At 70.7% G+C, this 56,737-nt stretch carries 53 protein-coding genes and 1 pseudogene (2 of these 54 running past the window's edge); 29 read left to right on the top strand and 25 right to left on the bottom strand.

Translation table 11 applies throughout. The features are described from left to right. On the bottom strand, positions 1-108 hold the 5' portion of the coding sequence (locus LNW72_RS30795; RefSeq protein WP_374117360.1) for a GntR family transcriptional regulator. It extends 675 nt beyond the left edge of the window; only the first 108 of its 783 coding nucleotides appear in the window; the start codon lies at positions 106-108; the stop codon falls past the left edge of the window. A gap of 159 nt (positions 109-267) precedes the next feature. Here LNW72_RS30795 and LNW72_RS30790 point away from each other — a divergent pair, with 159 nt between their 5' ends. The 8 genes from LNW72_RS30790 (at position 268) to LNW72_RS30755 (ending at position 9,205) form a co-directional block, all read left to right on the top strand. Further along, a complete protein-coding gene (locus tag LNW72_RS30790) occupies positions 268-1,320 on the top strand; it encodes a Gfo/Idh/MocA family oxidoreductase (protein WP_250978339.1) in 1,053 nt (350 codons plus the stop codon). After that, the gene (locus LNW72_RS30785) at positions 1,317-2,165 is read left to right on the top strand and encodes a TIM barrel protein (RefSeq protein ID WP_250978338.1); all 849 of its coding nucleotides are present in this window, start codon (positions 1,317-1,319) and stop codon (positions 2,163-2,165) included. Before LNW72_RS30790 ends, LNW72_RS30785 begins: the two co-directional genes overlap by 4 nt. Further along, on the top strand, positions 2,162-3,175 hold the full coding sequence (gene iolC, locus LNW72_RS30780) for a 5-dehydro-2-deoxygluconokinase (RefSeq protein WP_250978337.1): 1,014 nt from the start codon (positions 2,162-2,164) through the stop codon (positions 3,173-3,175). The genes LNW72_RS30785 and iolC overlap by 4 nt, the downstream gene beginning before the upstream one ends. Continuing rightward, entirely contained in the window at positions 3,172-4,158 is a 987-nt protein-coding gene (locus LNW72_RS30775; RefSeq protein WP_250978336.1) for a deoxyribose-phosphate aldolase, read from the top strand. The genes iolC and LNW72_RS30775 overlap by 4 nt, the downstream gene beginning before the upstream one ends. Further along, on the top strand, positions 4,155-5,081 hold the full coding sequence (iolB, locus tag LNW72_RS30770; RefSeq protein WP_250978335.1) for a 5-deoxy-glucuronate isomerase: 927 nt from the start codon (positions 4,155-4,157) through the stop codon (positions 5,079-5,081). Before LNW72_RS30775 ends, iolB begins: the two co-directional genes overlap by 4 nt. Further along, positions 5,078-6,949 (top strand): 3D-(3,5/4)-trihydroxycyclohexane-1,2-dione acylhydrolase (decyclizing), encoded by a 1,872-nt coding sequence (gene iolD, locus LNW72_RS30765; protein ID WP_250978334.1) that lies wholly within the window; start codon positions 5,078-5,080, stop codon positions 6,947-6,949. Before iolB ends, iolD begins: the two co-directional genes overlap by 4 nt. A gap of 55 nt (positions 6,950-7,004) precedes the next feature. Then, complete coding sequence (locus tag LNW72_RS30760; RefSeq protein ID WP_250978333.1) at positions 7,005-7,790, top strand: arylamine N-acetyltransferase; 786 nt, start codon at positions 7,005-7,007, stop codon at positions 7,788-7,790. 245 nt (positions 7,791-8,035) lie between these two features. After that, positions 8,036-9,205: an amidohydrolase gene (locus tag LNW72_RS30755; RefSeq protein WP_250978332.1), complete on the top strand. Its 1,170-nt coding sequence runs from the start codon at positions 8,036-8,038 to the stop codon at positions 9,203-9,205. A 50-nt stretch (positions 9,206-9,255) separates the two neighbouring features. Here LNW72_RS30755 and aroA read toward each other — a convergent pair whose 3' ends face one another. The 6 genes from aroA to LNW72_RS30725 all read right to left on the bottom strand — a co-directional run bounded on the left by aroA (position 9,256) and on the right by LNW72_RS30725 (position 15,696). Beyond that, positions 9,256-10,491 (bottom strand): 3-phosphoshikimate 1-carboxyvinyltransferase, encoded by a 1,236-nt coding sequence (gene aroA, locus LNW72_RS30750; RefSeq protein ID WP_250978331.1) that lies wholly within the window; start codon positions 10,489-10,491, stop codon positions 9,256-9,258. A 133-nt stretch (positions 10,492-10,624) separates the two neighbouring features. Next, positions 10,625-11,803, bottom strand: coding sequence for a cytochrome P450 (locus tag LNW72_RS30745; protein ID WP_250978330.1), 1,179 nt, complete (start codon positions 11,801-11,803; stop codon positions 10,625-10,627). A 141-nt stretch (positions 11,804-11,944) separates the two neighbouring features. Next, positions 11,945-12,568 carry a bifunctional 4-hydroxy-2-oxoglutarate aldolase/2-dehydro-3-deoxy-phosphogluconate aldolase gene (locus tag LNW72_RS30740; protein WP_250978329.1) on the bottom strand — a complete coding sequence of 208 codons (624 nt, stop codon included), beginning with the start codon at positions 12,566-12,568 and terminating at the stop codon, positions 11,945-11,947. Between the two features lie 273 nt (positions 12,569-12,841). Further along, complete coding sequence (locus tag LNW72_RS30735; RefSeq protein WP_250978328.1) at positions 12,842-13,276, bottom strand: ribonuclease domain-containing protein; 435 nt, start codon at positions 13,274-13,276, stop codon at positions 12,842-12,844. Between the two features lie 201 nt (positions 13,277-13,477). Further along, positions 13,478-14,314 (bottom strand): AIM24 family protein, encoded by an 837-nt coding sequence (locus LNW72_RS30730; RefSeq protein WP_250978327.1) that lies wholly within the window; start codon positions 14,312-14,314, stop codon positions 13,478-13,480. A 62-nt stretch (positions 14,315-14,376) separates the two neighbouring features. Then, positions 14,377-15,696 carry an ROK family transcriptional regulator gene (locus LNW72_RS30725; protein WP_250978326.1) on the bottom strand — a complete coding sequence of 440 codons (1,320 nt, stop codon included), beginning with the start codon at positions 15,694-15,696 and terminating at the stop codon, positions 14,377-14,379. Positions 15,697-15,937: 241 nt separating this feature from the next. On the opposite strand from LNW72_RS30725, the gene LNW72_RS30720 reads away from it, so the two are divergent. The 4 genes and pseudogenes from LNW72_RS30720 (at position 15,938) to LNW72_RS30705 (ending at position 20,409) form a co-directional block, all read left to right on the top strand. Next, complete coding sequence (locus tag LNW72_RS30720; protein WP_250978325.1) at positions 15,938-17,260, top strand: sugar ABC transporter substrate-binding protein; 1,323 nt, start codon at positions 15,938-15,940, stop codon at positions 17,258-17,260. A gap of 5 nt (positions 17,261-17,265) precedes the next feature. After that, a pseudogene (locus tag LNW72_RS30715) lies at positions 17,266-18,174 on the top strand (carbohydrate ABC transporter permease); the annotation flags it as partial. Next, entirely contained in the window at positions 18,167-19,033 is an 867-nt protein-coding gene (locus LNW72_RS30710) for a carbohydrate ABC transporter permease (RefSeq protein WP_250978324.1), read from the top strand. The pseudogene LNW72_RS30715 and the gene LNW72_RS30710, both read left to right, overlap by 8 nt. A 20-nt stretch (positions 19,034-19,053) precedes the next feature. Continuing rightward, on the top strand, positions 19,054-20,409 hold the full coding sequence (locus tag LNW72_RS30705) for a GH1 family beta-glucosidase (RefSeq protein WP_250980386.1): 1,356 nt from the start codon (positions 19,054-19,056) through the stop codon (positions 20,407-20,409). A gap of 97 nt (positions 20,410-20,506) precedes the next feature. Here the strand turns inward: LNW72_RS30705 and LNW72_RS30700 are convergent, their stop codons facing one another. Then, a complete protein-coding gene (locus LNW72_RS30700; RefSeq protein WP_250978323.1) occupies positions 20,507-20,956 on the bottom strand; it encodes an ATP-binding protein in 450 nt (149 codons plus the stop codon). 187 nt (positions 20,957-21,143) lie between these two features. Here LNW72_RS30700 and LNW72_RS30695 point away from each other — a divergent pair, with 187 nt between their 5' ends. Beyond that, entirely contained in the window at positions 21,144-22,010 is an 867-nt protein-coding gene (locus LNW72_RS30695) for a helix-turn-helix transcriptional regulator (protein ID WP_250978322.1), read from the top strand. After that, positions 22,007-22,228 (top strand): DUF397 domain-containing protein, encoded by a 222-nt coding sequence (locus LNW72_RS30690; protein WP_250978321.1) that lies wholly within the window; start codon positions 22,007-22,009, stop codon positions 22,226-22,228. Before LNW72_RS30695 ends, LNW72_RS30690 begins: the two co-directional genes overlap by 4 nt. Positions 22,229-22,837: 609 nt before the next feature. Here LNW72_RS30690 and LNW72_RS30685 read toward each other — a convergent pair. From LNW72_RS30685 to allB, 5 genes are all read right to left on the bottom strand, one after another. Then, complete coding sequence (locus LNW72_RS30685) at positions 22,838-23,578, bottom strand: DUF6193 family natural product biosynthesis protein (RefSeq protein WP_250978320.1); 741 nt, start codon at positions 23,576-23,578, stop codon at positions 22,838-22,840. A 218-nt stretch (positions 23,579-23,796) separates the two neighbouring features. Continuing rightward, on the bottom strand, positions 23,797-24,267 hold the full coding sequence (locus tag LNW72_RS30680) for an SMI1/KNR4 family protein (RefSeq protein ID WP_250978319.1): 471 nt from the start codon (positions 24,265-24,267) through the stop codon (positions 23,797-23,799). Between the two features lie 254 nt (positions 24,268-24,521). Further along, complete coding sequence (locus LNW72_RS30675; RefSeq protein WP_250978318.1) at positions 24,522-25,271, bottom strand: DUF6159 family protein; 750 nt, start codon at positions 25,269-25,271, stop codon at positions 24,522-24,524. Between the two features lie 164 nt (positions 25,272-25,435). Then, positions 25,436-26,542, bottom strand: a complete 1,107-nt coding sequence (alc, locus tag LNW72_RS30670; RefSeq protein ID WP_250978317.1) for an allantoicase — start codon at positions 26,540-26,542, stop codon at positions 25,436-25,438. Beyond that, positions 26,539-27,873, bottom strand: a complete 1,335-nt coding sequence (gene allB, locus LNW72_RS30665; RefSeq protein ID WP_250980385.1) for an allantoinase AllB — start codon at positions 27,871-27,873, stop codon at positions 26,539-26,541. Before allB ends, alc begins: the two co-directional genes overlap by 4 nt. Before the next feature lie 228 nt (positions 27,874-28,101). Here allB and LNW72_RS30660 point away from each other — a divergent pair, with 228 nt between their 5' ends. After that, positions 28,102-28,875: an IclR family transcriptional regulator gene (locus tag LNW72_RS30660; RefSeq protein ID WP_250978316.1), complete on the top strand. Its 774-nt coding sequence runs from the start codon at positions 28,102-28,104 to the stop codon at positions 28,873-28,875. Here LNW72_RS30660 and LNW72_RS30655 read toward each other — a convergent pair. After that, positions 28,834-29,202 (bottom strand): DUF5955 family protein, encoded by a 369-nt coding sequence (locus LNW72_RS30655; protein ID WP_308402056.1) that lies wholly within the window; start codon positions 29,200-29,202, stop codon positions 28,834-28,836. The two genes, LNW72_RS30660 and LNW72_RS30655, sit on opposite strands and share 42 nt — an antisense overlap. A 188-nt stretch (positions 29,203-29,390) precedes the next feature. Continuing rightward, entirely contained in the window at positions 29,391-31,289 is a 1,899-nt protein-coding gene (locus LNW72_RS30650; RefSeq protein WP_308402055.1) for a serine/threonine-protein kinase, read from the bottom strand. A 137-nt stretch (positions 31,290-31,426) separates the two neighbouring features. Here LNW72_RS30650 and LNW72_RS30645 point away from each other — a divergent pair, with 137 nt between their 5' ends. From LNW72_RS30645 to LNW72_RS30610, 8 genes are all read left to right on the top strand, one after another. Next, on the top strand, positions 31,427-32,107 hold the full coding sequence (locus LNW72_RS30645) for a nucleotidyltransferase family protein (RefSeq protein WP_250978315.1): 681 nt from the start codon (positions 31,427-31,429) through the stop codon (positions 32,105-32,107). A 127-nt stretch (positions 32,108-32,234) separates the two neighbouring features. Next, a complete protein-coding gene (aceB, locus tag LNW72_RS30640; RefSeq protein WP_250978314.1) occupies positions 32,235-33,854 on the top strand; it encodes a malate synthase A in 1,620 nt (539 codons plus the stop codon). 146 nt (positions 33,855-34,000) lie between these two features. Further along, positions 34,001-34,303: an SCO5918 family protein gene (locus LNW72_RS30635; RefSeq protein WP_285369838.1), complete on the top strand. Its 303-nt coding sequence runs from the start codon at positions 34,001-34,003 to the stop codon at positions 34,301-34,303. Positions 34,304-34,463: 160 nt separating this feature from the next. Beyond that, the gene (locus LNW72_RS30630) at positions 34,464-35,924 is read left to right on the top strand and encodes an endonuclease/exonuclease/phosphatase family protein (RefSeq protein WP_250978313.1); all 1,461 of its coding nucleotides are present in this window, start codon (positions 34,464-34,466) and stop codon (positions 35,922-35,924) included. Further along, positions 35,921-37,912, top strand: a complete 1,992-nt coding sequence (locus LNW72_RS30625; protein WP_250978312.1) for a phosphocholine-specific phospholipase C — start codon at positions 35,921-35,923, stop codon at positions 37,910-37,912. The genes LNW72_RS30630 and LNW72_RS30625 overlap by 4 nt, the downstream gene beginning before the upstream one ends. 95 nt (positions 37,913-38,007) lie before the next feature. Continuing rightward, positions 38,008-38,496, top strand: coding sequence for a GNAT family N-acetyltransferase (locus LNW72_RS30620; RefSeq protein ID WP_250978311.1), 489 nt, complete (start codon positions 38,008-38,010; stop codon positions 38,494-38,496). Between the two features lie 2 nt (positions 38,497-38,498). Further along, positions 38,499-39,314: a GNAT family N-acetyltransferase gene (locus LNW72_RS30615; protein WP_250978310.1), complete on the top strand. Its 816-nt coding sequence runs from the start codon at positions 38,499-38,501 to the stop codon at positions 39,312-39,314. Positions 39,315-39,420: 106 nt separating this feature from the next. Beyond that, positions 39,421-40,917: an oligopeptide:H+ symporter gene (locus LNW72_RS30610; protein WP_250978309.1), complete on the top strand. Its 1,497-nt coding sequence runs from the start codon at positions 39,421-39,423 to the stop codon at positions 40,915-40,917. Between the two features lie 18 nt (positions 40,918-40,935). On the opposite strand, the gene LNW72_RS30605 is transcribed toward LNW72_RS30610, so the two are convergent. From LNW72_RS30605 to LNW72_RS30570, 8 genes are all read right to left on the bottom strand, one after another. After that, on the bottom strand, positions 40,936-41,571 hold the full coding sequence (locus LNW72_RS30605; protein ID WP_250978308.1) for a TMEM175 family protein: 636 nt from the start codon (positions 41,569-41,571) through the stop codon (positions 40,936-40,938). 90 nt (positions 41,572-41,661) lie between these two features. Continuing rightward, complete coding sequence (locus tag LNW72_RS30600) at positions 41,662-43,086, bottom strand: nucleobase:cation symporter-2 family protein (RefSeq protein ID WP_250978307.1); 1,425 nt, start codon at positions 43,084-43,086, stop codon at positions 41,662-41,664. A 244-nt stretch (positions 43,087-43,330) separates the two neighbouring features. Continuing rightward, positions 43,331-44,704 carry an 8-oxoguanine deaminase gene (locus LNW72_RS30595; protein WP_250978306.1) on the bottom strand — a complete coding sequence of 458 codons (1,374 nt, stop codon included), beginning with the start codon at positions 44,702-44,704 and terminating at the stop codon, positions 43,331-43,333. 169 nt (positions 44,705-44,873) lie between these two features. Next, the gene (gene pucL, locus LNW72_RS30590) at positions 44,874-45,797 is read right to left on the bottom strand and encodes a factor-independent urate hydroxylase (RefSeq protein ID WP_250978305.1); all 924 of its coding nucleotides are present in this window, start codon (positions 45,795-45,797) and stop codon (positions 44,874-44,876) included. Between the two features lie 7 nt (positions 45,798-45,804). Continuing rightward, a complete protein-coding gene (gene uraH, locus LNW72_RS30585) occupies positions 45,805-46,191 on the bottom strand; it encodes a hydroxyisourate hydrolase (protein ID WP_250978304.1) in 387 nt (128 codons plus the stop codon). After that, entirely contained in the window at positions 46,188-46,694 is a 507-nt protein-coding gene (gene uraD / locus LNW72_RS30580) for a 2-oxo-4-hydroxy-4-carboxy-5-ureidoimidazoline decarboxylase (protein WP_250978303.1), read from the bottom strand. Before uraD ends, uraH begins: the two co-directional genes overlap by 4 nt. Before the next feature lie 100 nt (positions 46,695-46,794). Further along, positions 46,795-47,115 carry a helix-turn-helix domain-containing protein gene (locus tag LNW72_RS30575; RefSeq protein ID WP_250980381.1) on the bottom strand — a complete coding sequence of 107 codons (321 nt, stop codon included), beginning with the start codon at positions 47,113-47,115 and terminating at the stop codon, positions 46,795-46,797. Between the two features lie 53 nt (positions 47,116-47,168). Then, positions 47,169-47,420: a hypothetical protein gene (locus LNW72_RS30570; RefSeq protein WP_138357452.1), complete on the bottom strand. Its 252-nt coding sequence runs from the start codon at positions 47,418-47,420 to the stop codon at positions 47,169-47,171. Positions 47,421-47,542: 122 nt separating this feature from the next. Here LNW72_RS30570 and LNW72_RS30565 point away from each other — a divergent pair, with 122 nt between their 5' ends. The 5 genes from LNW72_RS30565 (at position 47,543) to gcl (ending at position 53,900) form a co-directional block, all read left to right on the top strand. After that, positions 47,543-48,364 (top strand): TIM barrel protein, encoded by an 822-nt coding sequence (locus tag LNW72_RS30565; RefSeq protein WP_250978302.1) that lies wholly within the window; start codon positions 47,543-47,545, stop codon positions 48,362-48,364. 15 nt (positions 48,365-48,379) lie between these two features. Beyond that, a complete protein-coding gene (locus LNW72_RS30560; protein WP_250978301.1) occupies positions 48,380-49,276 on the top strand; it encodes a 2-hydroxy-3-oxopropionate reductase in 897 nt (298 codons plus the stop codon). A 220-nt stretch (positions 49,277-49,496) separates the two neighbouring features. Next, positions 49,497-50,954: a catalase gene (locus LNW72_RS30555; protein WP_250978300.1), complete on the top strand. Its 1,458-nt coding sequence runs from the start codon at positions 49,497-49,499 to the stop codon at positions 50,952-50,954. Between the two features lie 180 nt (positions 50,955-51,134). After that, a complete protein-coding gene (locus LNW72_RS30550) occupies positions 51,135-51,878 on the top strand; it encodes a hypothetical protein (protein WP_250978299.1) in 744 nt (247 codons plus the stop codon). Between the two features lie 243 nt (positions 51,879-52,121). After that, complete coding sequence (gene gcl, locus LNW72_RS30545) at positions 52,122-53,900, top strand: glyoxylate carboligase (protein ID WP_250978298.1); 1,779 nt, start codon at positions 52,122-52,124, stop codon at positions 53,898-53,900. Between the two features lie 64 nt (positions 53,901-53,964). Here the strand turns inward: gcl and LNW72_RS30540 are convergent, their stop codons facing one another. Then, on the bottom strand, positions 53,965-55,521 hold the full coding sequence (locus tag LNW72_RS30540) for an FAD-dependent monooxygenase (RefSeq protein WP_250978297.1): 1,557 nt from the start codon (positions 55,519-55,521) through the stop codon (positions 53,965-53,967). A gap of 107 nt (positions 55,522-55,628) precedes the next feature. On the opposite strand from LNW72_RS30540, the gene LNW72_RS30535 reads away from it, so the two are divergent. After that, positions 55,629-56,282: a TetR family transcriptional regulator gene (locus tag LNW72_RS30535; RefSeq protein WP_250978296.1), complete on the top strand. Its 654-nt coding sequence runs from the start codon at positions 55,629-55,631 to the stop codon at positions 56,280-56,282. Here the strand turns inward: LNW72_RS30535 and LNW72_RS30530 are convergent. After that, on the bottom strand, positions 56,247-56,737 hold the final stretch of the coding sequence (locus LNW72_RS30530; protein ID WP_250978295.1) for an AMP-binding protein. It continues 1,213 nt past the right edge of the window; only the last 491 of its 1,704 coding nucleotides appear in the window; its start codon lies beyond the right edge, outside the window — the gene reads right to left on this strand; its stop codon occupies positions 56,247-56,249. The two genes, LNW72_RS30535 and LNW72_RS30530, sit on opposite strands and share 36 nt — an antisense overlap.

The following is a 56,737-nucleotide window of genomic DNA, read 5'->3' as shown; positions in this document are numbered from 1 at the left end:
CTGGGCAAGCTGGAAGTACAGCGGGACCGGGCTCGAGCGGTCGACGCTGAGACGGAGCGGAGCGGGGTCGGGACTGGGCACGATGGGAGCGTATCGGCAGGTTGCCATGACGGGAAGTCCGTATGTCCGGACAAACTATTGACAGGCGGTGACGGCTCGCGGGAGGTTGGTCCCGCAGGGCACGCAAGCCGTATCAGCCGGAGGTGCCGAGTCCGCTTCGGCGGCGGCCTCCGGAAGATCACCTTCCTGGAAGGGGCAGGGCCAGGTATGCGAATGGGACTTCTCGGGGCCGGTCGGATCGGGGCCTTCCACGCCGTAGCGCTACGGGCACATCCGGACGTCGGTGAACTGCTCGTCGCGGACGCCGACCCCGGCCGGGCCGCCGAGGTCGCCGCCCGGACCGGCGCCACCGCCGCGGACTCGGTGGACGCCGTCTTCAGCTCCGGGGTCGACGCGGTGGTGATCGCCTCCGCCACCGCGGCGCACGCCACCCTCATCGAACGGGCCGCACGAGCGGGCCTGCCGGTCTTCTGCGAGAAGCCGATCGCCCTGGACCTGGCCGGCACCGTGGCCGCGCTGCGCTCGGTCGAGGCGGCCGGCACGACGCTGCAGATGGGCTTCCAGCGGCGCTTCGACGCCGGATACCTGGCGGCGCGCGAGGCCGTACGGTCCGGCCGGCTCGGCCGGCTGCACACCGTGCGGGCCGTCACCTCCGACCCGGCCCCGCCGCCCGCCGACTACATCCCGCTCTCCGGCGGCCTGTACCGCGACTGCCTGATCCACGACTTCGACATCCTGCGCTGGGTCACCGGCCGCGAGATCCTGGAGGTGTACGCGACCGGCGCCAACGGCGGCGCGGACTTCTTCCGCGCCGCGGGCGACGCCGACACCGCGGCGACCCTGCTCACCCTGGAGGGCGGAGTGCTCGCCACCGCCACCGCGACCCGCTACAACGGCGCCGGCTACGACGTACGGATGGAGCTGGCCGGCACCGACGACCAGATCGCCGTCGGTGTGGACGCCCGCACCCCCGTCACCTCCGTCGAGCCCGGCGCCGCGAGCAGCGTCCCCGCTCCGTGGCCCGGCTTCCTGGAGCGCTTCGCCCCCGCCTACCGCGCCGAGCTGGACACCTTCGTCCGGGTGGCCCGCGGCGAGAGCGCCAACCCCTGCCCCGGACGCGAGGCGCTGCGCGCCCTGCTCGTCGCCGAGGCGTGCGAGGTGTCGCGGCGCGAGCGGCGGCCGGTCGCGGTCGCCGAGATCGCGGCCCGCGCCGAACTGCTCGCCGGCACCACGGCACGCACCGCGGAGGTCAGCGCATGAGGCTCGACCGGGTGGCCGCGGCGCCGATCTCCTGGGGCGTGTGCGAAGTGCCGGGCTGGGGACACCAGTTGACGCCCGAGCGGGTACTGGGCGAGATGGCGGCGCTCGGGCTGACCGCGACCGAGTTCGGACCCGACGGCTTTCTGCCGGGCCCGCTGCTCGCGGCGCGCGGGATGACGGCCGTCGGCGGCTTCGTCCCGGTCGTGCTGCACGATCCGGCGACCGACCCGCTGCCGGCGGTGCGCACCGCGCTGGACGCCTTCACCGCGGCAGGCGCCGGGACCCTGGTGCTCGCCGCCGCGACCGGCCAGGACGGCTACGACGCCCGCCCCGAGCTGGACGCGCTCGGCTGGAAGACCCTGCTGGCCAACCTCGACCGGATCGCGGCCCTCGCCGCTGCCGCCGGGATCACCGCCGCCCTGCATCCGCACGTCGGCACCATGGTCGAGACCCCTGACGACGTGGACCGGGTGCTGGAAGGCAGCTGGACCGGGCTGTGCCTGGACACCGGGCATCTGCTCGTCGGCGGCACCGACCCGGTGGCGCTCGCCCGCCGGGCGGCCGGCCGGGTGGTCCACGTCCACCTCAAGGACGTGGACGAGGGCGCCGCCGCGGCCGTGCGCGAGGGGCGCACGAGCTACACCGAGGCGGTGGACCGCGACCTCTACCAGCCGCTGGGCCAGGGCGACATCGACGTGGCGGCCCTCATCGGCACGCTGGAGAGCGCGGGGTACCAGGGCTGGTACGTCATGGAGCAGGACGCCGTGCTCACCGCGGAACCGCCGCCCGGCGCCGGCCCCGTCGACGACGTACGGGCCTCACTGGACTGGCTGGCCGCGCTGTGACCGCCCCGGACGGGTCGGGGGCTCCGTACGACGTGATCACCGTCGGCCGGGTGGGCGTGGACCTGTACCCCGAGCAGACCGGCGTCGGCCTCGCCGACGTCCGCACCTTCGCCAAGTACCTCGGCGGCACCGCGACCAACGTCGCGGTGGCCGCGGCGCGCTACGGGCTGCGGACCGCCGTCCTCACCGGCGTCGGGGACGATCCGTTCGGCGGGTACGTCCGCGGCGCGCTGCGCGGCTTCGGGGTGGACGACGCACTGGTGACGACGGTGCCGGGACTGCAGACCCCCGTCGTGTTCTGCGAGATCTTCCCGCCCGACGACTTCCCGCTCTACTTCTACCGGCGGCCCGTCGCCCCGGACCAGTGCCTGGAGCCGGCGCTGCTGGACCGCGCCGCGGTCCGCGACGCGCGGGTGCTGTGGATCACCGGCTCGGCGCTCGCCGTCGAACCGACCCGCTCCACCCTCTTCGCGGCGCTCGAGGAACGGGCGGGCCGCGAGGTCTACTTCGACCTCGACTGGCGGCCCGGCTTCTGGGCCGATCCGGCCGAGGCGCCGGAGCTGTACGCACGGGCCCTGCGGTACGCGACGGTCGCGGTCGGCAACCGCGAGGAGGCGCAGATCGCGGTGGGCACCGGCGATCCGGACCGGGCCGCGGAACTGCTGCTGGACCGCGGGGTGCGCCTCGCCGTCATCAAACAGGGACCGGACGGGGTGCTGGCCCGCACCGCCGCCGAGAGCGTCTCCTTCCCGCCGGTGCCGGTCGAGGTGGTCAACGGCCTCGGCGCCGGTGACGCCTTCGGCGGCGCCCTGTGCGCCGGCCTGCTGGCCGGCCGGCCGCTGTCCCGTGTGATCAGCACCGCCAACGCGGCGGGCGCGCTGGTCGCCTCGCGGCACGCGTGCGCCGACGCCATGCCGACCCTCTCCGAGGTGGAGGAGCTGCTCGCGCGACAGACGCGGCGAGCGGCCCCCACGGCCATCGATGCCGAAACGAAGAGGTCCCCCGTATGACCGCGAACTCCCGCCCCGTCCGGCCCTGCGCCCCCGTTCCCGGGACCCAGGCGCTCGCGGCCGGCCGGCGCCCCGCGCCGCTCGCGTCCTCGGTCGACGAGATCACCCGGCTGCGGGCCTCCGCGCCGGACGCGATCCGGCTGGCCTGCGCGCAGCGCACGCCCTTCGATTCGGCCCGGCTGGCCAGCCCGCTGTTCGTGCTGGCCGCCGACCACCCGGCGCGCGGCGCGGTCGCGGCGGGCGGCGACCCGACGGCGATGGGCGACCGGCACGAGCTGCTGGCGCGCTGCGTCGAGGCGCTGGCACGCCCCGGGGTGGACGGCTTCCTCGGCACCGCCGACCTCGTCGAGGACCTGATGCTGCTCGGCGCCCTCGACGGCAAGCTCGTCCTGGGGTCGATGAACCGCGGCGGGCTGCCCGGCGCCTCCTTCGAGCTCGACGACCGTTTCACCGGCTACGACGCGCCCGGCATCGCCGCGGCCGGCCTGGACGGCGGCAAGGTGCTGCTGCGCATCGACCCGGAGGACCCCGGCACGGCGGACACGCTGGCCGGCTGCTCGCACGCCGTGCACACGCTCGCGGCGCGCCGGCTGCTGGCGCTCGTCGAACCGTTCCGCACCCACCGGGTGGCCGGGCGGGTCGTCAACATCCTGGAGCCCGACGCGCAGATCTACGTCAACAACATCGCCCAGGGCCTGGGCAGCACGTCCGCGTACACCTGGCTGAAGGTCCCGGTCGTCGACGAGATGGAACGCATGATGGCCTCGACGACCCTGCCCACCCTGCTGCTCGGCGGCGAGGGCACCGGCGGGCCGGACGAGCGGTATGCGGCCTGGCAGAAGGCGCTGCGGATACCGCAGGTGCGCGGTCTGATCCTCGGCCGCACGATGCTGTTCCCGGACGACGGCGACGTGGCGGCGGCCGTCGACACCGCCGTGTCGCTGGTCGACCGCAGCCCGTCCGCGCCGGAGAGCGCCCGATGACGCCGGGCGGATCGGGACAGGGGCAGGCGCGGCTGGCCGGGCACGTGCCGGCCGCGAGCGCCGCCCGCGACGGCTACGACCTGTGGGTGGACCCGGCGGGCGCCGGGTGGGGCTACAGCTCGCTGCGGGTGCTGACGCTGGCGCCCGGCGAAGCGCGCACCCTGGACAGCGGTGACAGCGAGTGGATCGTGCTGCCGCTGGCGGGCGGCTGCTCGGTCGCCGTCGACGACGAGGTCTTCGAACTGCGCGGCAGGCGCGATGTGTTCAGCGGCGTCAGCGACTTCGCGTATGTGCCGCGGGACGCGCGCGCGGTGCTCACCAGCCGGGCCGGCGGCCGCTTCGCGCTCACCGGGGCCCGCTGCGAGCGACGGCTCGCGGCCCGTTACGGGCCCGCCTCCGGCGTGCCGGTGGAGCTGCGCGGCGCGGGCGGCGCGAGCCGTCAGGTCAACAACTTCGCGGCGGCCGGGGTCTTCGCGTGCGACCGGCTCATCGCGGTCGAGGTGCTCACGCCCGGCGGCAACTGGTCGTCCTTCCCGCCGCACAAGCACGACGAGGCGAGCGCGACGGAGTCCGAGCTGGAGGAGATCTACTACTTCGAGCTGGCGGGCGGTCCGGAGGCCATGGGCTACCAGCGGGTCTACCCCTCCGGCGCCGGGCGGACCGACGTGCTCGCCGAAGTGCGCGGCGGCGACGCCGTACTGATCCCCGACGGCTGGCACGGCCCGAGCATGGCCGTCCCCGGCTACGACATGTACTACCTGAACGTGATGGCCGGGCCCGGCGCCGACCGGGCCTGGCTGATCTGTGACGACCCCGCGCACGCCTGGGTGCGCGGCAGCTGGGCCGCACAGTCCGTGGACCCGCGACTGCCGCTGTACACCGCGCCTGTGGAGACCGCATCACTGGAGGAACCGCGCCCATGACGACCACCGTCAGGCTCACCGTCGCCCAGGCCCTCGTCCGCTTCCTCACCGTCCAGCACACCGAGCGGGACGGCGTACGCCGCCGGCTGATCGCCGGGACCTGGGGCATCTTCGGCCACGGCAACGTCGCCGGGGTCGGCCAGGCCCTGCTGCAGACCGGCCACGACGTCATGCCGTACTACCAGGGCCGCAACGAGCAGGCGATGGTGCACGCCTCGGTCGGCTTCGCCCGGATGAACAACCGGCTGTCCACGATGGCCTGCACCACCTCCATCGGGCCCGGCGCCACCAACCTCGTCACCGGCGCGGCACTGGCCACCATCAACCGCGTGCCGGTGCTGCTGCTGCCGGGCGACGTGTTCGCGACCCGCCCCGCCGATCCGGTGCTGCAGCAACTGGAGGTGCCGTGGGCGTACGACGTGTCCGTCAACGACACGCTGCGGCCGGTCTCGCGCTACTTCGACCGGATCTGGCGCCCGGAGATGCTCGCGCCCTCCCTGCTGCAGGCGATGCGGGTCCTGACCGATCCGGTGGACACCGGGGCGGTCACCCTGGCGCTGCCCCAGGACGTCCAGGCCGAGGCGTACGACTGGCCGGCCGAGCTGTTCGAGCAGCGGATCTGGCACGTACGCCGTCCGCAGCCCGACGCGGCGGCGCTGCAGGAGGCCGCGGAGCTGCTGCGCTCCGCCGAACGCCCGCTGATCGTGGCGGGCGGCGGTGTGATCGGCTCCGAGGCCACCGACGCGCTGCGCGAGTTCGCCGCCGCCACCGGGATTCCGGTGGCCGAGACGCAGGCGGGGAAGGGCTCGCTGCGCTTCGACCACCCGCAGGCGCTGGGCGGGATCGGCCACACCGGCACCGCGCCGGCCAACGCGGCCGCCCGGGAAGCCGATGTCGTCCTCGGCATCGGCACCCGCTGGACGGACTTCACCACCGCGTCGAACTCGCTGTTCGCCCACCCGGACGTGCGCTTCGTCAATCTCAACATCACCGCGTTCGACGCGCACAAGATGGCGGGCACCGCCCTGGTCGCCGACGCCCGGTCCGGCATCGAGGCGCTCACCACCGCTCTCGCCGGTCACCGGGTGGACCTGTCCCGGCACGACCGGGGCGTCGCGGAGTGGCAGCGCGCCACCGACGCCGTCTTCCGGCCGGGCGGCGACGCGGGCGACAGACTCCCCTCGCAGACCCAGGTGCTGGGCGCCCTGGAGGAGGTGCTCCAGGACCGCGACGTGGTCATCAACGCGGCCGGCTCGCTCCCCGGCGACCTGCACAAGTTCTGGCGGTCCCGCGACCCGAAGCAGTACCACGTCGAATACGGCTACTCCTGCATGGGCTACGAGATCCCCGCCGCGATCGGGGTGAAGCTCGCCGCACCCGACCGCGAGGTGTTCGCCCTCGTCGGCGACGGCACGTATCTGATGCTGCCCACCGAGATCGTCACCGCGGTCCAGGAGGGCGTCAACATCAACCTCGTGATCGTGCAGAACCACGGCTACGCCTCCATCGGCGGACTGTCGGACGCGGTCGGCGCCGAGCGCTACGGCACCGCCTACCGGTTCCGGGCCCCGGACGGCACGTTCACCGGCGATCCGCTCCCCGTCGACCTGGCCGCCAACGCCGCCAGCCTCGGCCTGGACGTACTGACCGCCCGCACCGTCAAGGAGCTGCGCGAGGCGCTGGCCACGGCCCGCGCCTCGGACCGCGCGACGGCCGTGTACGTCGAGACCGGGCCGGGCACGGGCGGCGAACCGGCCTCCGGCGCCTGGTGGGACGTGGCCGTCGCCGAGGTCTCCGACCGGCCGCCGGCCCGCCGGGCGCGCGCGGAGTACGAGCGGGCGAAGCGCGGCCAGCGGCACCACCTGTGACCGGCCGTCCGGGTTCCGTTTGGCGCTCGGCGGAGCACTGAGGCATAACTGCGGCATGGACGCTTCACAGGCCGACGCCTACCTCTCGCGCATCGGGGCCGACCGCCCCGCGGTCCCCGACGCCGCCGCACTGCGCGACCTGCAGTTTCGCCATCTCCTCGCCGTGCCGTTCGAGAACCTGTCGATCCACCTCGGCGAGGAGATCGTGCTGACGCAGGAGGCGCTCCTCGCCAAGGTCGTCGGGGCCCGGCGAGGCGGCTTCTGCTACGAACTCAACGGTCTGTTCGGTGCGCTGCTGACGGAGCTCGGCTACCCGGTGAGCCTGTTCGCCGCCCGGGTCTTCGGCAAGGACGGCGTCCCCGGCCCGCCCTTCGACCATCTGGCGCTGCGCGTCGAGGCCGCCGGCCCCTGGCTGGTGGACGTCGGCTTCGGCCGGTTCACCCAGCACCCGATCCGGCTGGACAGCCGCGAGGACCAGCCGGACCCCAGCGGTGTCTTCCGTGTCGTCGACGCGCCGGGCGGCGACCTCGACATCCTCAAGGACGGCGTACCCGAGTACCGGCTGGAGCAACGCCCCCGCGAACTGGCCGACTTCGAACCGACCTGCTGGTGGCAGCGCACCTCCCCCGCGTCGCACTTCACCCGGTCGCTGGTCTGCTCGCTGCTCACCCCGACCGGCCGGATCACCCTCAGCGGCACCTCCCTCATCACCACGGAGGGCGAGGAGCGGCAGGAACGGGAGGTGGCGCGGGACGAACTGCTCGCCGTCTACCGCGACTCCTTCGGCGTCGTCCTCGACCGGCTCCCGGTCCAGCCGGCCGCACCTGAAGAATCGAACTGACGGATGGACGGTCACACCTTCGCGGGATATCCGCCGGCCGATTCACCCGGCGCACCGGCCCCCGCACGGCCCCCACAGCCATCCGGCGGCCCAACGGACCTGCCGCACAGGCTAGTTGCCGGGTGGGCGCACCACACCCGGCGGCCCGGCCGGCTCGCATACGATGACGCCGTCGAGCAGCGGCCGTCCGCGCTACGACCCCCGTCACCGCTGGAAGACTCCGTCACCGCTGGAACTGGATAGTCATGAATCCCGACAGGTTCGACCGCCTGGTGCAGATCCGCCGCCACATCCACGCGCACCCGGAAACGGCGCGCAAGGAGTTCGGCACCACCGCCTTCATCGCCGAGCAGCTCACGGCCGCCGGTCTCGCACCGCAGGTCTTTCCCGGCGGCACCGGCCTGTACTGCGACATCGGTGACGGCCGCGGCCCGCTCGTGGCACTGCGCGCCGACATCGACGCGCTGCCCGTCGCGGACGAGAAGGAGGTTCCGTACCGGTCCACCCGGCCCGGGACCTGTCACGCCTGCGGACACGACGTGCACACCACGATCATGCTCGGGGTGGCGCTGGAGCTCGCCCAGGCGCCCGAAACGATCGAGGGGCGGGCCCGGTTCATCTTCCAGCCCGCCGAGGAGGCTGTACCCAGCGGCGCCCATGACGCCATCGCGGCCGGGGTGCTCAAGGACGTGGCGGTCATCTACGCCCTGCACTGCGATCCCGCGGGCGAGGTGGGCCGGGTCGGGATCCGCACCGGGCCGATCACCTCCAGCCTGACCGCCTTCGACATCCAGATCACCCAGCCGCCGGCCGGCACCGCGCCCGGATCCCATCCCGCGGACCTGGTGATGGTGATGGCCAAGCTCATCACCGACCTGCCGACCGCCCTGCAGAACGCGCTGCCCCCAGGCGCCGCCATGGTGGCCTCGGCGGTGTTCGGGACGGTGAACAGCGTGCCGGGACCCGACGGCCGGCCGGAGCGCGTCACGTCCCTGGGGACGGTGCGGTCGCTCAGCCGCGAGGCGTGGGCGGCGGTACCGGAGCTGTTCGAGCGGCTGGCCACCGCGATCGTCTCCCCGTACGGGGTGACCTTCAACGCCGACTTCAACCAGGTCGCGCCCGCCGTCACCAACGACCCCGACGCGATGCGGGTGTTCGACGCGGCGGTCACGTCGGCGCTCGAACCCGGTGCGCGCTACGAGACCCCGCAGAGCCTCGGCGGCGAGGACTTCGCCTGGTACCTCGAATCCGTGCCCGGCGGCCTGGCCCGGCTCGGGGTCCGGCCCCGCGGCCGGGCCACCGCCTACGACCTGCACAGCGGCCGGTTCGACGTCGACGAGGAGTGCATCGCCGTCGGCGTGAAACTCATGCGCGAGACGCTGCGGCTGGCGCTGACCGAGTACAGCGCGCGCTGAGCCGCGGGTCCTGCGCGGGTCCTGACTGAGCCCTCGTCACGGACGAGGGCTCAGACGCCCCAGGCGCGGCGCTGCGCCGCGAACGCCTCGTGGAACTCGGGGAAGGTCTTCTTCACGCATCCCGGGTCGTCGAACGTGACGCCCGGGGTGCGCAGGCCGGCGACGGCGAAGCTCATGGCGATGCGGTGGTCGCCGCGGCAGGCGATCTCGGTGGCGACGGGCGTGCCGGGGTGGATCTCGATCCAGTCGCGTCCGGTCTCGACCCGGATGCCCTGCCGGCGGAGGTTCTCCGCGCACGCGTCCAGCCGGTCGCACTCCTTGACGCGGGTGTTGTAGACGTCCTCGATCCGCACCGGGCCGTCGGCGAACGGCGCGATGGCGGCGAGGGTCGGCATGGTGTCGGAGATGTCGCGCATGTTGACGGTGACCCCGGACAGCCGCCCGGTGCCGGTGACGGTGGTGGCGTCCGCTCCGGTCCGCACCTCCGCGCCCATCCGCCGCAGGATGTCGACGAAGCGCAGATCGCCCTGGAGGGCGTCCGCGCCCAGGCCGGGGACGGTGGCGGACGCGCCGGACAGCGCAGCGGCGGCGAAGAAGTAGCTGGCGGTGGAGGCGTCGGGCTCGATGTCGTAGTCGGTGGCGCGGTAGCCGCCGGGCGGGACGGTGAGGGTGTCGCCCTCCCGGAGCACCTCGACGCCGAAGCTCCGCATCATCGCCAGGGTGATCTCGACGTACGGGGCGGAGACGAGCCCGGTGACGCGGATCCGCAGGCCCTCGGCCGTGAGCGGGGCGACCAGCAGCATCGCGGTGAGGAACTGGGACGACAGGCTCGCGTCGAGTTCGAGGTCACCGCCCTTGATGCCGCGCGCGGTGACGGTGAGCGGCAGATGGCCCTCCGCCTCCTCGTGCCGCAGGTCGACGCCGAGCCGCCGCAGGGCCTCGGTGAGCGGGGCGACCGGGCGGCGGCGCATCTGGGCGGAGGCGTCGAAGCGGTACGTGCCGTGTCCGGCGGCGGCGAGCGCGGGCAGGAAACGGGCGGCGGTGGCCGCGTCACGGCAGTACACGTCCGCCTGCCCGACGGCCGGGCCGGCGGGCCGGCCCTCGATCCGCCACCGGTCCGGCTCCCGCTCGACCGCGTAGCCCAGCTTCGTCAGCCCCTCGGCGAATCCGTCCGTGTCGTCGGAGAGCAGTGGCCGGCGAAGAGTGGTGGTGCCCTCGGCGGCGGCTGCCAGGAACAGCGCTCTGGCGGTGACCGACTTCGAACCCGGCACGGCGACAACGGACACTTCTGGGCCTCCCGATACGGCTCGGACGCGCGTCAGCGGCGCTGCTGATGCCTTGATCGGGACCGATTCTAGGTCCGCGCCCGCCGCGTGGCGGACCGGTGTCCACCAGGCGGCGGCTCGCCGCGGCTAGGCCCTAGTAGCGGACCGGCAGCCGGTGGACGCCGCGGATCAGCATGCCGCGGCGCCAGGTCAGGGTGGCGGGGTCCGCGTCGAGCGCGAGGTCCGGGCAGCGTTCCAGCAGGGTGCGGATCGCGGTCCGGCCCTCGATACGGGCCAGCGGGGCGCCGAGGCAGTAGTGGATGCCGTGCCCGAACGCCAGATGGCCCTGGGCGGAGCGGTGGATGTCGAAGGTGTCGGGCTCCTCGAAGCGTTCCGGGTCGCGGTCCGCGGAGGCCAGCGCCACCAGGACCGGCTCACCGCTCGGGATGACCGTGCCGCCGATGTCGACGGGCTGGGTGGTGAACCGCCAGGTGGAGGTCTCGACGGGCCCGTCGTAGCGCAGCATCTCCTCGATGGCGCCGTCCAGCAGCGAGGGGTCGGCGCGCAGCTCGGCGAGCTGGCCGGGGTGCCGGAGCAGCGCCAGCACCCCGTTGGAGATCAGGTTGACGGTCGTCTCGTGTCCGGCGACCAGGAGCAGGAAGGCCATTCCGACGAGTTCCTCGGCCGACAGCTGGTCGCCGTCCTCGTGCCGGGTGCGGATCAGGGCGCTCATCAGGTCGTCGGCGGGGGCGCTGCACCGTTTGTCCTCGATGAGCTCCACCAGGTAGGCGCCCATGGCCTCCACCGCGGCGTTCTCCGCCTCGGCGCCGGCCTGCCCGACGATCACGTTGGACCAGTGCCGGAACGCTTCGCGGTCCAGCGACGGGACGCCGAGCAGTTCGCAGATGACGGTCATCGGGAGCGGGAAGGCGAGCGCGTCCACGAGGTCGGCGCGGCCCAGCGGCAGCATCTCGTCCAGCAGTTCATCGGTGATCTGCTGGACCCGGGGCCGCAGTGACTCGACGCGGCGGGCGGTGAACTCCTTGGCCACGAGCTTGCGGAGCCGGGTGTGCTGCGGTGCGTCCGCCTCCAGCATGTTGGCGCTGATGGCGCCCGGTTCGGCGAGCGGGTCCAGGCTGCGCCAGCTCTTGCTGAAGCGGGAGTCGGCGAGCGCCGAGCGCACCGCCTCATGGCCGACGACGAGCCACAGGTCGCCGTTGTCGACGGTGCGGACCCGGTGGACCGGGCCCTGTTCCCGCAGCTTGGCGTAGATCGGGTACGGGTCGGCGGTGAACTCCTCGCCGTAGACGGTCAGATCGACGATCTCGGACATGCCCGGAACCTCCCCCTGGTCAGGCCGGTTTGCCTTGCTCCGCACGGTAACCGGCCGTCGGCGGAGCGCGCCTCCCCCTCACGGAGGAGTAGGCGGGCAGGAGGTCAGGGACGAGGGGGCCGGGGGGCAGCGGGCCGGGGGTCAGCGGGCGTCCGCCAGGCGGGCCAGCAGCTCCGTCAGCCGCTTGGCGACGGTGTCGCGGTCTCCTTCGGTGAGCTCAGGTCCCATCCCGCAGGCGACGGCGCCCGCGGCGATCCAGTCCGGCGCGGTGTCGACCGTGATGCCGCCGGCGGGCAGCAGGGCGGCCTGCGGCAGCGCGGCGCGCACGTCCTTGATCCAGCCGGGGGCGTAGCCGGACGCGGGGAAGAGCTTGAGCGCGTCCGCGCCGAGTTCCATGGCGCGGACCATCTCGGTGGGCGTCGCCACGCCGGGGAAGACCGGCACGCCGTAGCGGTGACCGGTCCGGATGACGCCCTCGTCCAGACTCGGCGACACCAGGAAGCGGGCTCCGGCGTCGACGGCCATCCGGGCGGAGGTGGCGTCCAGTACGGTGCCCGCGCCGATGATCGCGTCATCGCCGACCTCACGGACGAGGGTGGTCACCGCCTCGAGCGCGAAGGGCGTGGTGAGCGAGATCTCCAGTGTGGTCAGCCCGGCCGAGAGCAACGTGTCGGCCACCGCGGCGGCCTGGTCGTAGCTCTCGCTGCGGACGATGGCGAAAACCCGCTGGGCCAGCGCGGCCCGGGTGATCTCCCAGCGATACACGGCGGATCGCCGTCCTTCCTCGGTGCTGTGGAACGGGGGCGGATCATCGTCTCCCTGGAACGCTATCGGGTGCCTCTGACACCGGGGCCCGCGGTTCGCGGGGATGTGTCCGGTCCGTAACACGCGAAAGCGCGGGGCGGGCGCCGGAGGAGAGTCCGGCGCACGCCCCGCGCACTGGGGTCGGAAGGCGGTGGGCAGGGGGCTCGGCGGCTGCTCAGCAGGCGCTGGGACCGGTGCCCGGAAAGGTGCTCGGAAAGGTGCTCGGACGGGTGCTCAGCAGCTGAAGTTGACCAGCTTGAACGACGCGTAGTGGTCGGCGGTGTAGTAGTCCTCGTCGACCGCCTGGCCGGTGATGATCCGGCGGGCACCACGGGTCGGCGACCCGGGGGTGACGACGGTGTACTCGTGGTAGTAGCCGCTGGTGTGACTGGGCAGCAGCTGTTCCTGGTTCCGGAACACGACGCCGTCCTGCGAGTACGGGAACGGCCCGCCCGCGTCGATGAGGTCGAGGGTGTGGTGGGCCTGCGACGGCAGCGCCGAGTAGCAGATGCTGCCCACCGCGTTGACCGTCACCGTGGCGGACGAGCCGACGGCGACGGAGGTGGGGGCGAGGGCGGCGGGCGAGGCGGCGACCGCCGGGCCGCCGACGAGGAGGGCGCCCGCGAGGACGGCGAGCGCGCCGATACGAGTGAGACGTGGGGTTCTCATGGCACCACCATGACGCGCGTAGACCTGGCCCCGTCAATCCCAATGACACACTGTTTTCCAGGAGTTAACCGGTCGCGGCGGAGTTGTGAACACACCGGCGCCGGCCCCGGCGCGGTCGGCCCGGGCGGCAAGGCCCGTCAGCCCGAGTGGCAGGGCCCGTCAGCCCTGGTGGCCCGCCCGTCAGCCCGAGTGACCGGCCGCTCAGCCCTGGTGGGTGGAGAACAGCCCGCCCGTCGGACCCTGTTTGTCGCCGCCCTGGGCCTTCTTCAGCGCGTTGGCCAGACCCTCGATCGTCATCGACTGCAGGATGACGCGGCCGTCGCCCTCCAGGGTGGCCAGCGACAGCCCCTCACCGCCGAAGACCGCGTTCATCAGCCCCTGCCGGTCGAGGCCGCCGATCCGCTGCACCCCGTACTCGATGCCCTCCTCGAAGGCCACGATGCAGCCGGTGTCGACCTCGATCCGGCCGCCGAAGTCAGCCGGGTTCAGGTCGATGAAGTTCCCTGCGCCCGCGATGATCACCGTGCCGTGCCCGGTGAACTTCTCCAGGATGAAGCCCTCGCCGCCGCTGCGGCCGGTCCGTCCGCCCTGGAAGGCGATACCGAAGTGGACGGTCGACTCGGCGGCCACGAAGGCGTCCTTCTCGGCGAACCAGGCCCGCGACCCGTCCAGCTCCAGGGCCCGCATCTCGCCGGGCAGCACACCGGCGAAGCCGACGGTGCCCTCGCCGCCGGACGCGGAGAAGTACTGGAAGGCGAGGCTCTCGCCCGCGAGCGCCCGCTGCCCCGCCTGCATGGCGGTGCCCATCGCCTGGCGCAGCATGCCGCTCATGCCGCCGGCCGCGCCGCCACCCGGCTGAGGGGCCCCCGGCAGGCCGCCCGGCTGGACGCCGCCGGGGCCCGACAGCCGGGTCTCCATGGTGACGTTCGACGTCTTGAACAGGAACTTCCCCGCCTCGCAGTACACCGTCTGACCTGGCTGAAGGGTGCATACGGTCATCTGCATGGCGGTGCCGACGATCTGCTGCTGCAGGGTCACAGCGGGGCTCCTTGGCGGGATGAGGTGCGACGAGGCGGGAGCGTCCGATTGCTCCCGCTTCGTCAACGTACCTCCAGGCGAGCCTCCCGGACGGTTGGGTTCCGGTTCCAGGGCGCGCCGCCGGAGTCGAGCAGTCTGGCGAGCGGCAGGGTGGCCGCGCCGACCGTGACCGCGTCGGGTCCGAGCCGTCCCATCTCGATGGAGGTCTGGGCGCACGGATGGTGCAGCGCGTAGGCCACCGCCGCCTCGCGGACGGCCGGCAGCAGCCGGGGGCCGATCATGAGCCCGGCCCAGCCGCCGATCACGATGCGCTCGGGGTTGAAGAGGTTGATCAGGTCGGCGATGCCCGCGCCCAGGTACTCGGCGGTCTCCGCCAGCAGCGCGGCCGCGGACGGGTCCTCGTCGGCGGCGGCCAGCAGGGCCGTGAGGCCCGCCTCCTCGCTCTGCCCCTCCGGGGCCCTGCCCCAGCGCTCCAGCAGCGCCTCGGCACCGACGTAGGCCTCCAGGCAGCCGCGGGCGCCGCAGCGGCAGAGCCGGCCGCCCACCTGGAGCGTGGTGTGCCCCCACTCCCCCGCGCTGCTGGTGGCCCCCCGGTACGGCTTGCCGTCGGCGACCACGCAGGCGCCGACGCCCGAGCCGAGCAGCGCGATGACGGCGCTGCTCGCGCCGCGTCCTGCGCCGAACCACATCTCGGCCTGGCCGAGCGTCTTCGCGCCGTTGTCGATGTAGAGCGGCAGGTCGGTGCCGGCCCGCAGCAGACGGCCGAACGGGACCGCGTTCCAGCCGATGGTCTGGCCGTGCACGACGATGCCCTCACCACCGCCGAGGTCGACCCCCGAGCCGCCCGAACCGCCGCCGGAGCCGCCCGAACCGCCGGATCCGCCCGGCCCGTTGGCGCCGTCACCCTGCTCGACGATGCCGGGGACCCCGACGCCCACCCCGAGCACATCGCTCTCGGAGATGCCCGCGTCGCGGACGACGGCCGACAGACCGTCGAGAATCAGCCGTACGACGTGGTCGACGTCATGGCCGCTGTCCGACAGCGGCAGGTCCGCCGCGGCGAGTTCGGTGAGGGCGAGGTCGAACAGCTCGACCCGGACGCGGGTCTCGCCGACGTCCACCCCCACGACGCAGCCGTAACCGGCGGCGACCCTCAGCAGGATCCGCGGCCGTCCGCCGTCGGAGTCGACGGAACCCGCCTCCTCGACCAGCCCGTCGGCGATCAGATCGCCGACGACGTTGCTGATCGATCCCGCGCTCAGCCCGGAGTCCCGTCCCAACTCCTGGCGACTGAGTGGTCCTTCGAAATACAGGTGGCGCAACAGCGCCGACCGGTTGCCGCGCCGCAGGTCACGCACGGTTCGTTTGCCTCGATCTGCCATCCGGTCCTCCTCCCCTGGCTCCCCGGCTGAAATCTATCGGTGCGCGAAGTCTTGACGCCACCTTTTCTCACAAGTTAAATCACGCCCTGAAATAAGACACGGCGCCTGTTCACTTCTTGAACTGATCCAGACCTGTTCCCGACCTGTTCCTGACGTCTTCCGGACCCGTTCCTGTCAGGTTCCGCACCAGTCCAGACCCGTTCCCGTTCCGTAGCGATCCCACCCCTGAGAGGGGACCGTCATGCGTACCTACCACCGGGCAGTCGCGGCCACCGCCATCGCCGCAGCGATGGCACTCACCGCTTCCGCCTGCGGCGGCGGCTCCAGCAGCAACGACAGCGGCGGCAACAGCAGCCCCAAGACACTGACGTACTGGGCGAGCAACCAGGGCACCAGCCTGGAGAACGACAAGCAGGTACTGGAGCCGGAGCTCAAGAAGTTCGAGCAGCAGACCGGGATCAAGGTCAAGCTGGAGGTCGTCCCCTGGTCCGACCTGCTCAACAGAATCCTGGCCGCGGCCACGTCGGGCCAGGGGCCCGACGTGCTGAACATCGGCAACACCTGGTCGGCGTCCCTCCAGGCCACCGGCGCGCTGCTCCCGTTCGACGCCGCCACCTTCTCCAAGATCGGCGGCAAGGACCGCTTCGTCAGCGCCGCGCTCGCCGCCGCCGGCGCGCAGGGCAAGGACCCGGCCGCCGTGCCGCTGTACTCGCTGGCCTACGGGCTCTACTACAACAAGAAGATGTTCGCCGACGCGGGCATAGCCGCCCCGCCGACGACCTGGGACGAACTGGTCGCCGACGGCAAGAAGCTCACCAAGGGCGGCAAGTACGGCCTCGCCGTCGAGGGCGGCAACGGCTCGGAGAACATCCACCACGCCTTCGTCCTCGCCAAGCAGCACGGCTCGGACTTCTTCGACGCCTCCGGCAAGGCCACCTTCGACACCCCGGAGAACGTCGCCGCCGTCAAGCAGTACATCGACTTCATCGGCAAGGACAAGATCGCGGCCCCCGGCAACGCCGAGTACTCCGCCAACCAGTCCCTCGCCGACTTCGCGACCGGCAAGGCCGGCATGCTGATGTGGCAGGCCGCCGCCTCCTCGCTGAAGTCCCACGGCATGAAGCCCGAAGACTACGGCGTGGCGCCGGTTCCGTTCCAGACCGCGGGCGCCACGGGTGCGACCGCCATCAACTCGATGGTCGCCGGCATCAACCTCGCCGTCTTCAAGAACACCAAGAACCTCGACGGCTCCCTGAAGTTCGTCAACTTCATGACCAGCCCCGCCGAGCAGAAGACCCTCAACGCCACCTACGGCTCGCTGCCGCCGGTCAAGGACGCGCAGAGCGACCCGGCCTTCTCCACACCCGACTTGAAGACGCTCGCCGAGGTGCTCGCCAAGAGCGCCGCCCCGCTGCCGCAGGTCCCCAACGAGAGCCAGTTCGAGACGCTCGTCGGCACCGCGATGAAGGAGCTCTTCGCGCAGGCCGCCTCAGGCAAGGACGTCACCACCGATTCCGTGAAGAACGCCCTCACCAAGGCCCAGCAGCAGATGCCGGCCTCGTGATCGCGCGACTGCGCCGGATCGGCCTGCCCTACCTGCTCCTGCTTCCCGCGCTGCTGCTCGAACTGCTGATCCACCTCATCCCGATGATCGTCGGCATCGTGATGAGCTTCAAACAGCTCACCCAGTTCTTCATCCGCGACTGGGGCGCCGCGCCCTGGGCCGGCCTGGACAACTACCGCGTGGCGGTGGACTTCGACGCCCCGGTCGGCCAGGCGCTGCTGCACTCGTTCTGGGTCACCCTCTGCTTCACCGTCCTCGCCGTTGGGCTCTCCTGGCTCCTCGGCACCGCGGCGGCGATCCTCATGCAGGACGCCTTCCGCGGCCGGGGATTCCTGCGGGCGATCTTCCTGGTCCCGTACGCGCTGCCGGTCTACGCGGCCGTCATCACCTGGTCGTTCATGTTCCAGCGCGACACGGGCCTGATCAACCACGTGATCCACGACCAGCTGCACCTCACCTCCGAGCGGTCGTTCTGGCTGATCGGCGACAACAGCTTCACCGCCCTCGTCACCGTCTCCGTATGGCGCTCGTGGCCGTTCGCCTTCCTGTGCCTGATGGCAGGGCTGCAGAACATCCCGCGTGAGCTGTACGAAGCGGCGTCGATGGACGGCGCGGGCGTCTGGCAGCAGATCCGCCGGATCACACTGCCGTCGCTGCGGCCGGTCAACCAGGTGCTGGTGCTGGTGCTCTTCCTGTGGACGTTCAACGACTTCAACACGCCCTACGTGCTGTTCGGCAGGTCGGCGCCGGAAGCCGCCGACCTGATCTCCATCCACATCTACCAGTCGTCCTTCATCACCTGGAACTTCGGCTCCGGCTCGGCCATGTCCGTCCTCCTGCTGCTGTTCCTGCTGGTCATCACGGCCGTCTATCTCCTGGTCACATCACGCAGGAGGGATGCGGCCGATGCGTAAACCCCCTCCCCCGTCACCGATGGCGCAGCCGAAGTCGTTCATCTGGACCCGGCGGATCTTCCTCACCCTGCTCACGGTCTTCACGCTCGCCCCGGTGTACGTGATGCTCAGCTCCTCGCTGAAACCGCTGCAGGACGTGCAGGGCTCCTTCCGGTGGATCCCGAGCGGCTTCACGTTCCGGCCGTACATCGACATCTGGCACACGGTCCCGCTCGCCAAGTACTTCGTGAACTCGGTGATCGTCTCGGTCAGCGCGACCGTGGCCTCGGTGGCCGTGGCGATCTTCGCCGCCTACGCCGTCAGCCGCTACCGCTTCAAGGGCCGCAAGCTCTTCACGGTAACGGTGCTGTCCACCCAGATGTTCCCGGGCATCCTCTTCCTCCTCCCGCTCTTCCTGATCTTCGTCAACATCGGGAACTCGACGGGGATCGCCCTCTACGGCAGCCGCGGCGGCCTCATCCTCACCTATCTGACGTTCTCGCTCCCCTTCTCCATCTGGATGCTCGTCGGCTACTTCGACTCCATCCCGCGCGATCTCGACGAGGCCGCGATGGTGGACGGCTGCGGCCCGCTCGGCGCGCTCTTCCGCGTCGTCGTCCCGGCCGCCGTCCCCGGCATCGTCGCGGTGTCGGTGTACGCCTTCATGACGGCCTGGGGCGAGGTGCTCTTCGCGTCGGTGATGACGAACGACACCACCCGCACCCTCGCCGTCGGCCTGCAGGGATACGCCACCCAGACCGACGTGTACTGGAACCAGGTCATGGCCGCCTCACTCGTCGTGAGCGTGCCCGTGGTCGCCGGATTCCTGTTGCTCCAGCGCTACTTGGTCGTCGGACTCACCGCCGGCGCCGTCAAGTGACCACCACCGAAAGGCTGCTCGTGAACGACCTCAGCGCTCTCCCCGCCGACTTCATCTGGGGCGCGGCCACCGCCGCCTACCAGATAGAAGGAGCGGTGGACGAGGACGGCCGGTCCCCCTCGATCTGGGACACCTTCTCCCACACCCCGGGCAAGGTGGCGGACGGTGACACCGGCGACGTGGCCTGCGACCACTACCACCGGGTACCCGAGGACATCTCCCTGATGGGCGATCTCGGCCTGGACGCCTACCGGTTCTCCATCGCCTGGCCCCGTGTCATGCCGCAGGGCGGCGGGCCGGTCAACCCGGCCGGACTCGCCTTCTACGACCGGCTCACCGACTCACTCCTCGAAGCGGGCATCACCCCCTTCCCGACCCTCTACCACTGGGACCTGCCCCAGGCCCAGCAGGACCGGGGCGGCTGGCCGGAGCGCGAGACCGCGGAGCGGTTCGGCGAGTACGCGTCGGTGGTCGCCGAAGCCCTCGGCGACCGCGTCCACGACTGGGCGACGCTCAACGAGCCGCTCTGCTCGTCCTGGATCGGCCACCTCGAAGGCAAGATGGCCCCCGGACTCACCGACATCACGGCCGCGGTCCGCGCCTCGTACCACCTGCACCTGGGGCACGGCCTCGCCGTCCAGGCGATCCGCGCGGCCAACCCGAACGCCCGCATCGGCATCGTCAACAACCTCAGCCCCTGCGAGCCCGCCACCGACCGCGAGGCCGACCAGGCCGCCGCGATCCGCGCCGACGGCCACACCAACCGCTGGTGGCTCGACCCGATCCACGGCCGCGGCTACCCGCAGGACATGGTCGACCTGTACGGCGTCGACCTCCCGATCCGGACCGGCGACCTCGACACCATCGCGGCCCCGCTCGACTGGCTCGGCGTCAACTACTACTTCCGCAACGTCATCGCCGACGACCCCACCGGGCTGCCGCCACGTGCCAAGCAGGTCTACCTGCCGGGCGTCCGGCGCACGGCGATGGACTGGGAGGTCTACGGCGACGGCCTGGAGCAGCTGCTCGTCCGGGTCGCCGAGGAGTACGGGGCCCAGCGGATCTTCGTCACCGAGAACGGCTCCGCCTACCCCGACACCGTCGGCCCCGACGGCCAGGTCGACGACCCGGAGCGGCAGGCCTACCTGGAGGAGCACCTCGCGGCCTGCGCCAGGGCGGTGCGCCGCGGCGCACCGCTGGCCGGCTACTTCGCGTGGTCGCTGCTCGACAACTTCGAGTGGGCCTACGGCTACGACAAGCGCTTCGGCCTGATCCACGTCGACTACCCGACGCAGAAGCGCACCATCAAGGGCAGCGGCCGCCGCTACGCCGACATCATCACCGCCCACCACCGCCGCGCCCGCCGCGCGGCCTGACGGTTCGCTCGCAGCTGTGCCCGGCATCCGTCCCGCACGGGGAGGACGGATGCCGGGCCTTCAATCGAGCGCGTGCGGTCGGGCGGATGCCGCGCCCTCATCCCACCGCGGGTCCCAGCCGGCAGCGGACCTGCTTCCCGACGGGTGACCGCGCCACCCGCCACCCCGACGTGAGCAGATCCACGAGCGCCAGCCCCCGCCCGGACTCGGCGTCGGCGTCATCCATCGCCACCGCCCGCCGACGCGGCACCCCGGCCGGATCCGGATCGTGCACCCCGAGCAGCACCGCTCCCCGCGCGACCGACACCTCCACGACGAGCGGCACCCACTCCCCACACGCCCGAACCGAGTTCCCGACCAGCTCGGACACGACGAGCTGCGCACTCTCCGCCGTCCCGGCATCGACCCCGGCCGAGGCCAGGGTCTTCCCGGTCAACTCCCTGACCGTGCGCAGGTTGTCGCCGGAGGCGACGAGATGGACGACGAAGCCGTGGGGTCTGGTGCGGAGGTAGAAGCCGGGGGTTGGGAGTCCGTTCGCTTCCGCCATGTTGCACATGGCACCTCCACAGGCAGTGTCGGACGAGGTCGCGCCGAGCGCCGGGTCACTGACCCTGCGTGACGGCATTTCGATGGTGGCTCTTTTCCGATTCAATCGCAAGTTTTCTACCCAAGATGAGTGATGGTTCCTCACTTCCCGTTCCCTGCAACCTGGTTGCGGGTGTAGGACTGCGGATATGCCCAACTCTCCGCTGATCCCGACCGTCCGGCGCCGTCGCCTCGGCGCAACTCTGCGGCGGCTGCGCAACGACGCCGGACTGACGCTCGACGAAGCCGCTTCCGCCATGGGATGGAAGGGCCCGAAGATGTCGAAGATCGAGAACGCCGCACAGGCCATCCGACCGGCGGAGGTCGGTTCGCTCCTTCAGATCTACGGCGTCGGCGATCACGAAGTGCGGGCAGCACTAGAGAACTTGGCGAAGGACGCGAGCAAGAAGGGCTGGTGGCAGACGTACAGCGGCATCGTCGCGCCCGCTTACGCCGACTACATCTCGCTGGAGTCCGACGCCGAGCAGATCTGCGAGTGGGCGCCCCTCGTGGTCCCGGGACTGTTGCAGACGGCGGCCTACGCGCGCGAGAACATCGCGGGCATCACGACATCGCGAACCCCCGACGACATCGCAGCACTGGCCGAGGTCCGACTGGCACGCCAGTCGGTACTCACGCGGCCGGGAAGTCCGCTGGAGTTGTGGGTGATCATCCACGAGGCGGCCCTGCATCAGCGGTTCGTGGTGCGCCCAGCGACCATGCGCGAGCAACTGCGCCGCCTCCTCGACACAGCCGAGATGCCGAACGTGACGATCCAGTTGATGCCGTTGGACTGCACCACCCATCCGGGCGTCGTGGGTGGATTCTCCATCGTCTCGTTCCCTGGCCCCATTCCTGATGTGGTCCTGCTGGAAAACCTGAGCGGAGCGGCATACGTTGAGGGCGATGAAGCTGTGCCCTTCACCAAAGCGTTCGAGCGGATCCGCGCGACAGCGCTGCCGGTGGAAGACTCACTCGCCCGTATCGCGCAGATGGAAGAAGGCCACAGACAGTGAACGGACCCAAGGCGGAGCTGTACGCGCACGACCTCTCCGTCGCCGCCTGGCGTAAGTCCTCCGCCAGCGGAGCCGAGAACAACTGCGTGGAGATCGCCGATCTCCCCAACGGCGCCGTCGCCGTCCGCGACTCCAAGAACCCCGGGCGGGAGCCCCTCCGCTTCGACGCGGCCGAATGGGCCGCCTTCCGGGAAGGCGTCATCGCCGGGGAGCTCTGACCGGCCTGCTGTGTGGCTGGGGTTCCGACAGTGCGAAGGGGTGCGTCTGCGGGCGGAGGGGAGGCCCCGGCGCTGCGCGCCTGCCAGTGAAGCGGTCCGCTGCGCAACCCGAGCCAAGCGATCCGGTCGCTGCGCTCCCCGGGCGGGGGTGGGCGGTGGCATATGGCCGGTGGGGCGGCGGCTTGTCGGGAGGCCCGGAAGGCGCGCCGCGCCTGCTTCGGATCGGCTTGCGTGGCCGGACTGCCGCTATAGCGGCGTTTGGCCGCCCTTAGCTTGTCTTTTAACCTCCGGCCTGATCCCGTTCGGCGATCGATTCCGGTCGTCGGACGACTTTGCCCACGTCGTAGCGGGTGCGACCGAGACTTTTACTTGGCGGACGAGTGCAGTAGTTGGCGGATCTTGCTTCCTTAACGCTGTTTTGTGGTCCGTTCCGAAGATTGGCCCCTGTCGCCACGCGGCCGATTGCGGATCAAGCCACTGACCCCCTACCAAGACCTCAAAGACCGAGACCTACCGCACCCCGACGTGTGACTGAGCAGCTCAGGTGGCACCGTGCGCCAAGTACGTGCGCAGTCCGCTCCCGCGCTGTCGACCGAGCGCCAGGCGGGATCATCCGCCGAGCGTGGTAGGGCCGAGTCTGGACGGCAGTTGACGCGCTGCCACGGCCACGGCCTCCTGCGCTGTGGCGAATTGGCCAAGGTCCTGGCTGATGAAGCCCCTACCCACTCCGTACGTGCCGTCGCTGTTGGCGCTCAGGCACGGTCCGACGACGGTCAGGTCCGGGCGGGTAGTGGTCGAGAAGCGCAGTGCCCAGTGGCTCGTGAATGGGTAAAGGGCACGTAGCGCCGGCTCGGCGTGCGCCGCCTCGATCAGGTTGTTGTACGTCTCCTGCCAGGCGTATTCCAGTTCGGCCGCCTCCTGGCGCATGCCCTGCCATTCCGATTCCGTCAAGCGCGCGGGATCGTTGTCGGGCACCTCGAACCGGCCGGTCAGGTGCACGAAGGGTGCCGCTCGTCGGATGTCGTCCAGAGTCGCCCCGTCGTGCCAAGCTCGGGCGGCCCTGGCGACCTCCGCCAGGTCGTCCGTCCTGCCGTCGATGAGGGGCATGCTCTGGAACGGTTCCTCGCCGCGGATCGACCATCGGCGTTCGTGCGACCAAGCGCTGATCGCCAGCGGCTCGCGGTGCTGCAGGCTACTTGAGACGGCCGCGTGGCGCAGCAGAGCGAAGTCCGGGGACGTAACGGGGACGGCACCGAGGCAGCCGTCCGCCTCGGCCCGGAGCGCTGTGGCGAGGCTGCCGCAGGCCGCAACGTCGGGGTACAGGACGGAGGGATCAGGAGGTGTAGTCACGGCTCCTGATTGTGCCCGAGCCGCCGATTCCCAGGGCAGGCGGATGGCGCGCGAGAGGCCCGGGCGGCTCCATCAAGGTGCTGATAGCACCCGGTCAGGCTGTGCAGGACGTAGGACCGCCTCACCAGACAGTCACGCACAGTGAACGTCCACAATCATGATCCGCCAACTATTTTCTCGACCACAGCGGGTGGCGGGTCGCCTGGATCGCACCCCACTCAGGGCGACGGCTGGCTACCGAGCAGCTCGTCGACTGTCATCGAGCCGGACATAGTCGCGCCCAGCCAGTCCGCCAAGGTCATGCCTTGCCGCCATTGCTCGCCCTCGTGGTTGCACCACATCGGCCCGGCAGGATCGCGGAAGTCCGCCAGAGACCAGACGGTGCAGCCCCAGTCGTAGACCGGGACCACACCTGCAGGAATCCGGCCCGAAGGGTCCGGCCCATCGCGATAGATCTCCGCCAACTCGCTCCAGTCGCCCTGGGAAGCCCCGCCCCGAACGCCCAGGATGCCCTCACCAGGGCCGAAGCCACCATTGGCCACCTCCAGATAGAGGCGCCTCAGCAGCGGCGGGAGAGGAAAGCCGATGACCGACTCCGCCTCCTCGACCGCCACCGGCGTAGCAGGCAAAGGCAAGCCACGAGCACCAGCGAAGCCACGCACAACAGCGACAACCTCATCATCCGTCACACGGGCATCATCCCAGTTCCGATCTCGGCAATCACCTCACGTATCGCGAGACCCACAACTCAAGGCGCCACCCAACGACTGCGCGGTTAGAACTCAAGCTGAGTGATCCGGGGCAGCCAAAGCAGCGCCTCATGGGACCCGCAGGACATCCCCCGTCACACCAGCACCACGTCCGGCGGAGGACAGTGGGCCGAAAGCACTCCCCACCGCTCCAACCTCAGCCACCCCACCACCCGCACCCCGGCGCCAAGGAATTACGCCGCAGCCGCCGCGTCTCGGTAGAGCATCGTGCGGAAGATTCCGGAGACCGTGGCGCCTACCAGGAGTGTGCAGATCAGCAGCAGGGTGGCGAACAGTCCGGCCGCGATGGCAGCCCCCATGCTGTTGGACTCCGCCGCGAGCATGAAGGCCGCGAATCCGATGATCACCGAGAGGATCATGGGCAGCGCGATCCACAGCGAGCCGAACACCTGCCGGGAGAAGGTCTCGCGCAGCATCCGCGCTGACCGGCGGGTGCTCTCGACGACCCCGAGGCCGTCGATCATCATGGCCGGCAGCGCCAGGTAGGTGGCGACGGCCCATCCGACACTGAAGAGTTCGCCCAGGATCAAGCCGACGACCGGGATCCGCTCCAGCTGTCGGATGAGCAGCAGAACCGTCGCGCTGAGCAGACTCCACGCCAGCAGTCGTCGCCAGTTCCGCACGGCTCGCCGGTAGTTCGCGCCGATCCGGACCGGCTCTCCGCGCAGCACGTCATCGACCGCGCAGATCATCGCGGCGCTGCACAGCGTGAGCACGAATCCCAGCAGGAGATAGCCGACGCCCACGTAGAGGACGTCGAAGGTGGACGGCGACGAATCGGCTCCCTCCAGAAGGGACGTCGCCACCGCCACACAGCCGGCTATCAGTACCAGCGAGGCGCCGCTGAACAGCGGAAACATCAGCAGGCGGCGGTTTCTTCGCAGTACCCCGAAGCACAGGCGAACAGGCTTGACGGTACTCACGAAAGGTCCCCCCACGGGTGGTCGTACTTCGTCGACGCGCCACAGGGTATGTCAGTCGCCTGCGCCGCTCGCCACCGACCGAATTGCCCGATACGCGGAACCGTCGACCGCCCCCGGCCGATGGTCGGCAGGGGGCGGTCAACGTACGGACGAACGACCAGCCGTCAGCTGATTTCTTCGGTGCGGGTGGTGAGTTGTTCGGCGCCCCGCGCGGTGAGGGAGCCGTGCAGGCGCAGGCGGGAGATGCCACCGTCGGGGAAGATGTCGATCCGCACCCTCGTGGCCGGGACCGGGTTGACCAGGAAACGGTGCACCGTGTCGGGCTGGAGCTTGGTCCGCGGCAGCAGCTGCGTCCACTCGTCCGACCCGTCGTCCTGCACGAACAACGCCGCCCAGCCCGCCGAGTTCCCCTTCAGATACGCGGTATCGATCTCCACCGCCCGCACCACACCCTGCGCCACCAGGCGGTACTGCACCCAGTCATTGCCCTTGTCCCGGCGACGACGCGTCTCCCACCCGTCATCCATCTTCCGCGACCGCCCCGGAAGGATCGTGTTGACCGGCGAGGAGTAGAAGCGATCCGACGCGTCCTCCACCGTCCCACCGTTCTCCAACGCCACCAGGTCGAACGTGCCCAGCTCCGCCAGCCACCCCGGATCCGGCGCCACCTCCCCATACACCCGCAACCGGGCCACACCACCATCCGGGTGCTGGTTCAACCGCAGATGCGTGAACCGACGATCCACCTCCACCACGAAGCCGTTCGCCGCATGACCACCCACCGCAGTACGCGGCACGATCGTCGTCCACTCCACACCCTCGGCCAGCAGATCCTCCGGCGACGCCGACAACGAGTGCGCCGTCGCCTCGATCGACACGGACTGCGGGTAGTTGCCCCGGAAATGCGCGGTGTCCACCACGATCCCCCGGATCACACCCGGCGCACCCAACCGGATCAGCGCCCAGTCATGATCCGCATCCACCGGATGCGGGGCATCCGTGCCGGTGCCCCGGCGGCGGCGGGTCTCCCAACCGTCCATGATCTTGCCCTTGTGCCCGAAGTGCTCCGGATCGAAATGCGCCGGCTCCGGGATCAGCAGATTCTCCCGCTCCGCGAAGAACTCATCATTCGCCGCGATCACCCCCGCACCCAACCGCCGGTCCGCCAAATCCACCAGATCCGTGAACGGCAACTCCGCACGACGGTAATCCCCATACGGATCACCCCCACCGAACGGCCGCGCATCACCGGTGAAAGAAGTCGAGGTCATGCGTTCTCCCGGGTGATCAGACGGCCGGTGGGCTCGTTCGTGACGCCGTTCTCGGCGATCAGTTCGCCGCGCAGCCAGGTGCTGCGGACGACGCCGTGCAGGGTTTTGCCGGCGTAGGCGGTGATGCGGTTGCGGTGGTAGAGCTCGGCGGGGTCGACCGTGAAGGTCTCGTCCGGGGCGAGGACCGCGAAGTCGGCGTCGTAGCCGGCGGCGATGGCGCCCTTGGTGGAGAGTCCGACGAGGGCGGCGGGCGCCTGGGACATCCAGCGGGCGACGTCGGCGACGCTGTGGCCGCGGCGGCGGGCCTCGGTCCAAATGGCGGGCAGGCCGAGCTGGAGGGAGGAGATGCCGCCCCAGGCGGCGGCGAAGTCGCCGGTCTCCTTGACCTTGAGCTCGATCGTGGACGGCGAGTGGTCGGAGACGATGCAGTCGATCGTGCCGTCGGCCAGGCCCTCCCAGAGGGCGTCCTGGTTGGCGGCCTCACGGATCGGCGGGCAGCACTTGAACTCGGTGGCGCCGTCCGGGACTTCCTCGGCCGTGAGGGTGAGGAAGTGCGGGCAGGTCTCGACGGTGAGCTTGACGCCCTCCCGCTTCGCCGCGGCGATGAGCGGCAGCGCGTCGCTGGACGACAGGTGCAGGACGTGCACCCGCGCGTTCAGCCGTTTGGCGAGGGCGATGAGCCCCTCGATGGCGGCGTTCTCGGCGGCGCGCGGCCGGGAGGCGAGGAAGTCCGCGTAGTGCGGGCCGCCGCGCTGCGGGGCGCCGTCGATGAGCTGGGGGTCCTCGGCGTGGACGATCAGCAGCCCGTCGAAGCGGGAGAGCTCCGTCAGCGCGTCCGCCAGTTCCTCAGGGGAGAGCTGCGGGAACTCGTCGACGCCGGAGTGCAGCAGGAAGCACTTGAAGCCGAAGACGCCGGCGTCGTGCAGCGGCTGGAGGTCCTTGATGTTGCCGGGGACGGCGCCGCCCCAAAAACCGACGTCGGTGTGCACCTTGCCGCGCGCGGTGTCCTGCTTGACGGCGAGGTTCTCGACGGTCGTGGTCGGCGGGATGCTGTTGAGCGGCATGTCGACGAGCGTCGTGATGCCGCCGGCCGCGGCGGCGCGGGTGGCGGAGGCGAAGCCCTCCCACTCGGTGCGTCCGGGGTCGTTGATGTGCACATGGGTGTCGACCAGGCCAGGGAGCAGCGCGTCGTCACCGAGGTCGACGAGCCGGGCCCCTTCCGGGACGTCGGCGTCGTACGCCCACACGGCGGCGATCGTGCCGCCGCTGACCGCGACCGCGGCCGGGCGCTCCCCTTCGGGTGTGACGACCCGGGTCGAGCGCAGGACCATTTCCACCACGTGCGGCCTCCAAATTTCAACGTTCTGTTGAACGAATGTGCAGGACAGGGCGGTGAACCGTCAAGGGCATGTAAGATTCCACAAAGCGGAATTCACATTTCACCACAGCCTCCGTAGCTAGCTACAGGAGAAGGCCCGCAAGAGATCAATTGGCCGAGGTCGGCCGGTAGGCTTCGCCAATCATCTACCGCTCGCCCAACCGCTCAGAGGAGATCGCACGTGTCGTCAGACCGCGCAGGAGGCGTTCAGTCGCTCGAACGTGCCTTCGACCTGCTGGAGCGGATGGCCGACGCGGGCGGCGAGGTCGGTCTGAGCGAGCTCTCCGCCAGCAGCGGGCTCCCGCTGCCCACCATCCACCGGCTGATGCGCACCCTGGTCGACTGCGGCTACGTACGGCAGCAGCCGAACCGCCGGTACGCGCTCGGCCCGCGGCTGATCCGGCTCGGTGAGAGCTCCGCCAAGCTGCTCGGCACTTGGGCCCGCCCCTTCCTCGCCGAGCTCGTGGAGACGACCGGCGAGACGGCGAACATGGCACTGCTCGACGGGGACGAGATCGTCTACGTCGCCCAAGTGCCGTCCCGCCACTCCATGCGGATGTTCACCGAGGTCGGACGCCGGGTGCTGCCGCACTCCACCGGCGTGGGCAAGGCACTGCTGGCGCATGTGCCGCCGGACGAGGTCCGCGCGCTGCTGGCTCGTACCGGGATGCCCGCCGCGACCGAGAAGACGATCACCAACGCGGACGATTTCATAAGCGAGCTGGAGAAGATCCGCGAGGCCGGCTACGCGGTGGACGACAACGAGCAGGAGATCGGGGTCCGCTGCCTGGCGGTCACCGTCCCCGACTCCCCCACCGCCGCTGCCATCTCGATCTCCGGGCCGGCGGGCCGGGTCACCGAGGTCGCCACGGAGAAGATCATCCCCATCCTGCAGGACATCGCCCTGCAGCTGTCACACGCCCTCGCCAGCGCCGGGGCCGGCACCAGCGCCTGATCCGAAGAGGTCGACGGCCCTGCGCAACTCGGCCAGGGCCACGGCCAGCGCACTCACCGAACCCAGCGCCGCGGCGACCAGCAGCAGCGAGTGCCGCATCCGGTCGATCTCCAGGATCCCGGCGTCCGCGGCATTGGCCAGCGCGCCCAGTTCGTCCTCGGCTATCACTCGGTCCGGTAACTCCGACCGCAGGCCGGCCAGCTCCCGGCGCACCCGGGCGACGGACAGGCGCAGCGCCGTCACCCGGGGATCGTCCGCGCCGGACGCGGCCGCCGCCCTGACCTCCGCAGCCGTACGTGCGGCCGCACCACAGCTCTCATCGTTCACAGACCCCACCCCCCACCTCCCACACCTCGGCGAGCGCGCCCCCCAGCGCCCCCGCGCGCGCCCCGGAGCGGGTCCGGGGCGCGCTCAGTTAACGCGAACCGATGCGCGGGACGCCATACGGACGACGAAATCCGCGCCAACTTCCTTGTGCGGCAACCGACTTGGCGACAATTCCGGGTCGGTCAGCCCTACGGCGTGACCGCGTTCCGCCAGACGGTGAGGTCCACGCTGATGAACTCGCTCGTCGACCCCTTCGACGAGAAGGCGCGCACGGTGACCAGCCCCATGTGCCCCGCCCCCGTCTTCACGCAGATCTGCGACCCCTTGACGAGCTTCTCCTCCAGGATGGACGTGGTGTACCGCGTGTTGGCGCGGCAGCCGGCCAGGGTGGCGGGCTCGCCGGACTGCAGCAGGGCCAGGGTGTTCTTGCCCTGGCTGGTGGCAACGGCGGTGCCGTTGACGATGTCGCCCGCGAGGCCGAAGTCCCCCTCGTAGAACACGTCCTTCTTCGCCGGGCTCGGCGGCTCGTCGGCGAAGGTGACCGAGTAGCCGACCGGGATGTTGAGGCCTGGGTACGAGGCGGGCTCGGGATCCACCGGGACCGAACTCTGCCCGGTCTGGTTCCCGGTCGTGCCGCCGCTGGCGGACGGCGTCCTGGTGCTCTGGTCGCTCGAGGACTTCTTGTCGTCCCCCTTGTTGACGGCCGAGTACACGGCGGAGCCGACCACGAGCGCGACGACGACCCCCGCGATGACCAGGCCCGTCTTCTTCTTTTTCGGCGGCAGCGGCAGAAAGCCGCCCGGCCTGCCGGGGCCGTGGGTGGGCGGGTACGCGTAGCCGCCCACCGGCGGCCGGGGCTGCTGCGGGTGCTGCATCGGCTGCGCCTGCTGCGGGAACTGCTGCTGGTGGGCCTGCTGCGGGAGGCCGGGCTGCGGCTGGACCTGCTGCGGGAGGCCGGGCTGCGGCTGGACCTGCTGCGGGTGGCCGGGCTGCGGGTGGACCGGCTGGTGATGCACCGGCTGGGTCGGCGGGTGGAGCGGGGGCGCGGTCGGCGGCACCGCCTGGGTGGGCTGATAACCCGGCTGCGGGGTCGACGGCGGTGCCTGCGGCGGGGCCGCGGGCTGGACCGGCTGCGGCGTAGGGGCGGCCGCCTGCGTCAGGTCGGCGGCGTAGGACTGCGGCAGCCAGCCGTCCGGGCGGCGCAGCGCCGGGTCCTTGGACGCCTGGCCGCACATCGCGATGATCTGGGCGGTGGACGGCCGGAGGGTCGGGTCCTTGATGAGGCAGCGGGTGACGATCTCGCGCAGTTCGCCCGGCAGCTCGGACAAGTCCGGCTCCTCGTGCACGATCCGGTAGAGGACGGCGTGCGAGGGCCCGTCGCCGAAGGCGGCGCCGCCCATCGCCGCGAAGGCCGCGATCTGGCCCAGCGCGAAGATGTCGGTGGCCGGCGTGCAGCTCGTGCCGGCCGCCTGCTCCGGGGCCATGAACGACGGGGTGCCGACGCTGACGCCGGTGCCGGTGAGCGCGGTGGTGTCGGCGGCCCGCGCGATGCCGAAGTCGATGACCCGCGGTCCGTCGACGGCGAGCAGCACGTTGGACGGCTTGAGGTCCCGGTGCACGATGCCCGCGTGGTGGATCACCTGGAGCGCTTCGGCGATCCCGGCGATGAGCAGCAGAACGGTCGGTACCGGCATCGCGCCGTGATCGGCGACCGCCGCGTGCAGCGAGGGGCCCGCCACATAGGCGGTGGCCAGCCACGGGTGCGGGCCCTCGGTGTCGCTGTCGATCACCGGTGCGGTGTAGAGGCCCTGCACGCGCTGCGCGGCCAGCACCTCCTGGCGGAACCGGCGGCGGAATTCGGGGTCCTCGGCGAACTCGGGACGGATCACCTTGATCGCCACCGGCCGGCCGCCGGGCGTGTAGGAGAGGTAGACCTTGCCCATCCCGCCGGCGCCGAGGCGGGCGCTGAGCAGGTATCCGGCGACGGTCTTCGGGTCCTCGTCCGTGAGCGGCTGGAAAACCTCAGGATCCGGGGCCGAGGTGTCCGCCACGGTGGCGGGCACCGGGCCCTGCTGATGATTCGTCACGTCTGCCCCTTGGCCTGCGAATACCCGTCCCTTACGGCGCCGAGCCTATCGAAGGCCGTCCTCCGCCCGCCGCCGTGAGGCCAAACGCCCGATGTGCCCCCTTCGCCTCCGGCCGCCGCGTCCTGTAGGGAGGAGGCATGAAACCCATCGCACCGAGCGATTCCGCCCGCCTTCCCTCCATCGCCGGCCTGCTGCTCGCGGCCGGCGGCGGGCGGCGCCTGGGCGGCCGCCCGAAGGCGCTGCTGGAGTACGCCGGCCGCCCGCTGGTCGAGCACGCGCTGCGCGGGCTGCGCGAGGCGGGCTGCGGGCCGGTGCACATCGTGCTCGGTGCGGCGGCCGACGAGGTCCGTGAGCGGGCCGAGCTGGCGGGCTGCGTCCTGGTCGACAACCCGGACTGGGCCGGCGGGATGGGCTCGTCGCTGCGCGCGGGCCTGCGGTCGCTGGCGGACACGGCGGAACAGCGGGCGGGCACCGGGGCGCAGGCGGTCGTCGTGGCGCTGGTGGACCAGCCGGGGATCGGCGCGGGGGCGGTCGCCCGGGTGATCAACGCGTACCGGGGCCCGTCGAGCCTGGCGGCGGCCTCGTACGGGGGGCGGCGCGGCCATCCGGTGCTGTTCGGCGCGGACCGCTGGTCGGACATCGCGGAGCGGGCGAGCGGCGATCAGGGCGCCCGCGACTACTTGAAACTGCACCAGGCGGCGATCACCCTCGTCGAGTGCGGTGACATCGCCGACCCCGCCGATGTCGACACCCCTGATGACCTGCACCTTCTGAAACCTGTGAGCGAGCCCGCTGCACGGCGTGCCACAAAACGTTGATCTTCCGCAATGCGGATACTATGCTCCACCTCGCAGAAGCGCCCGTATTCCGGTACGGCCCGGCACTCCGTGCCAGGCCACGATCCGGCGGCCGCCCGGCACCCTTTGTCCCCTAGAGGAGTCAGCCATGTCCGCAGCAGTGCCGTCCTCGGCGGCCGTCGTCGCAGACGACGCACCCCCCGTCCCCCGCGCGGAGGAGGTGCTGACGCAGCAGGCCCTGACCTTCATCGCCGAGCTGCACCGCCGCTTCGCCCCGCGCCGAGCCGAGCTGCTCGCGCTCCGCAAGGAGCGCCGCACCGAGATCGCCCGTACCGGCACCCTGGACTTCCTCGCGGACACCGCACATGTCCGCGCGGGAGACTGGCAGGTGGCCCCGGCCCCGGCCGCGCTCAACGACCGCCGCGTCGAGATCACCGGTCCCACCGACCGCAAGATGACGATCAACGCGCTGAACTCCGGCGCGAAGGTCTGGCTCGCCGACTTCGAGGACGCCTCGGCTCCCACCTGGGAGAACGTCGTCAGCGGCCAGGTCAACCTGATCGACGCCTATGAGCGCCGGATCGACTTCTCCACCGAGCAGGGCAAGTCGTACGCGCTGAAGGACGAGGCCGAGCTGGCCACCGTCGTCATGCGCCCGCGCGGCTGGCACCTGGCGGAGCGGCACCTGACCGTCGACGGCGAGGCCGTCCCCGGCGCCTTCGTCGACTTCGGGCTGTACTTCTTCCACAACGCGACGCGGCTGATCGCCAAGGGCAAGGGTCCGTACTTCTACCTGCCCAAGACCGAGTCGCACCTCGAAGCGCGGCTGTGGAACGAGATCTTCGTCTTCTCGCAGGACTACGTGGGCATCCCGCAGGGCACCGTCCGCGCGACCGTCCTCATCGAGACGATCACCGCCGCGTTCGAGATGGAGGAGATCCTCTACGAGCTGCGCGACCACGCCGCGGGCCTGAACGCCGGCCGCTGGGACTACCTCTTCTCCATCGTGAAGAACTTCCGCGACGGCGGCGAGAAGTTCGTCCTGCCGGACCGCAACGCGGTGACCATGACCGCGCCCTTCATGCGCGCGTACACCGAGCTGCTGGTGCGCACCTGCCACAAGCGCGGCGCGCACGCGATCGGCGGCATGGCCGCGTTCATCCCCTCGCGCCGCGACGCCGAGGTCAACAAGGTCGCCTTCGAGAAGGTCAAGGCCGACAAGGACCGCGAGGCCGGCGACGGCTTCGACGGCTCCTGGGTCGCCCACCCGGACCTGGTGCCGATCGCCCGCGCCTCCTTCGACGCGGTCCTCGGCGACCGGCCGAACCAGAAGGAGCGGCTGCGCGAGGACGTCCACGTCACCGCCGACCAGCTGCTGGCCATCGACTCGCTGGACGCGAAGCCGACGTATGACGGCCTGGTGAGCGCGGTCCAGGTCGGCACCCGCTACATCGAGGCGTGGCTGCGCGGCCTGGGCGCCGTCGCCATCTTCAACCTGATGGAGGACGCCGCCACCGCGGAGATCTCCCGCTCGCAGATCTGGCAGTGGATCAACGCGGGCGTCGTGTTCGAGAACGGCGAGAAGGCCACCCACGACCTGGTCCAGCGCGTCGCCGCGCAGGAGCTGGCCGCGATCCGTGCCGAGGTCGGCGACGAGGCCTTCGCCGCGGGCAAGTGGACCGAGGCGCACGACCTGCTGCTGCGGACCGCGCTCGACGAGGAGTACGTCGACTTCCTCACCCTCCCGGCCTACGAACTGCTGGGCTGACGCCCGTCCCGCACCTGCTCAGATGCCCGGGCGGGCCCCGGTCCACAGGGCCGGGGCCCGCTTCGTTATCCGGGGGAGCTGTGCCATCGTGCCGGTATGTGACAACGTGGGAGTACCTGTTACGTCCCTTCTGCCCTTGCTGAGGCATGATGATCCGCTGCACCATCGCTGGAGTCTCCTTCTATCTGCAGGCAAGCGAGGTGGAGCAGAAGATGAGCGGGATCAAGCCCGAACCCATCACCGGCGAGTCTGTGAAGATCGGAAATCGCACCTACCCCGTCAAGCAGGTGGGGGCGATTATCACCCGGCAGGACCCGCGTGATTTCAGTGCCGCCCAGATGGTCCGCGCCCTGGAGAAGCTCGAGTTCAAGTGCTTCCCGAAGCCCGCTCCCGCTCCGCCCGCGGAGGTTCCGGACGTCCTGCCGCAATCCCCTCCGTACTGGACCTGACGTCACGGCGTGAGTTCTGCGGGACGTCCTTCCCCGGACATCCGGAGTTCTTGACGCGTGTGCCGCGGGCCGACTGAATAGCTCAAGTTGTTCAGCCAACTTGTGCAGCCCGGTCGGCCCGTGAGGCTGGCGTGCCCCCGGGCGGAGAGGAACCTCCCCCGTGCCACCCAGTACTCTCGCCCTCACTTCCCCCGCCGCCCCCTTCGAGGGCGACCGCCTCACCTTCCACTGGGCCACCGACACGCCGGACGCCAAGAACTGGGTCGGCGTCTACGACGGCGCCCGTCAGCCCGGCACCGGCTCCTCGATCGTGTGGAAGTACACACCCGATGCGTCCGGTGATGTCGTGCTCGACACCTCGACCCTGACCGGCGGCCCCTACACCGCGTATCTGCTGGCCAAGGACGGCTACGGCATCCTTGCGCAGACCCCCGCCTTCTCCTTCCGCCCCAAGCCGGCCGCCCCGCGCCCGCACGCCGTCGTCGACGGGCTCACCACCGGGCCGGTCACCGCGGGCGGCGCCGTCTCCGTCCAGCTCGCCGGACTGTGGACACGGCCGGCGGGCACCCCCGCCGGCAGTGCCGCCTTCAGCCGGACGGGCGGGGACTCCTGGCTGTCCGTCAGCGCCGCCGGTGTCGTCACCGGCACCGCGCCGGCCACCGCGCCCGCGCGGCCCGGCGTGCTGACCGTCGCCGTCAAGGACAGCGCGGGCGGCTCCGACACCCTCACCGTGCAGGTCCCGGTGCGCGCCGCCGCGGCCGCCCAGCGGCTGAAGGTGGCGTCCTGGAACCTGTGGGACGCGGGCACGCACATCGACGGAGCGCTGGAGAAGCAGCTGCGCACCGTTCTCACGCAGGGCCTGGACGTCGTGGCCCTGCAGGAGACCGGCGGCACCGCCGCCAAGGCGCTCGCGGACGCGCTGGGCTGGTTTTGGTACCAGTCCCCCGGCAGCCTCGGCGTCGTCAGCCGCTACCCGCTGGGCACGGTGACGGCTCCCACCACCGCCCTCCCGGCCGCCGGCATGTCCATACAACTCGCCGCGGGCCGCACCGTACGGCTGTGGGCCGCGCAGCTCGACGAGAACGGCTACGGCCCCTACGCGGCGCAGGACGGCAGGACCGCCGCGCAGATCGAAGCCGCGGAACAGGCGAGTCCCCGTTTCCAGCAGGCGCAGGCGCTGGCCGCGGCGATGAAGGCCGATCTGGCCTCCGGAACCCCGGTGGTGCTGGCGGCGGGGCTCGCCTCGCCCTCGCACCTGGACTGGACGGCCGCCACCCGCGCGGCGCACAGCGGAGTGGGGCCGGTCAACTGGCCGGTCACCGTGGCCCTCAAGAAGGCCGGCCTCACCGACGCCTACCGCTCCGCGCACCCCGATCCGCTGGCGTCGCCCGGCAACACGTGGTCGCCGGTGCGCAAGGTGCGCGGCAGCGGCCAGGAGCCGCAGGACCGTATCGACCAGGTCCAGTTCGCCGGCCCGCTGACCCTCGTCGAGGCACACACCCTGGTCACCGGCTGGCCGCAGCCCGCACCCGGCACCGCCGCCAACGGCTGGCCGTCCGACTGCGCCGCCGCCGTCGCCACCTTCACCCTGGCCACCCCGACCCCGGGAGCACACCGATGACCCCGCTGAGCCGCCGCTCCTTCGTCGGAGCCACCGCCGCCGCGGGCGCTGCCGCCGCCACCGTCGGGCTGCCCGGCGCCACCGGGACGGCCGCCGCCGCGGCGCCCGTGACCGGTACCGCCGGAGCCGCGGCCACCGGCACTCCGGCCGATGTGAAGCACGTGGTGATCCTCATGCAGGAGAACCGCAGCTTCGACCACTACTTCGGCGCGATGAAGGGGGTGCGCGGCTTCGACGACAAGCAGGGTCTGCTCTTCCCGGGCGGCGACTCCGTCTTCCGCCAGCCCGACCCGGGCCGCACCGACGGCAACGCGATGCTGCCCTTCCGGATGGACAGCACCAAGTACAACGCCCAGAACGCGGGCGGTCTCGCGCACGACTGGAGCACCAGCCACCAGGCCATCAACGGCGGCGCCATGAACAAGTGGGTCGCCGCCAAGGGCGAGCGCTCGATGGGGTACTTCACCCGCCAGGACCTCCCCTACCAGTACGCGCTCGCCGACGCGTTCACCCTCTGCGACGCGTACTTCTGTTCCATGGCCGGGCCCACCGACCCCAACCGCCTCTACCTGTGGTCGGGTACGGCGGGCCCGGGCAAGGACGGCACCACCGGCCCGTGGATCGACAACACCCCGCTGCCCGAGAACCCGGTCGCGGACTGGACGACGTACGCCGAGCGGCTCTCCGCGCACGCGGTGAGCTGGCGCGTCTACCACAACCCGAGCCTCGACGAGCGGTACGGCGACTACGACGACAACGCGCTCGCCTACTTCTCGCAGTTCCACAAGTTCGCGGCGGACGACCCCCGTTACATCAACGCGATGACCAAGTGGGACCTGACCGCCTTCGACCAGCACTGCAAGGACGGCTCCCTGCCGACCGTCTCCTGGCTCGTCGCGCCCTATCTGTTCTGTGAACACCCGGACGCCAGCCCCGACTACGGCGCGCACTACGTCAACACGGCGCTGCAGTCGCTGATGTCGAATCCCGCGGTGTGGAAGAACACCGTCTTCCTCGTGATGTACGACGAGAACGACGGCTACTTCGACCACGTCATCCCGCCGACCCCGGAGCCCGGCACGGCCGAGGAGTTCGCCCAGGGGCGCCCGATCGGCCTCGGCAACCGGGTGCCGCTGTGGGCGGCCTCGCCCTGGTCGCGCGGCGGTTACGTCAACTCGCAGGTCTTCGACCACACGTCCGTGCTGCGGTTCCTCGAGGTCGTCACCGGCGTCCAGGAGCCGAACATCTCCGCCTGGCGGCGCTCGGTCTGCGGCGATCTGACGAGCTGCTTCGACTTCGCCCACCCGGACTACTCGATACCGGCGCTGCCGGACACCGTCGCGCTGATGGCCAAGGCGGACGCCAACAAGTCGCTGCCCGCGGTGAAACTGCCGGCCACCGGCGCGCAGAGCATGCCGTCCCAGGAACCGGGCACCCGCCCGCACCGGCCGCTGCCCTACCGCCCCTGGGCGGACGCCACGGTCGACCGCGCCGCCGGTAAGGTCGTCTGCACGCTGTCCAACACCGGCACCACGGGCTTCCATTACACGGTCTACCCCAACATCGAGCTGGCGTTCTCCGGCACCCCGTTCACCGTCGCGCCCGGTGCCACCGCCACGTACACCTGGGACGCGTCGCAGACCGACGGCCGCTACGACTTCACCGTGCACGGCGCCGACGGGTTCGTCCGCCGTTTCGCGGGCACCGTCGTCCCGGCCGGCCAGGACGACGTGGCGGTCCCGGCCGTACGCGCCACGCTGCGCGGGACCTCCGTCGCACTGAAACTCTCCAACGCCGGCAAGGCGCCCGTCCTGTTCACCGTCGCCCCGAACGACTTCGGCGGCGCCGCCAGGACCTCCTGGGTGGACCCGGGCCACTGCGGTGAGATCCTCTGGCCCACCAGCGGCGGCCGCTACGACATCACCGCCACGGCAGGCACCGGCACCCGCTTCGCCCAGCGTTACGCGGGGACGGTGCACCCCGTCTGACCTCGGAAGCGACAGCCGGGGCGACATCAGGAGGGGACGACGGGGCGGCTGAAACCAGTGGCGTTTCGGCCGCCTCCCGTCGCATGATGTCCGTCATGCTCATCCGAGATGTGACTCCTGACGACTGGCCCGCGATCTGGCCGTTCCTGCAGACCATCGTGGCCAGGGGGGACACCTTCACCTATCCCCGCGATCTGGACGAGGCCACCGCGCGCGACATGTGGCTGCTCCAGCCACCCTCGCGCACGGTGGTCGCCGTCAGCGAGGACGGGACGGTGCTCGGGACGGCGAAGATGAACCGCAACCACATGGGCGGCTCCGCCCACATCTCCAGCGCGAGCTTCATGGTCGCCCCCGAACACACCGGGCACGGCACCGGCCGGGCGCTGGCCGAGGAGGCGCTGTGCTGGGCGCGCGCCGAGGGGTACCGCGGGATGCAGTTCAACGCGGTCGTCGCGTCGAACGTCCGGGCCGTGGGGCTGTACGAGTCGCTCGGCTTCGAGGTGCTGGGCACCGTCCCGGAGGGCTTCCTGCATCCGGACGAGGGCTATGTCGGACTCCACATCATGTACCGGGGGTTGTGACCATGACGATCGACGAACGCGCCGTCGCGTACCGCGACACCTACAACGAGCAGCTCCGGGCGCGCGGAGTGACGCGCGAGGCGGCGGAACGGTCCGGCCCGGTGGTCCGGCAGCTCCTGGCGGGGCACGGCGGGCTCATCACCTACCGTGACCTCGGCGGGCTGGAGGGCGGCGAGCTCGACACGTTCATCGCCGCGCAGCGCGACCACTTCGCGGCGCTGGGCGAGGAAGTGGAGTGGAAGTACCACGGCCACGACCTGCCCGCCGATCTCCCGGAGCGCCTGACGGCGGCCGGGTTCACCGCCGGGGAACGGGAGACGGTGCTGGTGGGCGAGGCCGCCCGGCTGGCCGCAGAACCGGTGCCGCCGCAGGGCGTGACGCTGCGCGAGATCACCTCCCGCGCGGATCTGGAGCGGATGCGGGTCATGGAGGAAGCGGTCTGGGGCTACGACCACAGCTGGCTGCCGGACGTCCTGGAGCGGGAGTTGAACGGCGAGGGCGACCCGTGTGTCGTGGTGGTCGCCGAGGCGGCGGACGAGATCGTCTCCGCCGCCTGGATGCGGCTGCACCCCGGTACGGAGTTCGCGTCGCTGTGGGGCGGCTCCACCCTCGCCGCCTGGCGCGGCCGGGGCATCTACCGCGCCCTCGTCGCCCACCGCGCCCGACTCGCCGTGGCCCGGGGTGTGCGCTACCTCCAGGTCGACGCGACCGACGACAGCCGCCCGATCCTGGCCCGGCTGGGCCTGCTGCCGGTCACCACCACGACGCCGTACGTCTGGAAGCCCGCCGCCGACCAGCGGGAGCGTCCCGCCGGCTGAATCCCGGACGGCAGAAACGTTCTTGAGCCGTCCCCGATCGCGCCCTGGCAACCTCACCGGACACACTGGCCGCGCCCCCGCCCGGCCCTGCCCCGGAGGAGGTCCCATGGCGGCTCCCACCACGACGGCCACTGCGGGAGAGGAGACCGCCGGGCCCCTCGGCGGCACTTTCCTGGGCCGACCCCGCTGGTTCACCACGCTCTTCGGCCTGGACATGTGGGAGCGCTTCAGCTTCTACGGGATGGCCGCGATCCTCTTCCTCTACGCCTCGGCCACCAAGGCCGAAGGCGGTCTCGGCCTGTCCGAGGACACCGCCACCGCGCTGTTCGGCGTCTATCTGGCGTCGGTCTTCCTCGCCTCGGTCCCCGGCGGCTGGCTCGGCGACCGGATCCTCGGCGCGCGCCGGGCCACGCTCTACGGCGGCGTCCTCATCGCCCTCGGCCACTGCTCGATGGCGCTGCCGGCCGTGCCGTCCGTCTACGTCGGCCTCGCTCTCATCGCCGCCGGCACCGGGCTGCTCAAGCCGAACCTGGCGACGGTGCTGGCCGCCTGCTACGCCCGGGACTCACGGGCCGAACGGGATGCCGGATTCGCGATCTTCTACATGAGCATCCAGGTCAGCGCGGTCGCCGCGCCCATCGTGTGCGGCGCCCTCGGTGAGTCCGTCGACTGGCACCTGGGCTTCGGCGCCGCCGCCGTCGGGATGATCCTCGGACTGGCCCAGTTCCTGCGCGGCACCAAGTACTTCGGGGAGCTCGGGCAGCGACCGGAAAGGCCCGCGAGTGCGGAGGAGTGGCGCCGGGTGAAGCGGCGCACCGCCGCCGCCGTGACGGTGCTGACCGTGCTGTACGGCGCGGACGCCGCCGCCGGCACCTTCGATCTGCGCCATGTGCTGGCGCTGGGCGGCCTGTTGTCCATCGTCCTGCCGGTGGTCTGCTTCCGCCGGCTGCTGCGCGATCCGGTGGTGACCGCGGCCGAGCGGGAGCGGATCCGGTCCTACATCTGGCTGTTCCTGTCGGCCGCGTTCTTCTGGATGCTCTACATCCAGGGCGGCACCGTGCTCAGCCTGTTCGCAAAGGTCGGCACGGACCGGACGATCGGCGGCTTCACCGTGCCGGCCAGCTGGTTCCAGGCGGTGGTGCCGCTGTTCATCCTCGCCGCCGCACCGGTCTCCGCCTGGCTGTGGGTCCGGCTGGGCGACCGGCTCGGCGCGCCCGCCAAGTTCGGCATCGGACTGGGGCTGATGGGCCTGAGCCTGCTGCTGATGGCGCTGGCGACGGTGGTCGGCTCCGACGGCCATCTGGTCTCGCCGCTGTGGCTGATCGCGGCGTACGCCCTCCAGGCGTGCGGCGAGGTGGCGCTCGCCCCGGTGGGCATGAGCGTCACCACCGAAGTGGCGCCCAGGACCTTCGTCAGCCAGATGATCGGCCTCTTCTGGCTCGCGGCGGCCCTCGGCGCGGGCGTCGGCGGGCACGCCGTGCAGCTGTCCAAGACCAGTACTCCGGGCGCCGGTTACTACCTGGCGCTGGGCATCCCGGCGCTGCTCGCCGGCGCCGCGCTCATCCTCGGCAGCCGCCGGCTCCGCGCCCGCCTCGGGGTGTGACGGCCGGCCGGGGCCGGCTCACCCGCCGGTCCCGGCCGGAGCCGGCGGCCGCTCGCGGGTCGGCACCGGCACCTGGTTGAAGGCGTAGTAGACGGCCAGCAGCCCGTGCACGGCCAGGGTGAGCGGGGCCGAGACGAAGGCCAGCCCGACGGCGATCGGGTAGACGACAGAACCGACCGCGAACCGCATCCTGGTGGCGCGGGCGGCCGCCACGTCGACCCGCTCGTCGAAGAGGTGGCCGCGCTTGGTCAGATACCACCACATCGCCTGGAAGGTGAGGGCGTACGCGACCATGAAGCCGCTGTAGACGACAGCGGCGGCATGGGACGCGGCGTCGCCGCCCCGCAGGTACTCGGCCATCAGGGCGGCGGGCCAGGGCAGCGCCGCGACGCACATCAGCATCAGCAGGTTGAGGAAGAGCAGCACCCGGTCCACCCGGGCGATGAAGCCGAAGACGGTGTGGTGGTTGACCCACATGATGCCGATGACCAGGAACGTCACCGCGTAGGCGGCGTACGACGGCCACATCTCGCCGAGTGCGGACCACAGGTGGTCCCCCGCGTGCGGCGGAACCTTGATCTCCAGGACCAGCAGCGTGATCGCGATGGCGAACACACCGTCGCTGAACGCCTCGACGCGACCCGACTCATTCATGCCCGTCCCCCTCCGAGTGCCGTGACCGGCACATCCTGACACGCGGAGGGGCGGCCCGGGATCATGCTGCCCCTCCGTTCGCGCAGAGCGTCAGTGAACGGGCAACGCCCTTGCTGCGGCGGCCTGTTGATCTCCGGGGACCGAGTCGGCGCCGTCGCCGCCTGCCTCGCCCGGGGCCTCCGCTCCGGGCTTGCGGCCCAGGTGGTTGAAGGCGAGGTTGAGGACGACCGCGACCAGGCATCCGGTGCTGATGCCGGAGTCGAGGATGATCTTCAGGTGGTCGTTGAAGTGCTCGTAGAAGGTGTTCGAGACGACCGGGATGACGCCGACGCCGACCGAGGTGGCGACGATGAGCAGGTTGTTGCCGTCGGAGAGGTCGGCCTCGGTGAGGGTCTTGATGCCGCTGGCCGCGACCGAGCCGAACAGCACGATGCCGGCGCCGCCGAGCACCGGCTGCGGTACGAGGGCGATCACGGAGGCCAGTGCGGGACACAGGCCGAGCAGGATGAGGATGCCGCCCGCCGCCGCGACCACGAAGCGGCTGCGGACCTTGGTGATCGCGACGAGGCCGATGTTCTGCGCGAAGGCGCTGGCCATGAAGCCGTTGAAGACCGGGCTGAGGGCGGAGCCGAGGGCGTCGGCGCGGATGCCGGCGGCCAGCATCTTCTCGTCGGCCGGCTTGTCCACGATCTTGCCGAGCGCCAGGATGTCGGCGGTCGACTCCGTCATGCAGACCAGCATGACCACGCACATCGAGATGATGGCCGCGATCTGGAACTCGGGCGCTCCGAAGTGGAACGGGTCGGGGAAGCCGATCAGGCCCGCGTCCTTGATGGGGCTGAAGTCCGACTTGCCCAGCGGGATGGCGAGCAGGGTGCCCAGCACCAGGCCGATGAGGATGACGATCTGCTGCAGGAAGCCGGTGAGCACCCGGCGCAGCACCAGGACGATCGCGAGCGTCGCGCCGGCCAGCGCGATGTTGGACACCGACGCGTAGCCGGGTGCGCCGGGCACGCCGCCCTGCGACCAGTTGATGGCGACCGGCAGCAGGGAGAGCCCGATGAGTGTGATCACCGAGCCGGTGACGACCGGCGGGAAGAAGCGGACGAGTTTGCAGAAGTAGGGGGCGAGGACGAACCCCAGCACCCCGGCGACGATCACCGCGCCGTAGATGACGGGCAGCGCGTGACCGGGCGCCGCCGACTTGCCGATGGCGAGCATCGGGGCCACTCCGGCGAACGAGACGCCGTTGACGAAGGGCAGCCGGGCGCCGATCTTCCAGATGCCGAGGGTCTGCAGCAGGGTGGCGAGGCCCGCGGTGAAGAGGCTGGCCCCCATGAGGAAGGTGATGTCCGCGGTGGACAGTCCTATCCCCGCTCCGACGACAAGGGGCGGCGCCACCACCCCCGCGTACATCGCGGCCACGTGCTGCAGGCCACTGGTGATGAGCTTGCCCGGGGGCAAGGTCTGGTCCACGGGATGTACCGAATCCGATGCCACGGATTGAGCGACCACGGTTCCTCCTGTCGGTTACGCGAAGCGCACTGCGGATTTCAGGGAGGTGCATGTACGGGTGCCATCAAGCGGAGGGGTATGAACAGCGGTTCTTCGTCATGTGCGGGTACACGAAACGCCGCCCCCGGGGATCCGGGACCGACCGTGGTCACGGGCCGGGGGCGGCGCTGCCGGATCCGCGCGAACGCGGGACCGGCGGCCGGTCAGGGGCCGTCCCTCCCTGACCGGTTGCTCTGGGTGGGGTCTAGACGAGGCCGGCGATCTTGGCCAGGCGCTGGGCCTGGACGCGGGTGAGACGCGCGATGGCGTCCTCGTCGACCGTGGTGAGGTGGTTGTTCTCCACCACCGGCTTGCCGTTGATGAGCGACAGGGTGACCGGGGCGGCCGCTCCCATCACCAGTGCGGCGACCGGGTCGGCGATGGACGAGTGGCCGATGCCGTCGAGCTTCCACAGCACGAGGTCGGCGAGCTTGCCGGCCTCGATGGAGCCGATCTGGTCGGCGCGGCCGAGGACCTGCGCACCGCCGTAGGTGCCCAGGCGCAGCGCCTGGCGGGCGTTGAGCGCCTTCTCGCCGCCGCCGAGGCGGTTGATGAGGAGCGCGTTGCGCAGTTCGGTGTGCAGCTCGCCGGACTCGTTGGAGGCGGTGCCGTCCACGCCGAGGCCGACCGGCACGCCCGAGGCGAGCATGTCCGGGACGCGGGCGATACCGGCCGCGAGGCGGGCGTTGGAGGAGGGGCAGTGTGCGACGCCGGTCTTCGTGCGGGCGAACGCGGCGATGTCGGAGTCGTTCATGTGGACGCAGTGCGCCATCCACACGTCGTCGCCGAGCCAGCCGGTGGACTCGAAGTAGTCCGTCGGGCCCATGCCGAAGAGTTCGTGGCAGAACTTCTCCTCCTCGACGGTCTCCGAGCCGTGCGTGTGCAGGCGGACGCCCTTGCGGCGGGCCAGCAGCGCGCCCTCGCGCATCAGGTCGGTGGAGACGGAGAAGGGGGAGCACGGTGCGACGGCGATGTGCAGCATCGAGTCGAACGAGGCGTCGTGGTGGGTGTCGATGGCCTCTTCGGTCGCGGCCAGCGCGCCTTCGAGGGTCTCGACCGCGAAGTCCGGCGGCAGGCCGCCGTCCTTCTTGCCGCGGTCCATGGAGCCGCGGGCGGCGGTGAAGCGGACGCCCATCTCCTTGGCGGCACGGATCTCGGCGCCCAGCAGGTCGCCCGAGCCCTGCGGGAAGACGTAGTGGTGGTCCATCGCGGTGGTCACACCGCCGCGGGCCATCATCGCCAGGGAGCCCTGGGCGGCCGCGTAGACCATCTCCTCGTCGATCCGCGCCCAGGTCGGGTACAGCTCGACGAGCCAGTTGAAGAGGTTGCTGTCCTGGGCGAGACCCCGGGTGAGCCACTGGTAGAAGTGGTGGTGGGTGTTGACCAGGCCCGGGGTGACCAGATGGCCGGTGCCGTCGACACGGCGGACGACGTTCTCCAGTCCCTGGGGGGCAGCGCCGGCGCCTACCGACTCGATGCGGTTGCCCGCGATGACGACGTAACCCGAGGCGTACTCGGTGTCGTTCGCGTCCACGGTGGCGATAGCGCAGTTCTCGATGACGATGCGCGGTGCTGCCATGGCAGTTCCTCGTGCTTCCTTCTCGATGGACGAACCCGGGGGTCGAGCGGGGTGACGACCGGGTCCGCAGTGCTTCCTTGCGCAGATGCCCCCGCTCTCCCCCTGGTACCCGCACCGGAGTGCGGGGACCGTGACGCCGGCGCGCGCGTCGGAGGACAAGGCAGAAGTACTACAGGTTGGTGAGATCCACCGGGATGCGGGCCTCGACACCGTCGCGGAGGACGGTGCCCTCGATCAGCCCGTAGGGCCGGTCGGCGGCGAAGTACACCTCGTTGTCGTTCTTCAGGCCGAACGGTTCGAGGTCCACCAGGAAGTGGTGGCTGTTCGGGAGCGAGAAGCGGATCTCGTCGATCTCCGAACGGCTGTTGATGATGCGCGCGCCCATCTGGTAGAGCGTCTGCTGCAGCGAGAGGCTGTAGGTCTCGGCGAACGCCTGGAGCATGTGCTTGCGCGCCTGCTCGTAGGACTTCTCCCAGTTGGGCATGCGCTCGTCGTCGCTGGTCCAGTTGTAGCGCCACTTCGCCGACACCTCGGTGCACAGGATGCGGTCGTACGCTTCCTTGAGGGTCGTGTACTTGTCCTTGACGAACCCCCAGAACTCCGAGTTGGTGGAGTTCATGACCTTGAGGTCCTTCAGGCCGGAGATGACCTCCCACTTCTCACCGTCGTAGGTGATCTGGGTGGTGCGGAGCTCCTGGTTGGTGCGCGCGAAGGAGTGGTTGACCTCGTCGGCACCGATGAAGCGGGAGTTGCCGTCGGAGGACGCGATGCGCTCCCAGCTGTACTCCTCGATCCGGATCCGGGCGATCTGGATCGGCTCCTGGCTGGTCACGAAGTGCCGGGCCAGGTGGATGCCGAACTGCTCGGCCGACTCGATCCCGTACTCCTTCGCGAAGGCGTACACGGTGTTCTTGGTCGTGTCGGTCGGCAGCACGTTGGCGTTGCTGCCGGAGTAGTGCACGTCGTCCATGTCGCCGGAGAGGGCGACCGAGACGTTGAGGTCCTTGATGTGGTGGGTGTCGCCGTCCCGCGTGATCTTGACGACGCGGTTTTCCGCTTTGCCGTACTGGTTCTGGCCGAGAATCGTGGGCATGACGGTGCTAGCTCCCTCGGTATACGGAGTAGCCGAACGGGTTGAGCAGCAGCGGTACGTGGTAGTGCTCACCCGGCTGGACGGCGAAAGTGATCGCCACCTCCGGGAAGAAAGCGCCGCTGTCCCTTACGCGGGGGGCGTCCTGCTGTGCCTCGGCTGAGATTTTTTGGGTGGTGAAGTACTGCTCGACCGCGAAGTCGAGCCGTACGTGTGTGGTGCCTTCCGGCAGGGCCGGCAGATCCTTGCAGCGGCCGTCGGCGTCCGTCTTGGACACGCCGTGCGGCGCCCAGAGGGCGTCGATGCCGTTGCGCACCGACAGTTCCACGGGGACGGCCTCGGCGGGGCGGCCGATGCTGGTGTCCAGGATGTGCGTGGACACGGAGGTCTCCGTCATGACGGGTCTCCTTCTGCTGCGAGTCGGGTCAGCCGGATACGGTTGATCTTTCCCAGTTCGGCGCGGACGATCTCACGTTCGGTGTCCGTGTCGTTGCCGATCCGCTCCTTGAGGGCGGCCAGCATCTGGTCGCCGGTGCGTCCGGTGGCGCAGATCAGGAAGACATGTCCGTGGGCGTCCTGGTACGCGAGGTTCAGCTCCAGGAGCTCTTCGCGCACCGATTCCTGGACGCCGGCCTGCTCCCGCTCGGAGGTCGGGTCGCCCGGCTTGGGGCGGCCGATCGGCGGGTGTCCGGCCATCGCCTCAGCGAGGTCGTCGGCGGTCAGTCCGGCCATGGCCGCGTCGCTCGCCACGAAGAGTGCGTCGAGGTCCTGGTACGGCCGGCCGGCGATCACCGCCGCGCCCCACGACCGGCTGGCGCACACCTCGTGCAGCAGTCCGGCCGCGTCGGACGCGGTGGCTGAGTTGAGCCGGGCGAGGCCCGGCGAAGCGCTGGAAGTCACAGCCGCAAGCTACGAGCCGGGATCCGGCCACGTCAACACTTTGTTGAAAACTTCCCGTAACAAAGGTGGCCGGGAAGTTACGGCAGCGGTCGCTCAGCGATCACTCGGCGGCCTTCGCCGCGTTCTCCCTGTTCAGGTAGTTGTAGACGGTGAAGCGGCTCACGCCCAGCGCGGAAGCGACCGTTTCGACCCCGTGCCGCACGGAAAACGCGCCGCGCTCCTCCAGGATCCGGACGACGCCCTGCTTGTCCTTCCGGTCCAGCTCGGACAGCGTTCCGTGCCGGCGCTGGAGGTCGGCCAGGATGTGATCGAGCGAATCGGCCAGATGGGGCAACCGGACGGCGAGCACCTCCTCGCCCTCCCAGCTGAGCACCACATCGTCGCCTCGCGCCTGATCCGGCGCGACCATCTCGGCCCCCATCGCGTCCACCAGCGGCTTGACCGCCTCGGCGAACGGGTGCCCCCCGGTCCCGGTCACTGATCGCCCTCCCCGATGACGTTCACCTGAAGCGAGACCCGGGTGGCGCCCGCGGCGAGGGTGCGCCGGAGCAGCTCGGCCACCGCGGCCACCACCGCCTCGGGAGAGCCCTCGGCGGTGTTGCCGAACGGTCCGACGTCCACCGCGTCCAGGTCCGCCGTCTCGACGACCTCGCGGGCGACCAGCGCATGGCCGGGAGCCTCGTCCAGGTCGAACGGTTCCGTCGTGAATTCCAGCCTCAGTTTCACGGGCCCAACCTAACCGGTCGGCCTCATGTGGCGACATCCGCACTTGACAGCCGGCGTCCGGTTCGTTCAGTCTTCCGTTAAGCAGAAACTAACTTCCGCAATACGGAAGGAGCGCAACGCTAGTGAGCCTCTCCGAAGCGCGCTTCGATGTGAACCTCTCGATCCTCTTCACGGAACTCCCGCTCCTGGAGCGTCCCGCGGCAGCCGCCGCGGCCGGCTTCTCGGCGGTCGAGCTGTGGTGGCCCTGGATCGAAACACCCACCCCCGCCAAGGCCGAACTCGACGCACTGCGCGACGCGCTGAACGACGCCGGCACCCAGCTGGTGGGCCTGAACTTCTACGCCGGGCAGCTGCCGGGCCCCGACCGGGGCGCGCTGTCGATCCCCGGCGAGGAGTCGGACCGCTTCCGCGCGAACATCGAGGTCGCCGCGGAATTCGCCCGGTCGCTCGGGTGCAAGGCGCTCAATGCGCTCTACGGTAACCGGGTCGAGGGCGTCGACCCCGAGGTCCAGGACGCCCTGGCCCTGGAGAACCTGGTGCTCGCGGCCCGTGCCGCCGACCGGGTCGGTGCGATCCTCCTCGTGGAGGCGCTCAACAAGCCCGAGTCGCCGCTGTGCCCGATCGTCAGCGCACCGCGGGCGATCGAGGTCGTCGACCAGGTCAACGCCGCCACCGGACTGGGCAATGCCAAGTTCCTGATGGACCTGTACCACCTGTCGATGAACGGCGAGGACCTCAACGAGGTCATCGACCGCTACGCCGACAGGACCGGCCATGTGCAGATCGCCGACAACCCGGGCCGCGGCGCGCCGGGCACCGGCACCCTGCCGCTGGACGACCTCGTGGGCCGCCTCCAGAAGGCCGGCTACGACGGCTGGGTCGGCCTCGAGTACAAGCCCACCGGCCCGAGCGCCGACAACTTCCAGTGGCTCTCCGCCCACTGATCCGAAAGGTCACTCATGAGCACCCTTCCCAAGATCGCATGGATCGGCCTCGGCATCATGGGCTCCCCCATGGCCGAGAACCTGGTCAAGGCGGGCTACTCCGTCACCGGCTACACGCTTGAGCAGGACAAGCTGGACCGCCTGGCGGCCAACGGCGGCACCGCCGCGGGCTCCATCGCCGAGGCCGTCAGGGACGCCGACGTCATCATCACGATGGTGCCCGCCTCCCCGCAGGTCGAGGCCATCGCCTACGGCGAGAACGGCATCCTGGAGAACGCGAAGTCCGGCGCGCTCCTGATCGACACCTCCTCGATCACCCCGCAGACCTCCGTGGACCTGGCGAAGGCCGCGGCCGCCAAGGGCATCCGCGTACTGGACGCCCCGGTCTCCGGCGGCGAGGCCGGTGCCATCGAGGCCGTACTGTCGATCATGGTCGGTGGCGAGAAGGCCGACTTCGACGTCGCCAAGCCGGTCCTCGACACGCTCGGCAAGACGATCGTCCTGTGCGGCCCGCACGGCTCCGGCCAGACGGTCAAGGCCGCGAACCAGCTCATCGTCGCGGTCAACATCCAGGTCTGCGCCGAAGCCGTGGTCTTCCTGGAGAAGTCCGGCGTGGACCTGGAAGCCGCTCTGGAGGTCCTCAACGGCGGTCTGGCCGGTTCCACCGTGCTGACCCGCAAGAAGGACAACTTCCTCAAGCGCGACTTCGCCCCGGGCTTCCGGATCGACCTGCACCACAAGGACATGGGCATCGTCACCGACGCCGCCCGCAACGTCGGTGCGGCCCTGCCCGTCGGCTCCGTCGTGGCCAACCTGGTCGCCTCGCTGCGCGCCCAGGGTGACGGCGGCCTGGACCACTCGGCGCTGCTGCGCGGTGTCGAGCGGCTGTCCGGCCTGCCCGTCAACAGCTGACGACCCGGCTCCGGCCACCCCGCGAGGCTCCGCCTCGTCCCCGATCCCGCCCGGCGGTGCGTGACCTGTCCTGTCGCGCCCAAACGCACCGCCGGGTGGCACCAAACCTCGCACCACCAGGAACTTCAACAAACTGTTGACATTCCTCGGGACCGGTCCTTACTGTCCGGTCTACCGACCCACACGCTTTCGCTTCCCTTGGTAGTTACGGAAGGCCGCCATGCCCAAGCACACGCTGACAACTGAGTCCGGCGCACCAGTCGCCGACAACCAGAACTCCGCCTCCGCCGGCCTCGGCGGCCCTCTGCTGATCCAGGACCAGCAGCTCATCGAGAAGCTGGCCCGCTTCAACCGTGAGCGCATCCCGGAGCGCGTGGTGCACGCCCGCGGCTCCGGCGCGTACGGCTACTTCGAGGTCACCGACGACGTCACCGGCTTCACCCGCGCCGACTTCCTCAACACGGTCGGCAAGCGCACCGAGACGTTCATCCGCTTCTCGACCGTCGCGGACAGCCTCGGCGGCGCCGACGCGGTACGCGACCCGCGCGGCTTCGCGCTGAAGTTCTACACCGAAGAGGGCAACTACGACCTCGTCGGCAACAACACCCCGGTGTTCTTCATCAAGGACCCGATCAAGTTCCCGGACTTCATCCACTCGCAGAAGCGCGACCCGTTCACGGGCATCCAGGAAGCCGACAACGTCTGGGACTTCTGGTCGCACTCCCCCGAGGCGACCCACCAGGTCACCTGGCTCTTCGGTGACCGCGGCATCCCAGCCTCGTACCGGCACATGAACGGCTACGGCTCGCACACCTACCAGTGGACGAACGCGCAGGGCGAGGCGTTCTTCGTCAAGTACCACTTCAAGACGAACCAGGGCGTGCGCTCGCTCTCCTCGGAGCAGGCCGCCGAGCAGGTCGGCGCGGACGCCAACAGCCACCAGCGCGACCTCGTGCAGGCCATCGAGCGCGGGGTGAACCCGTCCTGGACGCTGCACGTGCAGATCATGCCGGCGGCCGAGGCGGCGGACTACCGCTTCAACCCGTTCGACGTCACCAAGGTGTGGCCGCACTCGGACTACCCGCTGCAGCGCGTGGGCCGGCTGGTACTGGACCGGAACCCGGACAACGTGTTCCAGGAGGTCGAGCAGGCCGCGTTCTCCCCGAACAACTTCGTGCCCGGCATCGGCGCGTCCCCGGACAAGATGCTCCAGGGCCGGCTCTTCGCCTACGCCGACGCGCAGCGCTACCGCCTGGGTGTCAACCACACCCTGCTGGCGGTCAACGCGCCGAAGGCGACCGAGGCCGTCAACTACGGCCGGGACGGCCTGGCGGCCACCCGCAACGGCAAGCGCGGTCTGAAGAACTACGAGCCCAACTCGTACGAGGGCCCGTCGCAGACCGACCTGGCGCTGTCCGCCCCGCAGGCGGTGTCCGGCTACACCGGCACCCACGAGGCGCCGCTGCACGTCAAGGACGACCACTTCTTCCAGGCCGGCGAGCTGTACCGGCTCATGTCGGAGGACGAGAAGTCCCGTCTGATCGCCAACATCGCCGGGTTCCTCTCGCAGGTCACCCGCGATGACGTGATCGAACGCAATCTGGCCCACTTCCACGCCGCGGACACCGAGTACGGTGCGCGCCTGGAAGAGTCGGTCCGCGCACTGCGCGAGGGCTGACCCAAGAGCTGGCCCGCGCCGCCGTGAACTTCTGAGGGGTAGGTCACGGCAGCGCGGGCTACAGGTTCCGCCCGGCGGCGCGACGACTGTCCTGTCGCGCCAACTGCGTCGCCGGGCGGGTCCAATCTCCTGCAAGATGGGGTAACGCCCATTGCCGGAGCCCGCCTTGGAGAACGAACCATGGCAGAGAGTGTGCCCGTGCGCTGCCCGGCCTGCCGCCGCGAGCACGCGTTCAGCACCACCACTTACCCCTGCGCCTGCGGCACCCCGCTGACGCTTCCGCTGCTGCGCGGCGGAGTCCCGGTCGAGATACGGCACCGTTCGTGGGACGACTCCTGGGTGAGCATGCGCTGCCCCGACTGCGGCCGGCAGGACCAGTGGCCGCAGCCCGAGTTCGGCTGCGACTGCGGTTCGGTGATCCGACTGCCGGTCGACACCACGGCGCTCACCCCTCCCGGCCCGGCCACCACCGCCCTGCGGCCGCTGTCCGCCGCCCCTTCACCGCCCGCGGTCCCCGGCCCGCCGCCCGCGCCGCGGCCGCCGTTCCGCCCGGTCACCATCCGCACCGCCCGTGACGCGCTCACCGCCGCCGCCCAGTACCTGAAGTGGCTCGGCTTCGCCGGCGTACGGGTGGCGGGCGACCACGCCGCCAACGGCATCGATCTGCGCGGCGACGACCTCGTGGCCCAGATCGACCCCACCACCCAGCCCACCGCGCTGCGCGACATCGAGTGCCTGTGGCTCAACTGCCTGAACGAGGACGCCGTCGGCGCCTTCTTCTCCCTGGCGGGCTACGCGCACGACGCGCGGCTGCGCGCCGACCAGTTGGGCGTCCCGCTCTTCGTGATGGATCTGACAGGCACTCCGCAGCCGGTCAACGACGCGGCCGACACGCTCATGCGGACGGGGCCCGTCATCCCCTGACCTCCCGAGATTTCGCGCGTACCGAGAGCGGGCTGCCGGTCGGCAGCCCGCTCTTTCGCGTCCTGAACGGGTCCGGAGCGAGACCGGAGCAGGTACCGCCTTGACGGGCGGAAAGCCTCGTTCTAGATTACTTCCATATAGCAGAACTAGACTTCCGCATTACGGAAACTAGCACTACGGAAAACCGGGCGCCCTGGCCTCGCAGCAAGAGCCCACCCCGACAGTCCGACCCAGGAGTACTCGATGCCTCGTATGACTGCCGCCCGTGCGGCCGTGGAGATCCTCAAGCTCGAGGGCGTCACCGACGCGTTCGGTGTGCCGGGCGCCGCGATCAACCCCTTCTACGCCGCGCTCAAGGCCGGCGGGGGCATCGACCACACGCTCGCCCGCCACGTCGAGGGCGCGTCCCACATGGCCGAGGGCTACACCCGTGCCAACCCGGGCAACATCGGCGTCTGCATCGGTACGTCCGGCCCCGCCGGTACCGACATGATCACCGGGCTCTACTCGGCCATCGCGGACTCGATCCCGATCCTGTGCATCACCGGCCAGGCCCCGGTCGCGGTCCTCCACAAGGAGGACTTCCAGGCCGTCGACATCGCCTCGATCGCCAAGCCGGTCACCAAGGCCGCCACCACGGTCCTGGAGGCCGCGCAGGTCCCCGGCGTCTTCCAGCAGGCGTTCCATCTGATGCGCTCGGGACGGCCCGGCCCGGTCCTCATCGACCTGCCGATCGACGTCCAGCTGACCGAGATCGAGTTCGACCCCGAGACGTACCAGCCGCTGCCGGTCTACAAGCCGACCGCGTCGCGCGCCCAGGTCGAGAAGGCGATCTCGCTGCTGCTGGAGTCCGAGCGCCCGCTGATCGTCGCCGGTGGCGGCATCATCAACGCCGACGCCTCCGAGCTGCTGGTCGAGTTCGCCGAGCTGACCGGCACCCCGGTCATCCCCACCCTGATGGGCTGGGGCATCATCGCCGACGACCACCCGCTGAACGCCGGCATGGTCGGCCTGCAGACCTCGCACCGCTACGGCAACGCGACGATGCTCGAGTCGGACTTCGTCCTGGGCATCGGCAACCGCTGGGCCAACCGCCACACCGGCAAGCTGGACGTCTACACCAAAGGCCGCAAGTTCGTCCACGTCGACATCGAGCCCACCCAGATCGGCAAGATCTTCGCGCCGGACTACGGGATCGCGTCGGACGCCAAGGCCGCGCTGGAACTCTTCGTCGAGGTCGCCAAGGAGCTCAAGGCCGCGGGCAAGCTGCCCGACCGCGCCGAGTGGGCCGCGTCCGCCCAGCACCGCAAGGCCACCCTGCAGCGCCGTACGCACTTCGACAACGTGCCGATCAAGCCGCAGCGCGTCTACGAGGAGATGAACCGCGCCTTCGGCCCGGAGACCCGGTACGTCACCACCATCGGCCTCTCCCAGATCGCCGGCGCGCAGATGCTGCACGTCTACAAGCCGCGGCACTGGATCAACTGCGGCCAGGCCGGCCCGCTCGGCTGGACCATCCCGGCCGCGCTGGGTGTCGCCAAGGCCGACCCCGAAGGCTCGGTCGTCGCGCTCTCCGGCGACTACGACTTCCAGTTCATGCTCGAAGAGCTGGCGGTCGGCGCGCAGCACAAGATCCCGTACGTCCACGTCCTGGTGAACAACGCGTACCTGGGCCTGATCCGTCAGGCGCAGCGCAACCTCGACATCAACTTCCAGGTCAACCTGGAGTTCGAGAACATCAACTCCCCGGAGCTGGGCGTCTACGGCGTCGACCACGTCAAGGTCGTCGAGGGTCTGGGCTGCAAGGCGATCCGGGTCACCGAGCCGGACGAGCTGCTGCCCGCCTTCGAGCTGGCCAAGAAGCTCGCCGCCGAGTACCGCGTCCCGGTGGTCGTCGAGGCGATCCTGGAGCGCATCACCAACATCTCGATGAGCGGCAGCGACATCGCCAGCGTCAACGAGTGGGAAGACATCGCGACCGAGCCGGGCCACGCCCCGACCTCGATCCTGCCGCTCGTCTGATCCCGCTCCCCTTACGGCACGACCGCACCCCCGGAGGACGGCCAGGGGTGCGGTCGTGTTCCTTTTAGCCCTGACCGCCCAGCGCGCCGAGGTAGTCGTGCACCGCACCGGCGTCACCGGCCGGGGCGGTGAGCGCGATGTGGCCGTCCGGGCGGACCAGCACCAGGGCGTCGCCGGTGACGCCGTACTCGCGGGCCGCGTGCCCCGCGAAGTCGTCCAGGCCGCCGGGGCCCGCACCGATCGCGTACGTCCACACCGAGTCACCGTGCCGGTCGGCGCTCTCCCGGAGCGCCGCCGCACTGCCGGCGCCGAAGCCGAGCAGCGTGAAGTGCGTGCCGCTGAAGATCTCGAAGAGCCGGACGGCGGCGCCGTCGGCGTCCCGCAGCGGGGCGTCGGGCGCGCGGTCGCCGGCGCGCAGCGGAGCGTCGTCGGCGCGGGCGTCGTGCTCGACGGCCAGCGAGCTCCAGCGGTAGCCCAGCCCCAGGCCGAGGATGTCGGGCGTGACCACGCCCTCCGTCCCGCTGCCCGCGGTCCTGATCGACCGCGAGACCTGGCGCCACAGCTCACCGCTGGTGTCGATGGTCCAGGCGGCGATCGGCAGCCGCTCCTCCTGGTAGGTGTCGAGCAGCCCGTCACCGGCCCGGCCGGCGGCCACCAGCGCGAGTTTCCAGCCGAGGTTGTAGGCGTCCTGGATGCCGGTGTTCATCCCGAGGCCGCCCGCGATGGAGTGCACATGGGCGGCGTCCCCGGCGAGCAGGACCCGGCCGACGCGGAAACGGTCGGCCATCCGCTCGTTGACGCGGTAGGTGGAGATCCAGGCGGGGTCGGTGAGCTTGATGCCGGGGATCCGCGCGTGCCGGTCGAAGATCCGCTGGAAGCTCTCCAGCGACGCCTCCACCGGGAGTCCCGCCGCGTCCCGCTCGGGGGCCGCCTGGAGCTGGAACACCGAGGTGGCGGGGAGCGGGCAGAGCATGATGCCGCCGTCCTCGTCGATCCACTGGTGCCACAGCTCCTGGCTCAGACCCTCGGCCTCGACATCGCCGATGACCATCAGCTGCTCCGGCAGCGTCCGGCCCTCGAAGGTGACCGGCAGCGCTTTGCGGATCCCGCTGCGGCCGCCGTCACAGCCCACCAGGTAGGACACCTCGAGCCGCTCGCCGCCCGCGAGCGTGGCGGTCACCGTGTCGCCGGTCTGCTCGAACCCCGTCAGTTCGGTGCCGAACTCGACGCGTACGCCCCATTCGGCGAGCCGGTCCCGCAGCACCCGCTCGACGTTCCACTGCGCGACGAGCAGCCCGCGTACGTACGGAGTGCCGGGCGACGGGGAGAAGGTCGCGAAGGGATCGGTGTCGGAGACCACCTCGCCGCCCCGGTACTTGCGGAAGTGCAGGTCGTCGCGCCCGATCGCCCGCATGCGGTCGAGAATCCCCATGCCCTCGAAGACCTCCAGGCTGCGCGCGTTGAGCCCCTTGCCCCGGGAACCCGGCTGCGGTCCCGGGGACCTCTCCACGATCCGGACGGCGGTGCCGCGCCGGGCCAGTTCACAGGCCAGTGTCAGCCCGGTCGGTCCCGCTCCCACGATCAGCACGCTGGTCATCCGCTGTCCCCTCATCGAACTCATCGAGCCGCTCATCGGCGTTCGCCTGACAGCGATGCAACCATGACCGAGTTTCACATACAACCGAGTAACGTTTTTGACTTGATTGCACTTCGGCTAGGATGAGCGCCATGGAGAACCGGCCAGGACCAACGGGCGGACTGCGGGAACTGAAGAAGGCCAGGACCCGGCAGGCCATCTCGGACGCGGCCATCACGCTGTTCCTCCGGCACGGCTTCGACCAGGTGCCGGTCGCCGAGATCGCCGCCGCGGCCGAGGTGTCCAAGCCGACGCTCTTCCGGTACTTCCCCACCAAGGAGGACCTGGCGCTGCACCGGTTCGCCGACCACGAGGGCGAGTTCGCCCGGGTGGTGCGCGACCGCCCCGCGGACCAGGCGCCGCTCACCGCGCTGCACCGGCACTGTGCGGCGGGCCTCGACGCCCGCGATCCGGTCACCGGGCTCAACGACACCCCCGAGGTGCTGGCGTATCTCGCGCTGCTCTACTCGGCGCCCGGCCTGGTGGCACGGCTGGCCGAGTACACCGTCCGCGACCAGGAGGCGCTGACCGGGGCGCTGCGGGAGGCTTCAGCGGCCGCGCCCGGCGACCTGCTGCCACGCCTCGCGGCGGCGCAGATCATCTCCGTGCGCCAGGTCGTCGCGCTGGCCAACTGGCGGAAGCTGTCGGACGGGCGCAGCGCCGACGACGTGTATCCCGAGGCGGTCGCGGAACTCGACCAGGCCTTCGGACTACTGGGGCGGGGTCTCGCCGTCCACTACGGATGACATCTCCCGGATCGCGTCCTCCCGCAGTTCGATCTTGCGGATCTTGCCGCTGACCGTCATCGGGAAGGCGTCCACCAGGCGCAGCCGGCGCGGGATCTTGTAGTGGGCGAGCTGTCCGCGGCAGAAGGCGCCGAGCTCCTCCAGGGTGAGCGGGTCCGCGGGGTCGCGGAGGATGACGCAGGCCAGGATCTCCTCGCCGTACCGCTCGTCCGGCACCCCGACGACCTGCACATCGGCGATCTTCGGATGGGTGTACAGGAACTCCTCGACCTCCCGCGGATAGACGTTCTCCCCACCGCGGATGATCATGTCCTTGATCCGGCCGACGATGGACAGATAGCCGTCGGGGCGCATCACGGCGAGGTCGCCGGTGTGCATCCAGCGCGCGGCGTCGATCGCCTCGGCGGTCCGCTCCGGTTCCTCCCAGTAGCCCAGCATCACCGAATAGCCGCGGG

The sequence above is a fragment of the Streptomyces sp. RKAG293 genome, assembly GCF_023701745.1.
Lineage (GTDB): Bacteria > Actinomycetota > Actinomycetes > Streptomycetales > Streptomycetaceae > Actinacidiphila.
The sequence above is the reverse complement of the archived record's forward strand: the minus strand, read 5'-3'. Positions and strand labels throughout refer to the sequence as shown.

Excerpts from the sequence above, each read along its gene's own strand:
- uraH (WP_250978304.1), bottom strand. The coding sequence starts at position 46,191 with ATGACGGAGACCTCCGTGTCCACGCACATCCTGGACACCAGCATCGGC.
- LNW72_RS30755 (WP_250978332.1), top strand. The coding sequence starts at position 8,036 with ATGAATCCCGACAGGTTCGACCGCCTGGTGCAGATCCGCCGCCACATC.
- gcl (WP_250978298.1), top strand. The coding sequence starts at position 52,122 with ATGCCTCGTATGACTGCCGCCCGTGCGGCCGTGGAGATCCTCAAGCTC.
- LNW72_RS30550 (WP_250978299.1), top strand. The coding sequence starts at position 51,135 with ATGGCAGAGAGTGTGCCCGTGCGCTGCCCGGCCTGCCGCCGCGAGCAC.
- LNW72_RS30625 (WP_250978312.1), top strand. The coding sequence starts at position 35,921 with ATGACCCCGCTGAGCCGCCGCTCCTTCGTCGGAGCCACCGCCGCCGCG.
- LNW72_RS30760 (WP_250978333.1), top strand. The coding sequence starts at position 7,005 with ATGGACGCTTCACAGGCCGACGCCTACCTCTCGCGCATCGGGGCCGAC.
- LNW72_RS30745 (WP_250978330.1), bottom strand. The coding sequence starts at position 11,803 with ATGTCCGAGATCGTCGATCTGACCGTCTACGGCGAGGAGTTCACCGCC.
- iolB (WP_250978335.1), top strand. The coding sequence starts at position 4,155 with ATGACGCCGGGCGGATCGGGACAGGGGCAGGCGCGGCTGGCCGGGCAC.
- LNW72_RS30700 (WP_250978323.1), bottom strand. The coding sequence starts at position 20,956 with ATGGCGGAAGCGAACGGACTCCCAACCCCCGGCTTCTACCTCCGCACC.
- pucL (WP_250978305.1), bottom strand. The coding sequence starts at position 45,797 with ATGCCCACGATTCTCGGCCAGAACCAGTACGGCAAAGCGGAAAACCGC.
- LNW72_RS30620 (WP_250978311.1), top strand. The coding sequence starts at position 38,008 with ATGCTCATCCGAGATGTGACTCCTGACGACTGGCCCGCGATCTGGCCG.
- LNW72_RS30735 (WP_250978328.1), bottom strand. The coding sequence starts at position 13,276 with ATGAGAACCCCACGTCTCACTCGTATCGGCGCGCTCGCCGTCCTCGCG.
- LNW72_RS30720 (WP_250978325.1), top strand. The coding sequence starts at position 15,938 with ATGCGTACCTACCACCGGGCAGTCGCGGCCACCGCCATCGCCGCAGCG.
- LNW72_RS30775 (WP_250978336.1), top strand. The coding sequence starts at position 3,172 with ATGACCGCGAACTCCCGCCCCGTCCGGCCCTGCGCCCCCGTTCCCGGG.
- LNW72_RS30645 (WP_250978315.1), top strand. The coding sequence starts at position 31,427 with ATGAAACCCATCGCACCGAGCGATTCCGCCCGCCTTCCCTCCATCGCC.
- LNW72_RS30710 (WP_250978324.1), top strand. The coding sequence starts at position 18,167 with ATGCGTAAACCCCCTCCCCCGTCACCGATGGCGCAGCCGAAGTCGTTC.
- LNW72_RS30725 (WP_250978326.1), bottom strand. The coding sequence starts at position 15,696 with ATGGCAGATCGAGGCAAACGAACCGTGCGTGACCTGCGGCGCGGCAAC.
- LNW72_RS30555 (WP_250978300.1), top strand. The coding sequence starts at position 49,497 with ATGCCCAAGCACACGCTGACAACTGAGTCCGGCGCACCAGTCGCCGAC.
- iolD (WP_250978334.1), top strand. The coding sequence starts at position 5,078 with ATGACGACCACCGTCAGGCTCACCGTCGCCCAGGCCCTCGTCCGCTTC.
- LNW72_RS30635 (WP_285369838.1), top strand. The coding sequence starts at position 34,001 with ATGATGATCCGCTGCACCATCGCTGGAGTCTCCTTCTATCTGCAGGCA.
- LNW72_RS30560 (WP_250978301.1), top strand. The coding sequence starts at position 48,380 with ATGAGCACCCTTCCCAAGATCGCATGGATCGGCCTCGGCATCATGGGC.
- LNW72_RS30595 (WP_250978306.1), bottom strand. The coding sequence starts at position 44,704 with ATGGCAGCACCGCGCATCGTCATCGAGAACTGCGCTATCGCCACCGTG.
- LNW72_RS30615 (WP_250978310.1), top strand. The coding sequence starts at position 38,499 with ATGACGATCGACGAACGCGCCGTCGCGTACCGCGACACCTACAACGAG.
- LNW72_RS30540 (WP_250978297.1), bottom strand. The coding sequence starts at position 55,521 with ATGAGTTCGATGAGGGGACAGCGGATGACCAGCGTGCTGATCGTGGGA.
- LNW72_RS30605 (WP_250978308.1), bottom strand. The coding sequence starts at position 41,571 with ATGAATGAGTCGGGTCGCGTCGAGGCGTTCAGCGACGGTGTGTTCGCC.
- LNW72_RS30610 (WP_250978309.1), top strand. The coding sequence starts at position 39,421 with ATGGCGGCTCCCACCACGACGGCCACTGCGGGAGAGGAGACCGCCGGG.
- LNW72_RS30790 (WP_250978339.1), top strand. The coding sequence starts at position 268 with ATGCGAATGGGACTTCTCGGGGCCGGTCGGATCGGGGCCTTCCACGCC.
- alc (WP_250978317.1), bottom strand. The coding sequence starts at position 26,542 with ATGACCTCGACTTCTTTCACCGGTGATGCGCGGCCGTTCGGTGGGGGT.
- allB (WP_250980385.1), bottom strand. The coding sequence starts at position 27,873 with ATGGTCCTGCGCTCGACCCGGGTCGTCACACCCGAAGGGGAGCGCCCG.
- LNW72_RS30695 (WP_250978322.1), top strand. The coding sequence starts at position 21,144 with ATGCCCAACTCTCCGCTGATCCCGACCGTCCGGCGCCGTCGCCTCGGC.
- LNW72_RS30785 (WP_250978338.1), top strand. The coding sequence starts at position 1,317 with ATGAGGCTCGACCGGGTGGCCGCGGCGCCGATCTCCTGGGGCGTGTGC.
- aceB (WP_250978314.1), top strand. The coding sequence starts at position 32,235 with ATGTCCGCAGCAGTGCCGTCCTCGGCGGCCGTCGTCGCAGACGACGCA.
- LNW72_RS30575 (WP_250980381.1), bottom strand. The coding sequence starts at position 47,115 with ATGGGGGCCGAGATGGTCGCGCCGGATCAGGCGCGAGGCGACGATGTG.
- LNW72_RS30535 (WP_250978296.1), top strand. The coding sequence starts at position 55,629 with ATGGAGAACCGGCCAGGACCAACGGGCGGACTGCGGGAACTGAAGAAG.